49 protein-coding genes (1 of these 49 cut by a window edge) are annotated in these 57,671 nt (G+C 63.3%); 32 read left to right on the plus strand and 17 right to left on the minus strand.

Annotated features, from left to right (window positions below; translation table 11 throughout):
• Positions 1-165: 165 nt before the first annotated feature.
• The 3 genes from AC3WQS_RS16660 to clpX all read left to right on the plus strand — a co-directional run bounded on the left by AC3WQS_RS16660 (position 166) and on the right by clpX (position 3,114).
• The gene (locus AC3WQS_RS16660; protein WP_007730960.1) at positions 166-753 is read left to right on the plus strand and encodes an ATP-dependent Clp protease proteolytic subunit; all 588 of its coding nucleotides are present in this window, start codon (positions 166-168) and stop codon (positions 751-753) included.
• A gap of 48 nt (positions 754-801) precedes the next feature.
• Positions 802-1,464 (plus strand): ATP-dependent Clp protease proteolytic subunit, encoded by a 663-nt coding sequence (locus tag AC3WQS_RS16665; RefSeq protein WP_003944539.1) that lies wholly within the window; start codon positions 802-804, stop codon positions 1,462-1,464.
• A 369-nt stretch (positions 1,465-1,833) separates the two neighbouring features.
• Entirely contained in the window at positions 1,834-3,114 is a 1,281-nt protein-coding gene (gene clpX, locus AC3WQS_RS16670; protein ID WP_003944582.1) for an ATP-dependent Clp protease ATP-binding subunit ClpX, read from the plus strand.
• 84 nt (positions 3,115-3,198) lie between these two features.
• On the opposite strand, the gene AC3WQS_RS16675 is transcribed toward clpX, so the two are convergent.
• From AC3WQS_RS16675 to AC3WQS_RS16685, 3 genes are all read right to left on the minus strand, one after another.
• Complete coding sequence (locus tag AC3WQS_RS16675) at positions 3,199-4,536, minus strand: MFS transporter (RefSeq protein ID WP_020970000.1); 1,338 nt, start codon at positions 4,534-4,536, stop codon at positions 3,199-3,201.
• Positions 4,537-4,739: 203 nt separating this feature from the next.
• Positions 4,740-6,962 (minus strand): glycoside hydrolase family 3 C-terminal domain-containing protein, encoded by a 2,223-nt coding sequence (locus AC3WQS_RS16680; protein WP_492711522.1) that lies wholly within the window; start codon positions 6,960-6,962, stop codon positions 4,740-4,742.
• Positions 6,963-7,033: 71 nt separating this feature from the next.
• On the minus strand, positions 7,034-7,708 hold the full coding sequence (locus AC3WQS_RS16685) for a TetR/AcrR family transcriptional regulator (protein ID WP_019749082.1): 675 nt from the start codon (positions 7,706-7,708) through the stop codon (positions 7,034-7,036).
• A 127-nt stretch (positions 7,709-7,835) separates the two neighbouring features.
• On the opposite strand from AC3WQS_RS16685, the gene aroQ reads away from it, so the two are divergent.
• Genes aroQ through AC3WQS_RS16700 form a run of 3 tightly spaced genes read left to right on the plus strand, consistent with a single transcriptional unit; the run spans position 7,836 to position 11,073 of the window.
• Positions 7,836-8,285: a type II 3-dehydroquinate dehydratase gene (gene aroQ, locus AC3WQS_RS16690; RefSeq protein WP_492711520.1), complete on the plus strand. Its 450-nt coding sequence runs from the start codon at positions 7,836-7,838 to the stop codon at positions 8,283-8,285.
• A complete protein-coding gene (locus tag AC3WQS_RS16695) occupies positions 8,285-9,163 on the plus strand; it encodes a shikimate dehydrogenase (RefSeq protein WP_113683745.1) in 879 nt (292 codons plus the stop codon). The genes aroQ and AC3WQS_RS16695 overlap by 1 nt, the downstream gene beginning before the upstream one ends.
• Complete coding sequence (locus tag AC3WQS_RS16700) at positions 9,160-11,073, plus strand: sugar phosphate isomerase/epimerase and 4-hydroxyphenylpyruvate domain-containing protein (protein WP_492711517.1); 1,914 nt, start codon at positions 9,160-9,162, stop codon at positions 11,071-11,073. The genes AC3WQS_RS16695 and AC3WQS_RS16700 overlap by 4 nt, the downstream gene beginning before the upstream one ends.
• On the opposite strand, the gene fdhD is transcribed toward AC3WQS_RS16700, so the two are convergent.
• A complete protein-coding gene (gene fdhD / locus AC3WQS_RS16705; RefSeq protein ID WP_020908229.1) occupies positions 11,024-11,893 on the minus strand; it encodes a formate dehydrogenase accessory sulfurtransferase FdhD in 870 nt (289 codons plus the stop codon). The two genes, AC3WQS_RS16700 and fdhD, sit on opposite strands and share 50 nt — an antisense overlap.
• A gap of 1 nt (position 11,894) precedes the next feature.
• Entirely contained in the window at positions 11,895-14,204 is a 2,310-nt protein-coding gene (locus AC3WQS_RS16710; protein WP_021344728.1) for an FdhF/YdeP family oxidoreductase, read from the minus strand.
• Positions 14,205-14,324: 120 nt separating this feature from the next.
• On the opposite strand from AC3WQS_RS16710, the gene AC3WQS_RS16715 reads away from it, so the two are divergent.
• From AC3WQS_RS16715 to AC3WQS_RS16725, 3 genes are all read left to right on the plus strand, one after another.
• Positions 14,325-15,332 (plus strand): iron-siderophore ABC transporter substrate-binding protein, encoded by a 1,008-nt coding sequence (locus AC3WQS_RS16715; RefSeq protein WP_019749076.1) that lies wholly within the window; start codon positions 14,325-14,327, stop codon positions 15,330-15,332.
• Between the two features lie 63 nt (positions 15,333-15,395).
• Positions 15,396-16,010, plus strand: a complete 615-nt coding sequence (locus AC3WQS_RS16720; protein WP_003944518.1) for a GNAT family N-acetyltransferase — start codon at positions 15,396-15,398, stop codon at positions 16,008-16,010.
• Positions 16,011-16,022: 12 nt separating this feature from the next.
• Positions 16,023-18,056 (plus strand): S9 family peptidase, encoded by a 2,034-nt coding sequence (locus tag AC3WQS_RS16725; protein ID WP_175470273.1) that lies wholly within the window; start codon positions 16,023-16,025, stop codon positions 18,054-18,056.
• Positions 18,057-18,127: 71 nt separating this feature from the next.
• Here the strand turns inward: AC3WQS_RS16725 and AC3WQS_RS16730 are convergent, their stop codons facing one another.
• Positions 18,128-18,829 carry a hypothetical protein gene (locus tag AC3WQS_RS16730; RefSeq protein WP_492711514.1) on the minus strand — a complete coding sequence of 234 codons (702 nt, stop codon included), beginning with the start codon at positions 18,827-18,829 and terminating at the stop codon, positions 18,128-18,130.
• Between the two features lie 172 nt (positions 18,830-19,001).
• Between AC3WQS_RS16730 and AC3WQS_RS16735 the strand changes: the two genes are divergently transcribed.
• From AC3WQS_RS16735 to proB, 9 genes are all read left to right on the plus strand, one after another.
• On the plus strand, positions 19,002-21,683 hold the full coding sequence (locus AC3WQS_RS16735; RefSeq protein ID WP_070797111.1) for a valine--tRNA ligase: 2,682 nt from the start codon (positions 19,002-19,004) through the stop codon (positions 21,681-21,683).
• Positions 21,680-23,119, plus strand: a complete 1,440-nt coding sequence (gene folC / locus AC3WQS_RS16740; protein ID WP_019749072.1) for a bifunctional tetrahydrofolate synthase/dihydrofolate synthase — start codon at positions 21,680-21,682, stop codon at positions 23,117-23,119. The genes AC3WQS_RS16735 and folC overlap by 4 nt, the downstream gene beginning before the upstream one ends.
• Positions 23,116-23,571, plus strand: a complete 456-nt coding sequence (locus tag AC3WQS_RS16745) for a DUF4233 domain-containing protein (protein ID WP_019749071.1) — start codon at positions 23,116-23,118, stop codon at positions 23,569-23,571. The genes folC and AC3WQS_RS16745 overlap by 4 nt, the downstream gene beginning before the upstream one ends.
• 18 nt (positions 23,572-23,589) lie before the next feature.
• A complete protein-coding gene (gene ndk, locus AC3WQS_RS16750; RefSeq protein ID WP_019749070.1) occupies positions 23,590-24,009 on the plus strand; it encodes a nucleoside-diphosphate kinase in 420 nt (139 codons plus the stop codon).
• Positions 24,010-24,480: 471 nt separating this feature from the next.
• Complete coding sequence (locus tag AC3WQS_RS16755) at positions 24,481-27,729, plus strand: translation initiation factor IF-2 N-terminal domain-containing protein (protein ID WP_492711511.1); 3,249 nt, start codon at positions 24,481-24,483, stop codon at positions 27,727-27,729.
• A gap of 319 nt (positions 27,730-28,048) precedes the next feature.
• Entirely contained in the window at positions 28,049-28,360 is a 312-nt protein-coding gene (rplU, locus tag AC3WQS_RS16760; protein ID WP_003944533.1) for a 50S ribosomal protein L21, read from the plus strand.
• 42 nt (positions 28,361-28,402) lie between these two features.
• Entirely contained in the window at positions 28,403-28,672 is a 270-nt protein-coding gene (gene rpmA, locus AC3WQS_RS16765) for a 50S ribosomal protein L27 (protein ID WP_003944532.1), read from the plus strand.
• Between the two features lie 212 nt (positions 28,673-28,884).
• A complete protein-coding gene (obgE, locus tag AC3WQS_RS16770) occupies positions 28,885-30,336 on the plus strand; it encodes a GTPase ObgE (protein ID WP_019749068.1) in 1,452 nt (483 codons plus the stop codon).
• A gap of 44 nt (positions 30,337-30,380) precedes the next feature.
• On the plus strand, positions 30,381-31,484 hold the full coding sequence (gene proB / locus AC3WQS_RS16775; protein WP_492711510.1) for a glutamate 5-kinase: 1,104 nt from the start codon (positions 30,381-30,383) through the stop codon (positions 31,482-31,484).
• Here proB and AC3WQS_RS16780 read toward each other — a convergent pair.
• On the minus strand, positions 31,457-32,314 hold the full coding sequence (locus AC3WQS_RS16780) for an NAD-dependent protein deacetylase (protein ID WP_019749066.1): 858 nt from the start codon (positions 32,312-32,314) through the stop codon (positions 31,457-31,459). The genes proB and AC3WQS_RS16780 overlap by 28 nt on opposite strands.
• Positions 32,315-32,364: 50 nt before the next feature.
• Between AC3WQS_RS16780 and AC3WQS_RS16785 the strand changes: the two genes are divergently transcribed.
• Positions 32,365-32,886, plus strand: coding sequence for a VOC family protein (locus AC3WQS_RS16785; RefSeq protein WP_020969987.1), 522 nt, complete (start codon positions 32,365-32,367; stop codon positions 32,884-32,886).
• Between the two features lie 44 nt (positions 32,887-32,930).
• Here AC3WQS_RS16785 and AC3WQS_RS16790 read toward each other — a convergent pair whose 3' ends face one another.
• The 9 genes from AC3WQS_RS16790 to AC3WQS_RS16830 form a co-directional block, all read right to left on the minus strand.
• The gene (locus tag AC3WQS_RS16790; protein ID WP_007731007.1) at positions 32,931-33,863 is read right to left on the minus strand and encodes a D-isomer specific 2-hydroxyacid dehydrogenase family protein; all 933 of its coding nucleotides are present in this window, start codon (positions 33,861-33,863) and stop codon (positions 32,931-32,933) included.
• 9 nt (positions 33,864-33,872) lie between these two features.
• On the minus strand, positions 33,873-34,271 hold the full coding sequence (locus AC3WQS_RS16795; RefSeq protein WP_003944463.1) for an ectoine synthase: 399 nt from the start codon (positions 34,269-34,271) through the stop codon (positions 33,873-33,875).
• Between the two features lie 15 nt (positions 34,272-34,286).
• The gene (gene ectB, locus AC3WQS_RS16800) at positions 34,287-35,549 is read right to left on the minus strand and encodes a diaminobutyrate--2-oxoglutarate transaminase (RefSeq protein WP_020969986.1); all 1,263 of its coding nucleotides are present in this window, start codon (positions 35,547-35,549) and stop codon (positions 34,287-34,289) included.
• A gap of 48 nt (positions 35,550-35,597) precedes the next feature.
• A complete protein-coding gene (gene ectA / locus AC3WQS_RS16805; protein WP_019749063.1) occupies positions 35,598-36,113 on the minus strand; it encodes a diaminobutyrate acetyltransferase in 516 nt (171 codons plus the stop codon).
• 160 nt (positions 36,114-36,273) lie between these two features.
• Positions 36,274-38,373, minus strand: a complete 2,100-nt coding sequence (locus tag AC3WQS_RS16810) for a RecQ family ATP-dependent DNA helicase (RefSeq protein WP_046378764.1) — start codon at positions 38,371-38,373, stop codon at positions 36,274-36,276.
• 39 nt (positions 38,374-38,412) lie between these two features.
• Positions 38,413-39,234: a MerR family transcriptional regulator gene (locus AC3WQS_RS16815; RefSeq protein WP_021333411.1), complete on the minus strand. Its 822-nt coding sequence runs from the start codon at positions 39,232-39,234 to the stop codon at positions 38,413-38,415.
• A gap of 53 nt (positions 39,235-39,287) precedes the next feature.
• Positions 39,288-40,169 (minus strand): ribokinase, encoded by an 882-nt coding sequence (locus AC3WQS_RS16820; RefSeq protein ID WP_134999565.1) that lies wholly within the window; start codon positions 40,167-40,169, stop codon positions 39,288-39,290.
• Entirely contained in the window at positions 40,166-41,608 is a 1,443-nt protein-coding gene (locus AC3WQS_RS16825) for an MFS transporter (protein WP_047888433.1), read from the minus strand. The genes AC3WQS_RS16820 and AC3WQS_RS16825 overlap by 4 nt, the downstream gene beginning before the upstream one ends.
• 243 nt (positions 41,609-41,851) lie before the next feature.
• Positions 41,852-42,955 (minus strand): NADH:flavin oxidoreductase/NADH oxidase, encoded by a 1,104-nt coding sequence (locus tag AC3WQS_RS16830; protein ID WP_020908218.1) that lies wholly within the window; start codon positions 42,953-42,955, stop codon positions 41,852-41,854.
• A 172-nt stretch (positions 42,956-43,127) separates the two neighbouring features.
• On the opposite strand from AC3WQS_RS16830, the gene AC3WQS_RS16835 reads away from it, so the two are divergent.
• From AC3WQS_RS16835 to holA, 11 genes are all read left to right on the plus strand, one after another.
• Positions 43,128-44,414 carry a glutamate-5-semialdehyde dehydrogenase gene (locus AC3WQS_RS16835; RefSeq protein WP_019749057.1) on the plus strand — a complete coding sequence of 429 codons (1,287 nt, stop codon included), beginning with the start codon at positions 43,128-43,130 and terminating at the stop codon, positions 44,412-44,414.
• A gap of 41 nt (positions 44,415-44,455) precedes the next feature.
• Positions 44,456-45,367, plus strand: a complete 912-nt coding sequence (locus AC3WQS_RS16840; RefSeq protein WP_019749056.1) for an AAA family ATPase — start codon at positions 44,456-44,458, stop codon at positions 45,365-45,367.
• Between the two features lie 8 nt (positions 45,368-45,375).
• Complete coding sequence (locus AC3WQS_RS16845; RefSeq protein WP_492711507.1) at positions 45,376-46,839, plus strand: vWA domain-containing protein; 1,464 nt, start codon at positions 45,376-45,378, stop codon at positions 46,837-46,839.
• An 18-nt stretch (positions 46,840-46,857) separates the two neighbouring features.
• A complete protein-coding gene (gene nadD / locus AC3WQS_RS16850; protein ID WP_003944462.1) occupies positions 46,858-47,574 on the plus strand; it encodes a nicotinate-nucleotide adenylyltransferase in 717 nt (238 codons plus the stop codon).
• Positions 47,575-47,620: 46 nt separating this feature from the next.
• The gene (rsfS, locus tag AC3WQS_RS16855) at positions 47,621-48,067 is read left to right on the plus strand and encodes a ribosome silencing factor (protein WP_003944502.1); all 447 of its coding nucleotides are present in this window, start codon (positions 47,621-47,623) and stop codon (positions 48,065-48,067) included.
• Entirely contained in the window at positions 48,064-48,738 is a 675-nt protein-coding gene (locus AC3WQS_RS16860; protein WP_019749053.1) for a histidine phosphatase family protein, read from the plus strand. The genes rsfS and AC3WQS_RS16860 overlap by 4 nt, the downstream gene beginning before the upstream one ends.
• Complete coding sequence (gene octT / locus AC3WQS_RS16865; RefSeq protein WP_019749052.1) at positions 48,725-49,507, plus strand: diglucosylglycerate octanoyltransferase; 783 nt, start codon at positions 48,725-48,727, stop codon at positions 49,505-49,507. The genes AC3WQS_RS16860 and octT overlap by 14 nt, the downstream gene beginning before the upstream one ends.
• 4 nt (positions 49,508-49,511) lie before the next feature.
• The gene (locus AC3WQS_RS16870) at positions 49,512-50,354 is read left to right on the plus strand and encodes a DegV family protein (RefSeq protein WP_020908214.1); all 843 of its coding nucleotides are present in this window, start codon (positions 49,512-49,514) and stop codon (positions 50,352-50,354) included.
• 81 nt (positions 50,355-50,435) lie between these two features.
• On the plus strand, positions 50,436-51,356 hold the full coding sequence (locus AC3WQS_RS16875) for a ComEA family DNA-binding protein (RefSeq protein WP_042952244.1): 921 nt from the start codon (positions 50,436-50,438) through the stop codon (positions 51,354-51,356).
• Positions 51,353-53,713, plus strand: a complete 2,361-nt coding sequence (locus AC3WQS_RS16880; protein WP_069146805.1) for a ComEC/Rec2 family competence protein — start codon at positions 51,353-51,355, stop codon at positions 53,711-53,713. The genes AC3WQS_RS16875 and AC3WQS_RS16880 overlap by 4 nt, the downstream gene beginning before the upstream one ends.
• Positions 53,710-54,687, plus strand: a complete 978-nt coding sequence (gene holA, locus AC3WQS_RS16885) for a DNA polymerase III subunit delta (RefSeq protein WP_003944476.1) — start codon at positions 53,710-53,712, stop codon at positions 54,685-54,687. Before AC3WQS_RS16880 ends, holA begins: the two co-directional genes overlap by 4 nt.
• Before the next feature lie 666 nt (positions 54,688-55,353).
• Here the strand turns inward: holA and rpsT are convergent.
• Positions 55,354-55,614, minus strand: a complete 261-nt coding sequence (gene rpsT / locus AC3WQS_RS16890) for a 30S ribosomal protein S20 (protein ID WP_003944567.1) — start codon at positions 55,612-55,614, stop codon at positions 55,354-55,356.
• 197 nt (positions 55,615-55,811) lie between these two features.
• Between rpsT and AC3WQS_RS16895 the strand changes: the two genes are divergently transcribed.
• The gene (locus tag AC3WQS_RS16895) at positions 55,812-57,434 is read left to right on the plus strand and encodes a circularly permuted type 2 ATP-grasp protein (RefSeq protein WP_019749047.1); all 1,623 of its coding nucleotides are present in this window, start codon (positions 55,812-55,814) and stop codon (positions 57,432-57,434) included.
• Between the two features lie 56 nt (positions 57,435-57,490).
• Positions 57,491-57,671 carry the 5' end (the start) of an alpha-E domain-containing protein gene (locus AC3WQS_RS16900; protein ID WP_019749046.1) on the plus strand. 791 nt of this gene lie beyond the right edge of the window, so 181 of the gene's 972 nt are visible here — the first part of the coding sequence; it begins with the start codon at positions 57,491-57,493; its stop codon lies beyond the right edge, outside the window.

Consider the following 57,671-nt stretch of genomic DNA (forward strand, 5'->3'; position numbering starts at 1 on the left):
GTGGGGAGGGGGGGAGGGCTGCAAGGGCTTTTTTTTCCCCCCCTACTTCGTTACTGTCTGTGTCAGTAGAAGTGTTTCGCATAGACGATCCACCGCACAAGTAGATCCACATAGAAGGCAGGTACCGTGACTTCCAATCACCTGGAGACTTTGCAGAGTCCCGCCATGACTTCAGCGACCGCTGGGTTGAACCTCAGCGACTCGGTGTACGAGCGCTTGCTGCGAGAGCGCATCATTTTCCTCGGTACCCAGGTCGACGACGACATCGCCAACAAGCTGTGCGCGCAGATCCTGCTGCTCTCGGCCGAGGACCCGACGCGAGACATCTCGCTCTACATCAACTCGCCCGGTGGATCTGTCACCGCAGGTATGGCGATCTTCGACACGATGCAGTTCGCCGAGTGCGACATCGCCACCTTCGGTATGGGCCTTGCGGCGTCGATGGGTCAGTTCCTGCTCTCGGCAGGCACCAAGGGCAAGCGTTACGCACTGCCTCACGCCCGCATCATGATGCACCAGCCGTCCGCCGGTATCGGTGGTTCCGCCAGTGACATCGCGATCATGGCCGAGCAGTTCAAGCACACCAAGCGCGAAATGGCCGAGCTGATCGCTCAGCACACCGGCCAGACGGTCGAGCAGATCACCGCGGACTCCGACCGTGACCGTTGGTTCACGGCGAAGGAAGCTCTCGAGTACGGCTTCGTCGACCACGTCGTCTCCCGTGCGAATCAGGCCGGCGGCACCGGCAACTGAGCCGGTTCGTCCATCCTTTCGCTGCCCAATTCATACTTTGGAGAACTGATGACCAATCTTTTCGGAGCTAACTCGCTGGGCGGCCAGGCGCCGTCGGGCCCCCAATCGCGTTACATCCTGCCCCAGTTCACGGAGCAGACCAGCTACGGCGTCAAGACGTCCGACCCGTACAACAAGCTGTTCGAGGAGCGCATCATCTTCCTCGGCTCGCAGGTCGACGACGTCTCCGCCAACGACCTCATGGCACAGTTGCTGGTTCTCGAATCGCAGGATCCGGACCGCGACATCACCATGTACATCAACTCGCCCGGTGGTTCGTTCACCGCGCTGATGGCGATCTACGACACGATGCAGTACGTCCGTGCCGACATCTCCACCGTCTGCCTCGGTCAGGCTGCTTCGGCAGCTGCTGTGCTTCTCGCCGGTGGTACGCCGGGCAAGCGCTTCGCGCTCCCCAACTCGCGCATTCTGATTCACCAGCCGGCCACGGGCGGCATCCAGGGTCAGGTTTCCGATCTGGAGATCCAGGCTGCGGAAATCGAGCGTATGCGTCGACTCATGGAGAGCACGCTGTCGCTGCACACTGGCAAGGATCCGGAGACCATCCGCGTCGACACCGATCGCGACAAGATCCTCACGGCCGAGCAGGCCAAGGAGTACGGCATCATCGACGACGTGCTGGCTTACCGGAAGCTCAGCGCACAGAAGTAGTCGATTTCCGCCTCGTGTCGAGGATCTGTATTCCGATTCCCGACACGAGGCGGACACGTCGAGAAGTGCCTGGTGGAGCGCTCGCCAGGCTGAGATCTCGACTCTTTTCTTTTTTATCCGCAGGCGAAACGCCGAGAACAGGTCGACCCCGTTCGGGATCTGCGGGTACCGTCACTTCACGGGCTGGTTCTCGACCGGCGTTCTGCGATTGTTCGACCAGATTTGTTCGATCGGTTTGTTGATCAGTTTGTCTGATCCGACAACTTCTGATCTGACAACTTCTGATCTGATACCGAGTACTGCGGAGCGTCTCGACCGATCGAGTGGCGGCGAGTGCACGTACATGATGGAAAGTAGGGACCTCACGAGATGGCACGCATCGGCGACGGCGGGGATCTGCTCAAGTGCTCTTTCTGCGGCAAGAGTCAGAAGCAGGTCAAAAAGCTCATTGCAGGACCCGGGGTGTACATCTGCGACGAGTGCATCGACCTCTGCAACGAGATCATCGAAGAGGAATTGGCCGAGTCGAGCGAGGTCAAGCTCGACGAGCTTCCCAAGCCTGCGGAGATCCGAGAATTCCTCGAGAACTACGTCATCGGTCAGGATTCCGCCAAGCGGACGCTGGCCGTGGCCGTCTACAACCACTACAAGCGCATTCAGGCCGGAGACAAGGGCCGTGATGCGCGGGGTGAGACGGTTGAGCTCGCAAAATCCAACATCTTGATGCTCGGCCCCACCGGCTGTGGCAAGACGTACCTCGCTCAGACTCTCGCGAAGATGCTCAACGTCCCGTTCGCCATCGCCGATGCGACGGCGTTGACCGAGGCCGGCTACGTCGGTGAGGACGTCGAGAACATTCTGCTCAAGCTGATTCAGGCTGCCGACTACGACGTCAAGCGCGCCGAGACCGGAATCATCTACATCGACGAGGTCGACAAGATCGCTCGCAAGAGCGAGAACCCGTCGATCACGCGTGACGTCTCCGGCGAAGGTGTTCAGCAGGCGTTGCTGAAGATCCTCGAAGGTACGCAGGCGAGCGTCCCGCCGCAGGGTGGTCGCAAGCATCCGCACCAGGAATTCATTCAGATCGACACCACGAACGTGCTGTTCATCGTCGCGGGCGCTTTCGCTGGTCTCGAGCGGATCGTCTCCGATCGTGTCGGCAAGCGCGGTATCGGTTTCGGCGCCGAGGTTCGGTCGAAGGCCGAACTGGATACGGTCGATCGTTTCGCCGAGGTCATGCCGGAGGATTTGATCAAGTTCGGTCTGATTCCCGAGTTCATCGGCCGTTTGCCGATGATCGCGTCGGTGACCAACCTCGACAAGGAATCGCTCGTTCAGATCTTGTCGGAGCCCAAGAACGCTCTCGTCAAGCAGTACCGTCGTCTCTTCGACATGGACGGCGTCGAACTCGAGTTCACCGAAGAAGCGCTCGACGCTATCGCCGATCAGGCGATCTTGCGTGGAACCGGCGCTCGTGGCCTGCGCGCCATCATGGAAGAGGTTCTTCTTCCGGTGATGTACGACATCCCCAGCCGTGACGACGTCGAAAAGGTGGTCGTCACCGCGGAGACCGTCAACGACAACGTACTTCCGACCATCGTTCCGCGTAAGCCGGAGCGTGGCGAGCGTCGCGACAAGACGGCGTAGAAACTTCAAAACGACTGTGGCCCGGTATCTCTCGCGAGATGCCGGGCCACAGTCGTTCGTGCAGGGCGTCTGGGGGGTGTTCGGCTAGATCGGGTTGCCGAGTTCCTTGAGGGGAGTGCGGAACGTCTCCTTGGCGGTGAACGCGGAGATCGCGCAGATGACGCAGGCCACCGATGTCAGAATGGCAACGGGCATCCAGTGTGTCTTGTCCCCGCCCATGAGGGCGTTGCCGATGGCGGGCGCAAAGCCTGCGAGGGCGAAGCCGACCTGGGTGCCGATCGCGATGCCGGAGTAGCGGACCTTGGTGTTGAACATTTCGGAGTAGAACGACGGCCAGATGGCATTCGGGGCAGCGTAGAAGACGGACATCAATCCGATTGCGGCCAGGAAGATCAGCGGGACGTTGCCGCTGGCGATTGCGCCGAAGTACACGTAGATGAACACCGCGCTACCGAGGGCGCCACCGATGAACAGCGGCCTGCGACCGATTCGGTCGGAGAGAATCGCCCAGGCGGGCTGGCTGAGCAAGGCCACGGCGTTGGCTGCGATGGCCACCCAGAGCATGGTCGACTTCGGGATCCCCACTTCCTCGGTGGTCGCGAAGGCGAGTCCGAAGACGGAGAAGATGGTCGAGACGACGGCGATGAAAGCGCAGCAGATCACGCGAATCAGATTTGCGCTGTGGGTGCGAAGGAGATCGGCAACAGGCAATTTGGCGACGGCCTTCGACTCCTGCTGCTCGGTGAACTCTTCCGGCTCTTCGAGCTTGAGACGCATGATGTATGCAGCCACGAGAACGATCAGGCTGCCCCAGAACGGGATTCGCCAGCCCCACGTGTAGAGGATGTCGTCGGGGAGTGCGGCGATGGGCAGGAAGACGAGGCTGGCGAGGATGAAGCCGGCCTGGGTGCCGTTGAGAGTCCAGCTGCAGAAGAATGCGCGTCTACCTTCGGGAGCATGTTCGAGAGTCAGTGAGCTGGCGCCACTCTGTTCACCAGCGGCGGAGATGCCCTGAGCGATTCTCATCAGGACCAGCAGTATCGGTGCAAGAACTCCGATCGAATCCGCGCTGGGAATACATCCGATGAGGAATGTTGCTGCGCCCATCATGATGAGCGTGAGCAGCATGATCTTCTTGCGGCCGACGCGGTCACCGAAATGGCCGAGGACTACAGCGCCGAGGGGACGCGCGACGTACGCGACACCGAAGGTGGCCAGCGAAAGCAGTGCCGCATGCCCGCTGTCCGGGAAGAACACGGTGGGGAAGATGAGTGCAGCGGCGGAGGCGTAGATGTAGAAGTCGTAGTACTCGAGCATGCTGCCGAGAAACGACGACGTTGCGGCGCGCTTGACCTTGGTCGTGTCCGGCCTGGCCAAGGATCCCGCCTCGGGGCCGGACGGTGTAACCGTGCTAGCTGACATGCTCATCTCCTGGGTGGAAGCGTCGTGGAGGCTCTACATCCGCCGATGGTGTTCGTCGAGGGTGTTCGTATCGAGAACGTCTGTGCGGAGAGCGATACAAGGAATGTAACCGACGCCACAGCGACTACACAAGATTATTAACCAAATAGTTCATAAAAATCTACCGGGGGACTCTTCGCACGTCGAAACCGCAGTTCAGGCGGTCAGGAGCCTGGCTGCGCGGCGGCCGCCACCAACTGCGCCACCTGTTCCTCGGTGATGCCGAGGCCGAAGGTGGCGAGTTTTCCGAGCGGCATCGAGCCTGCGAGTGCCATCATCTCGGGGCTGACCGCCTGTTCACCGTCGCCCGCTGCGGCAGCCATGGCGGCGCCGAGAACTGCGCTGCCGACGGGATGGGCGAGCCATTCGCCGATGGTCGACATGGCGTCGAGCGTGCCGACGCCGACGTTCCCGGCCAGGGTGATCGTGTCGGTGGTTGCGATGTCCCGAGACGAGAAGCCGACGCGGATCTCGTAGTCGCCAGGTTCGATCGCCCAGTCCTGCGCCGCGACGGACCAATAGGCGAATGCCCTGGTGTCGAGCGTGATGGTCACAGTCGCGGATTCGTCGGGGGCGAGGTAAACCTTGGCAAAGCCCTTCAATTCCTGCGCGGGTCGATCGATGCTTGCCGAGGCGTCGTGGACGTAGACCTGAACGACGGTGCTGCCCGATCGGTCGCCGCTGTTGCGCACGGTGACGGTCACTTCGGCGGAGTTCTCACCGGACTCGACGGAGGTATCGGTGATGTCGAAGGTGGTGTAGCTCAGCCCGAACCCGAACGGGTACGCCACTTCGCGCAGCGCGGAGTCGTAGTAGCGGTATCCCACGTACAGGCCTTCGCCGTAGCGGACGTGCTGCTGTGATCCCGGGAAATGCAGATACGACGGATTGTCTTGGAGGCGAAGCGGAATGGTCTCCGTCAGGCGTCCCGACGGATTCGTGATGCCGAACAGAAGATCGGCAATCGCCGAGCCGCCCGCCTGGCCGAGTAGCCAGCCCTCGAGGATTGCGGCGGCATGATCCTTCCAAGGCTCGATCGAAACCACACCGCCATTGGCGAGCACGACGACCGTGTTCGGGTTCGCGCCGTGGACCGCTTCCAGCAGGGCGATCTGGTCAGCCGGCAGTTCGATGTCGGGTCGGTCGAATCCTTCGGATTCTGTGGCGGACGGTAGTCCGAGGAACAGCACCGCGACGTCAGCGCGGCGTGCGGCGTCGACAGCCTCGGTGACCATGTCGTCGTCCGGAGTGCCGTCGAAGGTGAAGCCCGGTGCGAAAGTGACGCGGTCGGCGCCTTCGAGGTCGAGGATCGCGTCCAAGGCATTGTCGAGCTTGGTTGGAACCACCTGTGAACTGCCGGCCCCCTGGTACCGCGGGCTGCACGCGAATTCGCCGATCACCGCGACAGTTTGCCCGCCGGGGGTCAGCGGCAGTAGTTCTCCGTCGTTGGCCAGCAATACAGCGGACTCCGCTGCAGCGGTCCGTGCCAGTTCGTGGTGACGCTCGACGTCGTACGTGTGGCCCTTGGTGCGCGCGGCGGCGGTGCGTTTCACCAGCGTAGACAGGCGCTCGGCCGCAGTGGTGAGCACGGATTCGTCAAGGTCGCCGCCGCGCACGGCGTCGACGATCTGGGTATCGGTTCCGGTGGGCGGCATTTCCAGGTCGAGGCCCGCGGCGAGTGCCGCCACGCGGTCGTTGACCGCTCCCCAGTCCGAAACGACGAGGCCGTCGAAGCCCCACTGTTCGCGGAGTACCTCGGTGAGCAGCCAATGGTTCTGGCTCGAGTACACACCGTTGATCTTGTTGTACGAGCACATGACCGTCGTCGGGGCCGCGGTCTTGACGGCGTATTCGAAGCCGGCCAGATAGATCTCGCGCAGCGTCCGTTCGTCGACGTCGGCACTGACTCTCATCCGGTCGTGTTCTTGGTTGTTGGCAGCGAAGTGCTTGAGCGAGGTTCCGACGCCGCGAGACTGGATGCCGGTGATCAGCGCTGCCGCGACGCGGCCGGAGAGGAATGGGTCCTCGGAGACGTATTCGAAATTCCTGCCACACAAGGGTGATCGTTTGATGTTGATGCCTGGGCCGAGGAGGACCGAGACCTGTTCGGCTTTGGCTTCGTCGCCCAGAGCCTCACCGACCTGGCGGATGAGGTCGAGGTTCCACGACGAGCCCAACCCGACCGCCGGTGGGAAACACGTAGCTGGAATGCTGTGGCCGAGTCCGAGTGCGTCGCCGCCCTCGGGTTGTTTCCGGACTCCGTGCGGACCGTCGGTCAGGAGTATCGATTCGATTCCGGCAACGGACTGGCTGTGCCAGAAATCCGAGCCGGACGTCAACGACGCCTTCTCCTCGAGTGAAAGCCCGTCTACGTAATTCTCGGTCACGTCATTCCTCCCGGTGGCAGCTGTGAGTTCCACTCACCACCGTAGGGGGATTTTTCGGACTTCGGGGTGGGTCAGGACGGCGCCTTCGAGGTCAGGAACGCAACAACCATGTCGCCGAGCATTGTTCGTAGATGCTCACGATGCGTCGAGTCGGTCAGATCGCGGTCGAAGAGCGCTTTGAAGGTGTACCGATTGGCGATACGAAAGACGCAGTAACTGCTGATCAACATGTGAATATCGAGCGCATCGACGTCGGAGCGGAATGCCCCAGACTGCTGCCCGTCGTGGAGGATCTGCGAGACCAGGTCGGCGGCAGGGGCGCCGAGGCCGCTGAGTAACTCGGATTTCTCGATGTGCTCGCCGCGGAGCATGTTCTCGTTGGCCACGAGTCGAATGAAATTCGGGTGCTGTTCGTGGTGGTCGAAGGTGAGTTCGGCCAAAGCGCGGACTGCTGCCGTGGGGTTCAATCCCTCGAGGTCGAGTTCACGTTCCTGCGCGCGAATGACGCTGTACGCATGCTCGAGTACCGACTTGTACAGCCCTTCCTTGTCGGTGAAGTAGTAGTAGATCATGCGCTTGGTGGTATGCGTCTTGGTTGCGATCTCGTCGACTCGGGCGCCGGCGAAGCCTTTGTCGGCAAACTCCTCGGTGGCGACGGCGATGATGTTCACCCTGGTCAGATCGCTGTTTCGGCGTCGCTTCTCCGGCTTCGACACCACGGAGTTCACTGACTGCTCGGAAACCATGTGCTCACTCTATCTGCCAGCAGTTTGTCGACTTTGCTTGTCGAGTTCGCGTCGGGGGAGTAACGTCCAGTGAACTAACTCACTAGTTCGTACATTAGTTTCGAGCGTCAACCCCGAGGTGCCCCTGATGACTCCATCTCTACCGGTTCTGGTTCTCAACGGACCCAACTTGAATTTGTTGGGCCAGCGCCAACCGGAGTTCTACGGGAGAGGCACCCTGGACGACGTCGTTTCCCGCTGTGAAGCGGCGGCCGAGAAGTTCGGAGTGGTGGTCGAGGCAAAGCAGTCGAACCACGAGGGCCAACTGATCGATTGGGTCCACGAGGCCAGGGGAAATGTCGCGGGCATCGTCATCAATCCCGGTGGGTACTCGCACACCTCCGTTGCGTTGCGCGACGCTCTGGTCACACTCGATGCCCCCGTCGTGGAGGTGCACATCAGCAACATCCACAGTCGCGAAGAATTCCGTCACCACTCGTATGTCTCCGGCATCGCCGACGCCGTCATCTGTGGATTGGGAATCGACGGATACAGCGCCGCAGTCGAATTCGTCTGCATCCGAGAAGGGAAGAACTGATGAGTGATTCGATCCTCTGCGGTCTGATCGGCACCGGAATCGGAGCCTCCTTGACTCCGATCATGCACGAGGAAGAAGGGCGCAGACAGGGCCTGCCTTACGTCTACCGCATCCTCGATCTCGACGTGATGGGAATGGCGCCGTCGGACATCGGTGAACTTCTCACCTATGCAAGACGTTTCGGCTTCCGCGGCCTCAACATCACTCACCCGTGCAAGCAGTTGGTGATCGAGCACCTCGACGAGCTCTCGCCGGATGCGAGCCGGCTCGGTGCGGTGAACACGGTCCTCTTCGACTCCGGCAAGGCGATCGGACACAACACTGATTGGTCGGGCTTCGGCCGAAATTTCGACGACGGACTTCCCGGAGCACAGCTCGATCGCGTCGTGCAGCTCGGTGCCGGCGGAGCCGGTGCGGCGGTTGCCTATGCAGCGCTCACCCGCGGTGTCGGGACACTGACGTTGGTCGATTCGAGCCTGCCTCGCGCGGAGGAACTTGCACAAACCTTCGCGCAGCAGTTTCCGGCGCAGGTTGTCGAGGCGCGGCACACGAACGACCTCGCCGAAGTGCTCGGCAACGCAAACGGATTGATCCACGCGACGCCGATGGGAATGGCGGCTCATCCCGGAATGGCATTCTCGCCAGATCTGCTCCGTCCAGATCTGTGGGTAGCGGAAATCGTCTACCGCCCGCTCGAGACCGAGCTGTTGCGTCAGGCGAGGTTGATCGGAGCCCCGACGCTCAGCGGAGGCGGAATGACTGTCTTTCAGGCCGTCGACGCGTTCCGGATCTTCACGGGCATCGAGCCCGACAGTAAGCGGATGCTCGCGCACATGACGGAACTCGTGCACGGCGAACAGACTGCGGCAGCGCTGTGAGTGCCCCGGTCCGGACGTCGATCGCGACGGTATCGCTCAGTGGGACTCTCGAGGAGAAGCTCGACGCCATCGCTGCTGCCGGCTTCGACGGCTTCGAGGTGTTCGAGCCGGATTTTGTTGCTTCGCCGTGGTCCCCGAAGGAATTGCGAACTCGGGCTGCGGATCTGGGCTTGACCCTCGATCTGTATCAGCCGTTCCGTGACTTCGACACGGTGGACGAGGCCCAATTTGCTCGGAATCTTGTTCGAGTGGAACGCAAATTCGAGCTCATGGATCAACTGGGGTGCGAGACGCTCCTGGTGTGCTCCTCGCCCCTGCCGACCGCAAGTCACGATGACGGTCAGTTGACAGAGCAATTCGGAGCTCTCGCCGAACTGGCGTCCGAGCACGGCAAGAAGGTTGCCTACGAGGCGCTCGCGTGGGGTGCCCACGTCAACACGTACGGCCATGCGTGGCAGATCGTCGAGGGCGTCGACCATCCTTCGCTCGGTACCTGTCTGGACAGCTTTCACATCCTCTCGCGCGGTGACGATCCCGCCGGAATTCGCGAGATTCCCGGCGAGAAGATCTTCTTCCTCCAGTTGGCGGACGCTCCGTTCTTGGCGATGGACATCCTCCAGTGGAGCCGGCATCACCGAAACTTCCCGGGGCAGGGCAGCTTCGATCTCAGTGCGTTCGCTCAGCATGTCTACGCCACCGGTTACGACGGACCGTGGTCGCTCGAGATCTTCAACGACGTATTCCGCCGCGCGGACACCCAGCGGACGGCAATCGACGCTCATCGGTCGCTCCTCCATCTGGAAGAACAGGTCGCCGCCGCGAACCCTGCCGCCGGTGGACCCACGCTGTTCACCGACCCGGAGCGCACCCCGCTCGAAGGGATCGTGTCTCTGCGAATCGCTGCGGGTCCGGCTAAACAGGACCAGGTGCACTCGATGCTCTCTCGCGTCGGTTTTCATCTGGTCGGACGGCACCACGATCACGACTTGCAGTTGTGGCGGCACGGACCGCTCACCGTTGCCGTCGACGCGACAGCGGGCACGGTGTGGACGGCGCCCGGGCTGCCCGCGGATCTGCCGGTTCTCACTCAGATCGGCATCAGGGCAACCGAACCCGAAGTTTGGGGAGAGCGCGCTCTGGCTCTCGAAGTACCGGCGACGCGCGTGCAGTTGCCCGGTTCGAGCGACGAGAACTCCGAGGTACCGGACGTCGTACGCTTGAAGGTCACCGATGCGACATCGATCGACCTTCGTGGCCCCGGCAGCGCTGCAGCGTGGGAATCGGCATTCGAGATCTACCCGCTGCCCGCCGAGCGCAATCGTGAACAGGGCGCAGTGTTCACCGGGATCGACCACGTGGCACTGGCAGTTCCGGCCGAGAGTTGGGACGGCATCATGCTGCTCCTGCGGTCCGTGTTCGAGATGCAACCGCACGAGGGGCAGGACGTCACCGATTCGGTCGGACTCATGCGGAGCCAGGCACTCACGCTCGTTCAGGACGGTGACGGACATACCCTGCGGATCTCACTGAACATGGTGGAGGGCAGTCGAAGCGGGCTGCCGACGGTCCGTCGCGGCGGCGTCAGCCACGTCGCTTTCGCGTGTGAGAACATCTTCGGTGCCGCTGCGTCCATGCAGGACTGGGGCTTTGCTCCGCTACCCATTTCCCCGAACTACTACGACGATCTGGACGCACGTTTCGGTCTGAATTCAGAACTGCTCGACCGGATGCGCAGCGCCGGAATCCTTTACGACGCTGACGCCCGCGGTGAGTTCTTCCACCTGTTCACCCCGACGGTCGGGGGAGACCTGTTCTTCGAGGTCGTGCAGCGAGTGGGTGGATACGAGGGCTACGGGGAGGTCAACTCCGCTGTGCGACTGTCGGCTCAGTTGCGCGCGAATCAGACGTGACCTCGACTCGGTGCGGGTGCGAGTAGATGTTCATCGAATCGCCGCGGATGAAACCGGCGAGGGTCAACCCCGATTCCTGTGCCAGCTCCACGGCCAATGACGACGGCGCGGAGACTGCGCCCAGAATCGGAATGCCCGCCATGACGGCCTTCTGGACGAGTTCGAACGACGCCCGCCCACTGACGATCAGGATCGTGTCGTAGAGCGGCACTCGGCCGTCGGTGATTGCCCAACCGATCACCTTGTCGACTGCGTTGTGCCGGCCGACGTCCTCGCGCAGCGCCAGGAGTTCGCCGGTGGCGGTGAACAATCCGGCTGCGTGCAGGCCTCCGGTGCGCTCGAAGATCCGTTGGCTCTCCCGGAGCGTGACCGGCATGGCCGACAGGACGGTGGAGGTGACGGAAGTCGTGTCACCGACCAGGGGATGCCGCGTGGTGGTTCGGACGGCATCGAGTGACGTCTTGCCGCACACGCCGCACGCGGAACTGACGACGGTGTTGCGATCGGTGGTGTGATCGGGCAACGGCACTCCGGGAGCGAGCGCGATGTCGAGGACGTTGTAGGTGTTCGCGCCGGTTTCGTCGACGCCGTCGCAGTACCGGACGACGCTCACGTCGTCGCGGGTACCGATGACGCCTTCGCTGAGAAGGAATCCGTGGACGAGGTCGACGTCGTTGCCTGGTGTTCGCATCGTCACGGCCAGCACCTGACCGCCAACCCTCATTTCGAGTGGTTCTTCGACGGCCAGCGTGTCGGGGCGCGTGACGACCCGATCACCCGAGATTCGAACGACCGGTGTTCGTGCGGTGACCCGTCCCATCTCAGGCGCCTGATGCTTCGAGTCGAACAGTGACGGCCTTCGAGACCGGTGTGTTCGACTTGGCTGCAACGTGTTCGAGGGGAACGAGCGGATTTGTCTCGGGGTAGTACGCCGCCGCATTGCCGCGGGGGGTGTCGTAGGAGACGATGCGGAATTCCGTGACCCGACGCTCTTCGAGTGTTCCGTCTGGTGTTGTCCACTCGGACACGATGTCGACGAGATCGCCGTCGCGGAATCCGAGTGCAGTGATGTCTTCGGCATTGACGAGGATGACCTTGCGTCCGCCCTTGATACCGCGGTATCTGTCGTCGAGGCCGTAGATCGTGGTGTTGTACTGGTCGTGGCTGCGCATGGTCTGCAGAATCAGGCGCCCGCTCGGAGTGGGTATCCAGTGCAGTTCGTTCACGCCGAAGTTGGCTTTGCCGGTGTGCGTGCGGAACTCACGCGAGTCACGCGGTGGGTGTGGGAGCTGGAATCCATCCGGCTGGCGAACCCGGGTGTTGTAGTTTTCGCATCCGGGCACCACTCGTGAGATGGAGTCGCGAATCAGGTCGTAGTTGCCCTCGAAGGCCGACCAGCGGACGGAGTGATCGCTGCCGAGTAGTTCGCGGGCGAGTTGGCAGATGATGGCGACTTCGCTACGTAGGTAGGGGCTGACCGGCGTGAGGCGTCCGCGCGACAGGTGCACCATGGACATCGAATCTTCCACGGAGACAAGCTGCTTTCCGCCGGCCTGGACGTCGAGGTCGGTGCGTCCGAGGGTGGGGAGGATGATTGCGGTCTGCCCGTGAACGACGTGGCTTCGGTTCAGTTTGGTGGAAACCTGAACGGTGAGTTCGCATTGGCGCAGCGCGGTTTCGGTGGCTGCGGTGTCCGGGCTGGCCTGGATGAAGTTGCCGCCCATCGCCATGAAGAAGCTTGCCTTGCCGGCATTCATCGCGCGGATCGCGTCGACGGTGTCCCACCCGTGCTTGCGGGGGCTCGAGATCGAGAACTCGGTGTCGAGCGCGGCCAGGAACTCTTCCGGCATCTTCTCCCAGATGCCCATCGTGCGGTCACCCTGGACATTGGAGTGTCCTCGCACCGGACAGACCCCGGCACCGGGTTTGCCCATCATTCCACGCATGAGCAGCAGGTTGACCGCTTCTTCGATGGTGGCGACTCCGTGTGTGTGCTGAGTGATGCCCATGGCCCAGCAGGTGACGGTTCGCTCGGATCGGGCAAGCGCGGCAGCCGTTTCCTCGAGCTGCGCCATCGACAGGCCCGTCGCCTCGAGTACCGTGTCGAGATCGACCGCGCGGATGTGCTTCTCGTATTCGTCCCAACCGGCGCAGTAGCGGTCGACGAATGCGCGATCGACCACCGTGCCGGGAGCGCGATCTTCCTGCTCGAGCAGCAGCTTCCCCAAGCCTTGGAACAGCGCCATGTCGCCGCCCAGCCGGATCTGCAGGAACTCGTCCGCGATGTCGACTCCGTGCCCGATCACGCCGGAGACTTTCTGCGGATCCTTGAACCGCCGCAATCCCGCCTCGGGGAGGGGATTGATGGCAATGATCTTGGCGCCGTTGCCCTTTGCCTTCTCGAGTGTCGAGAGCATTCGAGGGTGGTTGGTGCCGGGATTCTGTCCGGCGATGAGGATGAGATCGGCGTTCTCGAGGTCGGGAACCGTCACCGAGCCTTTGCCGATGCCGATGGATTCGGTCAGTGCGCTTCCGGACGACTCGTGACACATGTTGGAACAGTCGGGCATGTTGTTGGTGCCGTAGCTACGAATCATCAACTGGTAGAGAAACGCTGCTTCGTTGGACGTGCGACCGGAGGTGTAGAACACTGCTTCGTCCGGCGACGCGAGGCCGTTCAGATGTTCGGCGATCAGTGCGTACGCGCCGTCCCAGTCGATCGGCTGGTAATGGGTTGCTCCCGGGGTCAGGACCATCGGGTGCGTCAGTCGGCCCTGTTGGCCGAGCCAGTAATCGGTCTTGCCTTCGAGGTCGGCGATCGAGTGCTCCGCGAAGAATTCAGGCGTGACCGTGCGAAGCGTTGCTTCCTCGGCAACGGCCTTCGCTCCGTTCTCGCAGAACTCGGCGGGCTTGCGATGTCCGGGAGTCTCCGGCCACGCACACCCCGGGCAGTCGAAGCCGTGACGCTGGTTGAGCCTGGTGAGCGTTCGGGCGGTCCGCAAGGCTCCCATCTGCTCGATTCCTCGTTGCAGCGACACCAGAACGGCTGGCACTCCGGCCGCGTAGTCCTTGGGGTGCGTGACTTCGAGATCCGATTCGTCGATGTCTTTCGAGGGGCCCTGGCGCGTCATGTCTCCATACTGGCCCGAACGGCGCGGTACTGCCATCGAATGGGCCGGTCGAACTCACCGGAATGCGACATTCATCGGCTAGCCTTACCTACCGAACGAGCGGACTTAAGGGGTAAGAGCATGGATCGAACGGACGCAGGTCGGCTGACCCGGCGCGGATTTCTGATCGGCACGTCGGGAGCGTTGCTGGCATTCGCCGCAGCCTGCTCCAGTTCGAACGACGAGGACACGCCCCCCAGCGGCGACTCTGCGGGATCGATCACCCACAAATTTGGGGCTACCGAGCTGCCCGAGGATCCGCAGCGGATCGTCAGTGTCGGATACAACGATCAAGATGCGATCCTCGCCCTCGGTGGGACTTTGGTCGGAACCTTCGACTGGTACGGCGATTACCCCTACGGTGTGTGGCCATGGGCGCAGCCGTTGTTGAACGGGGCGACTCCCGAGATCATCGGAACCGCGGGCACCACCATTCAGATGGAGAAGGTCGCTGCCACGACACCCGACCTGATTGTCGGCACCTACTCCGGGCTCACTCAGGCGCAGTACGACAAACTCAGTGCCATAGCGCCGACGGTGGCGCAGCCGAAGGAGTTCGCGGATTACGGAATCCCCTGGCAGAACCAGACGACCATCATCGGCGAAGCGCTGGGGCAGCAAGGAAAGGCCACCGAACTGATCGCCGGCGTCGACAAGAAGTTCGCCGACGTGAAGACGGCCAATCCGGCGTTTGCCGGCAAGACCGTTCTGGTCGGCGCGTTGAAGGGGCCGGGGCAATTCGGGGTCTACGGACCGGAAGACCCCAAGGTGAGGTTCTTCACTGAACTCGGATTCGTGAATCCGCCTGTCACCGATCAGATCACGGGTAACTTCGCCGAGATCAGCACCGAGCAACTCTCGCTTGCGGACGTCGACGTACTCGTCTGGTACGCCGGTGGTGGCTACGGCGACAAGCTTCGGGCGGAATTGGACAAGACCCCGATCTACCAGGAACTCGACGTCGTGAAGGACGGCCGCGCGATCATTCTGGAAGACGCTGCTGCCGAAGCCATGACGTGGAGCACCGTACTGAGCTTGCCGTATGCGCTCGAACAGATTCCGCCGCGGATTGCGGGCTTGCTCGTCTGATCGGTTCAAGGACAGCGCTGTTCAAAGTCCAGGGATTCGGACAGTCGGCGGTACTCTCGCCTCATGGGTGTACACGTGCGGCCGGCTGTCCGATCCGATATTCCGGCGCTGTCGGCGGTGTTGGCCGAGGCGTTCGAAGATGATCCTTTGATGGCCTGGATGTTGCCGGACGAGGACTCCAGGGCTGAGCGCCTGACGAAACTGTTTGCCGCAGAAGCTCGTTACCACCACTTCGCCGGTGGCGGTGTCGAGGTGGCCACCGATGACAACGGCGTGATCGGCGGGGCAACTCTGTGGGATCCGCCGGGGCGGTGGAAGCAGTCGTGGATTTCCGGGCTCGTGAGCCTGCCCGCAATGGTGCGTGTCTTCGGCAGGGGGCTACGACACGCGGCCGAGGTCAGCTCCGTTCTCGAAGGAGCACATCCGAATTCGCCGCACTGGTATCTCGCGACGGTCGGGACCGGCAGCGCGGCGCGCGGTGGGGGATACGGCAAAGCCCTACTGAACTCCCGGTTGGAGCGTTGCGATCGTGAACACGTCGACGCTTACCTCGAGAGCAGCAAGGAATCGAACATCCCGTACTACAACCGCTTCGGTTTCGAAGTGACCCGTGACATCGTCATGCCAGGCGGCGGGCCGACGATCTACGCAATGATGCGTCAACCGCGGGGCGCGTGATACCAACTAGTGGTGACCCAGATTCCCGAGCTCCACGCAGGCACACCGTTCGACGAACTCGACGACTACATCGCCTTGGCCAGGTTGTCCGGCCTGGTGTTGTCACCCGACGGCTCGCTGCTGATCTGCGCGCGCGCCGTTCTCGACGACAAGAGCGCCGAATACGTGTCCTCGTTGTGGGAGATCGACCCGGAAGGTCGGCGTCCGGCGCGTCGGTTGACCTGGGGCTCGACCAGCGAGTCGGGTGCTGCCTTCGCGTTCGACGGCGACGTGCTCTTCACCGCCACGCGAGCCGTGCCGGGCGAGAGCGATCCGCAACCCGCACTCTGGCGCTTGCCCGCGGCGGGCGGAGAAGCTCAGCTGTTGATCTCACGTCCCGGTGGTGTCTCGTCGGTATCAGCGGCCAAGGCGGCGCCGACGTTCGTGGCCCAGACTTCGGTCATGGCTTCGGCGATCAGCCTCGACCAGGACGATCAGGTGCGATCGGCGCGCAAGGACAAGAAGGTCACGGCGATGCTGCACACTGGTTATCCGGTGCGGCACTGGGACCACGACCTGGGCCCCGATCATCCGCATCTGGTTGTCGCCGAAACGGATTCGAAGGAATCCGTCGAGTTGCGGGACATCACACCGACTGCAGGCGCGGCGCTGCGGGAGACGTCGACCACGATTTCCGACGACGGTCTCTTCGTCGTGACCACGTGGGCTGTCGGCGCGGCTAGTGCCGCCCGCCGATCGACGTTGGTTCGGATCGACACGGTGACCGGCGACCGAACCACCCTTGTCGACGAGGCCGACGCGGACGTCTACAACCCGGTGCTCTCGCCGGACGGAACCAAGCTCGCGTTCATCCGGGAGACTCTCACCACGCCGGAGTCCGCACCGCGAATGACTCTGCAGCTCTACGACTTCGGATCCGGTGCCGTGACCGGCGTGGCCGACGGCTGGGATCGCTGGCCTACCTCACTTGCCTGGCTACCCGACGGATCCGGGCTGGTGGTCACCGCTGACGACGGCGGCCGAGGGCCGATCTTCACCATCGACCTGTGGGGTCAGCCGGTGCGCCTGACAGCCGACGACGCGGCGTACACCGATGTTCGAGTGGCGCCGGACGGCGAGTCGATCTACGCGTTGCGCGCCTCGTACGAAGCGCCCCCGCACGTGGTGCGGGTGGATCTGGGATCCGGTGAGATCACCGCACTTCGTGGACCCGACGCATTGCCGGAGCTGCCGGGAACACTGACCGAGATCACCGCTCGCGCCGAGGACGGTTCGACAATCCGGAGTTGGTTGGCACTGCCGACCGGCGCCGCACCGCACGCGCCGGTGCCGTTGCTCCTCTGGGTCCACGGCGGCCCACTCGGTTCGTGGAACACCTGGTCCTGGCGGTGGAACCCGTGGCTGCTCGTCGCCAAGGGCTATGCCGTACTGCTGCCCGATCCCGCACTCTCGACCGGATACGGGCAGGATTTCGTCCAGCGCGGGTGGGGTCAGTGGGGCAAGGCGCCCTTCACCGATCTGATGGCGATCACCGATGCTGCCGTCGCGCAGCCCGAGATCGACCCCAAGCGAACCGGCGCGATGGGCGGTTCGTTCGGCGGTTACATGGCCAACTGGATCGCCGGCCATACCAACCGTTTCGACGCGATCGTCACCCACGCAAGCCTCTGGGCACTCGATCAATTCGGCCCGACGACGGACGCGGCCTGGTACTGGCAACGCGAGATGTCGCCGGAGATGGCCGTCGAGAACTCGCCACACCTGTACGTCGCGGACATCACGACTCCGATGCTGGTCATCCATGGCGACAAGGACTACCGGGTTCCGATCGGTGAGGGCTTGCGACTCTGGTACGAACTGCTCGCAGAGTCAGGTCTGCCCGCCGACGACGACGGGAAAACGGACCATCGCTTCCTGTACTTCCCCGACGAGAATCACTGGGTGCTCAAGCCGCAGCACACCAAGATCTGGTACGAGGTGGTCACCGCGTTCCTCTCCGAGCACGTTCTCGGCGAAGATGTCGCGCTGCCGGAGATTCTGGGCTGACGCGCGCGTGCCTCGTTCGGCTGAAACAGCCGAACGAGCCACGATCGTCTTCGCGTGGATCCGGACCGGACTCAGGCGCCGGGGCAGCGAACCGTGTACGCCCACTCGGTGTGGTCAGGGCCCGTGACGCGAACCAGCACGGACGATGCACCGCCGGCGGGCACGTTGACGACCGCCGAACCGGTTCCCTCGTTGATGTCGTCGCCGATGTATCCGGTGCTGTGGATCAACCGTCCTTCGTAGTACACCTCGATCAGGTCCGGGATGTCCTCGGTTTCGTAGCCGAGTACGAACGACGTCGGTCCGCCGCGGCCGAGCTCGTGCTTGGTGCTGGTGATTCCTGCGCCGCCGGAGACCGTCGAGGCGTCACACCGTTGCGTGGGTGCAAACGATCCGCCGCCGCCGCTGCCGCTGGCCAGCCCACTGAGAATGTCCCCGACATTGCCACTGGCCAGGCCGTTGACGATGTCCGTCGCGCTGGTCGAGCCGGCGTTCAGGCCGCCGAGGACGTCGTTGAGGTTCCCAGTGGCGATCCCGCCGACGATGTCGCCCACGCTGCCGCTGGCGATGCCGTTTGCGATGTCGTTCCCGATATCGCCGACGCTTCCGTTGATCGTGGCGCTGCCACTGTCGATGCTTCCTTGCACACTTTCTTCGATGCCGGGGGCAGCGGACGCAGTCGCCGGAAGCACGAGGGCAACCGCCGCTCCGATCGTCGCGGCCGCCGCCAAGGTTCGAACGCCGGGACGGCGAGAACTCCAGTTGTTCAACATATTTGCTCCACAGGTAGTTGGTCGGTCGTCCTTCAGAGCGATCCTGTCAGCGGAGCGGATCGGTGAACATCGTTTGTTCGGCTGACCCCGGACTGCGGGGCAGTCGTTCGTGTGCGCCGCGGCGGCCGACGGGCGAATTCGTTCACGACGGGGGAGTCATTAGGATCAAGTGGTGACCAGTGCAGCTCCAGAGAACCCCCAGACCCCCGCCGACGCCCTACCCAAGAGCTGGGACCCCAGCGCTGTAGAGGCCGATCTGTATCAAGGCTGGGTAGACGCCGGGTACTTCCAGGCCGACGCGACCAGCGACAAGCCCGGCTACTCCATCGTGCTGCCGCCCCCGAACGTCACGGGCAGCTTGCACATGGGCCATGCCCTGGATCACACCCTCATGGACGTGCTCAGCCGTCGCAAGCGGATGCAGGGCTACGAGGTGCTGTGGCTACCTGGCATGGATCACGCCGGTATCGCCACGCAGTCCGTCGTCGAGAAGCAGCTCGCTGCCGACGGCAAGACAAAGGAAGATTTCGGCCGCGAGCTCTTCATCGACAAAGTCTGGGACTGGAAGCGCGAATCCGGTGGAACTATCGGGGGCCAGATGCGGCGCATCGGTGACGGCGTCGACTGGAGTCGCGATCGTTTCACCATGGACGAGGGCCTCTCGCGCGCCGTCCAGACCGTCTTCAAGCGCATGTTCGACGAGGGTCTGATCTACCGCGCCGAGCGTCTCGTGAACTGGTCGCCGGTGCTGCAGACCGCGATCTCCGACATCGAGGTGAAGTTCGAGGACGTCGAGGGTGAGCTGGTTTCCCTGCGCTACGGCTCGCTCGACGACAACGAGCCGCACGTCATCGTCGCGACCACTCGCGTCGAGACGATGCTCGGTGATACCGCAGTGGCGGTCCATCCCGAAGACGAGCGCTACAAGCACCTCATCGGAACCACTCTCGATCATCCGTTCACCGGGCGTCAGATTCCGATCATCGCGGACGACTACGTCGACCCCGAGTTCGGAACCGGCGCAGTGAAGATCACGCCGGCTCACGACCCCAACGACTTCGAGATGGGCCTGCGGCACAACCTGCCGATGCCCACCATCATGGACAAGACCGGCAAGATCGCCGACACGGGAACCGAATTCGACGGTATGGACCGCTTCGAGGCTCGCGTCAAGGTTCGCGAAGCTCTCGCCGAGCAGGGCCGCGTCGTCGCCGAGAAGCGCCCGTACCTGCACAGCGTCGGGCACTCCGAGCGCAGTGGCGAGGCCATCGAGCCTCGTCTCTCGTTGCAGTGGTGGGTCAAGGTCGAGACGCTCGCCAAGGCTGCGGGTGACGCGGTTCGCAACGGGGACACCGTCATTCACCCGGCGAGCCAGGAACCGCGATGGTTCGACTGGGTCGACAACATGCACGACTGGTGCATTTCCCGTCAACTCTGGTGGGGCCACCGCATTCCGGTCTGGTACGGCCCCGAGGGCGAAGTTGCGTGCTTCGGTCCCGACGAAACAGCGCCGGAAGGCTGGGTCCAGGATCCCGACGTCCTCGACACCTGGTTCTCCTCGGGACTGTGGCCCTTCTCGACCATGGGCTGGCCGGAAAACACGCCCGAGCTCGAAAAGTTCTATCCCACCAGCGTTCTCGTCACCGGCTACGACATCCTGTTCTTCTGGGTCGCCCGCATGATGATGTTCGGCACCTACGTGTCCGAGGACGAGTCGATCACCGCCGGTCCGGGTAAGTCCGGCGCGCAGATGCCGTTCAAGGACGTGTTCCTGCATGGACTGGTCCGCGATCAGTACGGCAAGAAGATGTCGAAGTCTCGCGGCAACGGTATCGACCCACTCGACTGGGTCGATCGTTTCGGCGCCGACGCCCTGCGGTTCACACTCGCGCGCGGCGCCAACCCGGGCAGTGACCTGTCCGTCGGTGAGGATTCGGCGCAGTCCTCGCGCAACTTCGCGACCAAGTTGTTCAACGCGACCAAGTTCGCACTGATGAACGGCGCTGCTCCCGCGCCGCTGCCCGCTCGAAGCGAACTGACCGACGCCGATCGTTGGATCCTCGACCGTCTCGACACGGTCCAGGCCGAGGCGGACGCCGCCTTCGATCGCTACGAGTTCAGCAAGGCGTGCGAAGGCTTGTTCCACTTCGCGTGGGACGAGGTCTGTGACTGGTACCTCGAACTCGCCAAGGTGCAGTTCGCCGCCGACGAGGCTGTCGCCGCGAACACCCGCGCTGTGCTCGGCAACGTTCTCGATGCACTGCTCCGCCTGCTGCACCCGGTCATTCCGTTCGTGACCGAAACCCTGTGGAAGGTGCTCACTGGTGGTGAATCCGTCGTCGTCGCCGACTGGCCGACGTTGTCCGGTGTGGCAGTCGACACCCAGGCCGCCACCAGGATCGAAGACACGCAGAAGCTGATCACCGAGGTGCGACGTTTCCGAAACGATCAGGGGCTCAAGCCTTCCCAGAAGGTTCCGGCTCGTGCGTCCGGGCTCTCGGAGGCAGGCATGGACGGACAGTTCGCCTACGTGGCGGCGCTTGCCAAGCTGACCGAACCCGAAGAGGGATTCACCGCGTCGATCTCCGTCGAGGTGCGTCTGAGCCAGGGCACCGTCACGGTCGACATCGACACCTCGGGCACCATCGACCTCGGCGCGGAGAAGAAGCGGCTCGAAAAGGACCTCGCGGCAGCGCAGAAGGAGCTCGTCACCGCTGACAACAAGCTGGCGAACGAGGCCTTCCTGGCGAAGGCGCCCGACGCCGTCGTCGACAAGATCAAGACACGTCGCCAGATCGCCGTCGAAGAGATCGAGCGCATCACAGGACGTCTGAAGGAGTTGGCCGACAAGTGAGTTCGTACGAGCCGTCCCAATTCGACGCTCAGAGTTCGGTTCCGACTCCGGTCGACATCGCCGAACTGGCGCTGGTGGAAGCAGAACTCGACAAGCGTTGGCCTGAGACCAAGATCGAGCCGTCACTGACTCGTATCGAGGCGCTCATGGATGTCCTGGGCTCACCGCAGCACAACTATCCGTCGGTGCACGTCACGGGAACCAACGGCAAGACGTCGGTGACGCGCATGATCGACTCCTTGATGAGCGCTCTGCATCGTCGTACCGGCCGAACCACCAGCCCTCATCTGCAGATCGCGACCGAGCGGATCAGCATCGACGGTCATCCGATCTCCCCGCGGCTCTACGTGGACACGTTCCGCGAGATCGAGCCGTACGTGCAGATGATCGACGCACAGTCGCAGGAAGCCGGGGGACCGGCGATGAGCAAGTTCGAAGTGCTCACTGCGATGGCCTATGCGGCATTCGCGGAGGCTCCGGTGGACGTCGCCGTGGTCGAGGTCGGCCTCGGCGGACGCTGGGACGCCACGAACGTGATCGACGGACAGGTCGCGGTGATCACGCCGATCAGCCTCGATCACGCCGAGTACCTGGGCACCGACCTGGCCGGAATCGCGGAGGAGAAGGCCGGGATCATCAAGAAGGGCCGCGAGGACCTGGTTCCGGTGGACACCGTCGCGATCATCGCCGAGCAGACTCCCGAAGTCATGGAGGTATTGCTGCGCCGTGCTGTCGAGGTCGAGGCCGCGGTCGCGCGTGAAGGCTCGGAGTTCAAGGTGCTTGCTCGCCAGATCGCGGTAGGCGGACAGCAGCTCGAACTTCAAGGCTTGAGTGGTGTGTACACCGACATCTTCCTCCCCCTTCACGGTGAGCATCAGGCGCGCAACGCCGCGCTCGCGCTCGCTGCCGTCGAAGCGTTCTTCGGCGCCGGTCCGGATCGACAACTGGATCAGGACGCTATCCGCAACGGGTTCGCCTCGATCGTCAATCCCGGTCGCCTCGAACGTGTTCGGAGTGCGCCGACGGTCTTTCTCGACGCCGCCCACAATCCCGACGGCGCCCGCGCTCTCGCGGCCGCACTGGCCGCGGAGTTCGACTTCCGCAAGCTCGTGGGAGTTGTCAGCGTCATGGCGGACAAGGACGTCGACGCCATCTTGACCGCATTCGAATCCGTCTTCGACGAGATCGTCGTCACCCACAACGGGTCACCCCGGGCGATGGATGTCGAGGAGCTGGCGAACATTGCCGTCGCGAAGTTCGGCGACGAGCGCGTCGTCGTGGCGCCGGTGCTTGCCGACGCGTTGGAAGTCGCGATCGAAATCGCCGAGCAGGTCGCCGAACCCGGCGAAGCCGTATCAGGGGCAGGTGTGGTGGTAACGGGATCCGTCGTGACCGCAGGCGCCGCCCGCACGCTGTTCGGAAAGGACCCCGCGTGAGTACCCCGTCAGATGCCAATCCCGAGTCCGGAGGCCACGAGCCCGGAGACCCCGAGTCCGGAGACACTGCCGGCGAGTTCGGGCCTCCGACCAAGGACCCCTGGAAAAGTTTCCGCGGAGTGATGGCCGGAACCCTGATCCTCGAGGCGATCGTCGTGCTGCTGGCTTTGCCGGTTGTCGCGGTCGTCGGCGGTGGCCTCACCGCGGCCTCCGCGGGATTCATCATCGGGTTGGCGGTACTGATGATTCTGGGAGCCGGCGTCCAGGGCAAGCCGTGGGCGATGGGGTTCAACGTCGCACTGCAGGTGATTCTTCTATTCGGTTTCTTCGTCCACCCGTCGATTGCCGGTGTGGCGATCACCTTCGGGATCGTCTGGGGATACCTCGTCTACCTGCAGAGAGACATCAAGCGCCGGATGGACAAGGGCCTGCTTCCCGGCCAGCGGGACTGACCATTTAGGCTGTCCGCTGTGACTGAGCGCACCCTCGTACTGATCAAGCCCGACGCCGTTGCCCGTGGATACGTAGGAGAAATCCTCAGCCGTATCGAGCGCAAAGGCCTGACAATTGCAGCACTCGAACTCCGTGTAGCTTCCGAAGAGGTGGCTGGTAGCCACTACGCAGAACACGCCGAGCGCCCGTTCTACCCGAGCTTGTTGGAGTTCATCACCTCCGGTCCGCTGGTGGCCGCAGTGCTCGAAGGCCCCCGCGCCATCGCTGCTTTCCGTCAGTTGGCCGGCGGAACCGACCCGGTCGACAAAGCTCTTCCGGGCACCATCCGTGGCGACTTCGGACTCGAAGCGCAGCAGAACCTCGTTCACGGCAGTGACTCCGTGGAGTCGGCAGAGCGCGAAATCGCTCTGTGGTTCCCCGCGCTGTCGTCCATCTGAATCTTCGATCGGGGCCTCTGGCCCACATGTAACGGGCCTCCGGCCCACATGAACGGGCCTTCGGCCCACATCTCCACAGCGAATTCTCGGCACGTATCCCACATCGGTGCGCCCTTTGCAGTTGCAGGCGCGTTGGTGTGGGATACTGCTTTCAGTTGAACCGCAATTTGTTTTACGCACGTTCAACCGGATGACACCTAGGTTCGATGCCCTTTCATCGCTGCTCCAGGTCAACAGGAAATCCCTGGACCTCTGCATGCTGGATGATCAGGCGCTCGCGCACAGGACAACGGCCATCCAGCCAGGCACTTCATGTGCTCGCAGTGAATAACGGGCATTGCGGACCATGCGGAGCGAGACCTTACAATCTCGCACTCACTTCTGAGTGCGAGTACACACAGCACGCTCCCGCGTGGCCGCGTGACAACTCGACTTCTGGGTTGGACGCGCCCGGGGGCTGAGGAGACTTACGTGGCCGATCAATCCCCAACCGAATCAGATTCCAGCACCACCCCGGAATTTCCCGACAAGATGCGCGTACACGCGCTGGCGAAGCTGCTCGGTGTCACCAGCAAGCAGGTCCTTGCCGAAGCCGCAGCGCTCGGTACCGAATTGCGCAGTGCGCAGTCGAGTCTCCAACGGGACGTTGCCCAGCGGATTCACGCCTCGCTGACTTCCGCGGCCGAGGCCATCGAGCCGGTCGTGGCCGAGCTCGATACCCTCATAGACCCGGTTGTCGAGGCCCCGGTTGCCGAGGCCCCTGTTGCGGAAGAGCCTGCTGCAGAGGCTCCGGCCGAGAAGCCTGTCAGGGCTCGTCGCACCCGCAAAAAGGTCGTTGTCGAAGAACCGGCCGCCGAAGAACCTTCAGCAGAAGAAGCAGTGGATCCGGCTGTCGCCGAGATCAGCGCTGGACTCGACGCCGCTGCTGCGCTGCAGAGCAAGGAAGCCGAGCAGTCCGATCTGTTCACTTCCTTCGAGGCACCGCAGACACATCAGCCCGAGGTGGCTCCCGCCGCGCCGCAGGTCCCGCTGTTCCTGCAGCCGGATCTCGAAGCCGCCGAGGTAGCTCCGCGTCGCCGTCGCGCACGCCGCGAGCCCGCTGCACCGGCGGTCGTCGAAGAGAAGCAGACAACTACGGAAGCCGAAACCGTCGTTCCCGAGGCAGCACCGGTTGCAGTTCCTGCCGTCGAAGAGCCGGCTGTGACCGCACCGCAAACCGAGGGCGAGAGCGCCGAGTCCGAGGACGAGGACGACGATCAGCCGCGTCGCCGTCGTCGTGGACGCCGTGGACGTGGACGTGGTCGCGGTGAACAGGGTGGCGAGCAGGGCTCGGACGAAGAGTCGGATACCGCTACCGAATCGGAGCAGGAATCTGCCCCTGCGGCAGTCGAGAAGCAAACCGACGACGCTGCCGGCGAAGAATCCGGTGATAAGTCCGAGTCCACCGCTGATGCGGATTCCGAGAATGCCGACGATTCCGATCTCGATGCCGACGGATCGAGCCGCCGTCGCCGCCGTCGTCGTCGTCGCAAGACCGGCACCGACGGCGCCACCGACGCGACTGCGACGTCCGAGGACGATCCGCCGAACACCGTCGTTCATGAGCGCGAACCTCGCAACAAGACCCGCGTCAAGGACGAGGTCCAGGGCATCAGTGGTTCGACACGTCTGGAAGCGAAGCGTCAGCGTCGCCGCGACGGTCGTGACGCCGGCCGTCGTCGTCCGCCGATTCTGACCGAGTCGGAGTTCCTCGCGCGTCGTGAGGCCGTCGATCGCGTCATGGTTGTGCGCGATCGAGCAGACAGCGGTCAGCCGCATGCGACTACACAGGTAGCAGTCCTCGAAGACGGAGTGTTGGTCGAGCACTTCGTCACCAACTCGGCGTCCGCGTCGATGGTCGGCAACGTGTACCTCGGACGTGTCCAGAACGTGCTCCCCAGCATGGAAGCGGCGTTCATCGACATCGGACGTGGCCGCAACGGCGTTCTCTACGCCGGTGAGGTCAACTGGGAGGCTGCCGGTCTCGGTGGCAACTCGCGCAAGATCGAGCAGGCCCTCAAGCCGGGCGATCAGGTGCTCGTTCAGGTCAGCAAGGATCCGGTCGGCCACAAAGGTGCTCGACTGACCACACAGATTTCGCTTGCCGGTCGTTTCCTCGTCTACGTGCCCGGTGGTACGTCCACGGGTATCAGCCGCAAGCTTCCGGACACCGAGCGCAAGCGTCTCAAGGAAATCTTGCGCGACATCGTTCCCGCGGACGCCGGCGTGATCATTCGCACGGCGTCCGAGGGCGTCAGCGAAGAAGAGTTGGCGCGCGACGTGACTCGTCTGCAGGCTCAGTGGGCCGGCATCGAGGAGCAGGCCGCGGCTGCGGACACCGGTAAGTCCGGCAACCCGCAGGCGCTGTACGAAGAGCCTGACATGCTGGTCAAGGTCATTCGTGATCTGTTCAACGAGGACTTCTCCAAGCTGGTCATCGAGGGCGAGAAGGCGCATACGACGGTCGAGAACTACATCAACTCCGTTGCGCCCGATCTGCTTCCGCGACTCGAGAAGTACACGCCGAACAACGGTATCGACGTCTTCGCCGCTCGCCGTATCGACGAGCAGTTGGCCAAGGCACTCGATCGCAAGGTGTGGCTGCCGTCCGGCGGCACCTTGGTGATCGATCGCACCGAGGCCATGACCGTCGTCGACGTCAACACCGGAAAGTTCACCGGAGCCGGCGGAAACCTCGAAGAGACCGTTACCCGCAACAACCTCGAAGCAGCCGAGGAGATCGTTCGCCAGATGCGCCTGCGGGACATCGGCGGAATGATCGTCGTCGACTTCATCGACATGGTCCTCGAATCGAACCGGGACCTGGTCCTGCGTCGGCTCACCGAATGCCTGGGTCGCGATCGCACGCGCCATCAGGTGTCGGAGGTCACGTCACTCGGACTCGTGCAGATGACGCGCAAGAAGTTGGGCACCGGATTGGTCGAGGCCTTCTCGACCACCTGTGAGCACTGCCACGGCCGCGGCATCATCGTCCACTCCGAGCCGGTCGAGGTGAAGTCCTCGGACGACGGCGGATCGCGTTCGGGCTCGCAGCGAAGCGAATCCGGCACCTCGCGCAAGAACAAGCGTGGCCGCGGAGACAAGTCGCCTTCTACCGAGTCCAACGGACAGGAAGCTCCGGCGCCGGAGGTTCCGGCTGTCGACGCGACCGTCAAGCGGGCTCATCCGGTGGCATTGGCGATGGCCTCGCACCACCACGACGACGACGAGACCGTCGCGGCCGACTCGATCGAGTCTGATTCCACCGGTACGTCTTCGGGGGATGATGCATCCAAAAGTGCCGATCGGCAACAGGATCGGCCGATCGATACTCCTGCTGCTACTGAGCGCCATGACGTTCCTGTTGTGGACTCTGCTGCGGAAGAAGTATCCGCAGTGGACAACGAGTCGGCGGCAGCTTCGACCGAAGCAGCTCCGCGCGGTCGTCGGCGTAGTCGCCGGGCGTCGCGGGCAGCGTCGGCACCGGTTGCCGAGGCAGCTCCCGAGGTGGGTACGGTCTTCGTGATTCCGACTCCGGAACCCGTGGCAGAAGCGGTCGTGGAAAACGTTCCGGCTCCGGCCACCGAAGTTCCGGCTGAGGAAGAAGTTGTCGTCGTCAAGCGACCCCGTCGCAGGCGTGCAGCAGCACGCCCCGCAGGTCCTCCGGTAGACGGAGAGTAAGAACTACTGGCTTTCGGTCGGTTGGATGCCTTCGCGATGAGCGAGGGCATCCAACCGTTATCCGAAGTTTCAGCTGGTAGAAGCAGTACAGAGTAGTAAGCACCACCCCTCGGCGGGGCGGTTTGACCCTGACGGTTGCTTTCCCGTAACCTTGGAGGGTCGCCACCCGGCGGTAGAGATTCCGTGTGCCTAGAGTGCGCGTGAATGTCCCGGTACGTCAGTGCCGAGCCGAGGTGACATAAACCAGACCAGTCGCGATGCATTTGAAGCCTCAGGCAGCAGCGCGAGCAAGTTCGAAGAAGCAAGGGGTAGCCCTCCGATGGCAACGTACGCGATCGTCAAGACCGGCGGAAAGCAGTACAAGGTCGCTGTTGGTGACCTCGTCAAGGTCGAGAAGATCGAGGGTGAGCCCGGCACTGCTGTCTCGCTTGCTCCCGTTCTCGTGGTCGACGGATCTGACCTGACCACCGACGCAGCCAAGCTGGCCAAGGTCGCAGTCACCAGTGAGATCGTCGAGCACACCAAGGGCCCGAAGATCCGCATCCACAAGTTCAAGAACAAGACCGGTTACCACAAGCGTCAGGGCCACAGGCAGCCGATCACGGTGCTCAAGGTCACGGGCATCAAGTAACCAGTTCTTTCTAGCTAATTTCACCCGAGGAGGGTCAATAGCATGGCACATAAGAAGGGTGCATCCAGCTCCCGTAACGGTCGCGATTCAAACGCCCAGCGCCTCGGCGTGAAGCGCTTCGGCGGCCAGTCGGTCAGCGCAGGCGAAATCCTGGTTCGCCAGCGCGGCACGCACTTCCACCCCGGCGTCAACGTCGGCCGTGGCGGCGACGACACCCTGTTCGCTCTCGCTGCCGGTGCAGTCGAGTTCGGCCAGAAGCGTGGACGCAAGACCGTGAACATCGTTCCGGCCGTCGTTGCGGCTGAGGTCTAGTCTTTCTCGCTAGTTGTGCGTCACCGGTTCTACTTTCGGTAAGAGAGTGACGCGTTCCAAGCTCCCGATAGGGGCGGACCAGGGTTGAAATAACCCGGTCCGCCCCTATCGTTTGTTTAAGCAGTGCCAGTTTTACCCCGAGCAACCCTGCTCACCAGAAGTTCAGCTCATCGCGTGAGACCCGCAATTGACTGAGGAAGGATCCGGCAGTCATGTCCCGATTCATTGACCGTGTTGTGCTGCACGTCAGCGCTGGAAAAGGCGGCAATGGTTGCGCCTCCGTACACCGCGAGAAGTTCAAACCGCTCGGCGGTCCGGACGGTGCCAACGGAGGTCGCGGTGGCGACGTCATCCTCGTGGTCGACGAGAACATCCACACCCTCCTCGACTTTCACTTCCATCCCAACGCGAAGGCGACCAACGGCAAGCAGGGCGCCGGCAGTAACCGCGAGGGTGCAAACGGTGAAGACCTCATCCTCAAGGTCCCGGATGGAACTGTGGTTCTCGATACCGACGGCAACGTCCTTGCCGACCTCGTCGGTGTCGGCTCGCGTTACGACGCCGCTCAGGGCGGCCGCGGCGGACTCGGCAACGCAGCACTCGCCTCGAAGGCTCGCAAGGCCCCAGGTTTCGCACTCCTCGGTGAAGACGGTGTCGAGCGTGACCTGGTTCTCGAACTCAAGTCGGTAGCCGACGTCGGTCTGCTCGGATTTCCCTCTGCCGGTAAGTCGTCGCTGGTGTCCGTTCTCTCTGCGGCCAAGCCGAAGATCGCCGACTACCCCTTCACCACTCTGGTCCCCAACCTCGGTGTCGTCTCGAGCGGTGACACCACCTTCACCGTCGCCGACGTGCCCGGGCTGATCCCCGGTGCCAGCGAAGGCCGCGGTTTGGGCCTGGACTTCCTGCGCCACATCGAACGCTGCGCCGTATTGGCGCACGTGATCGACTGCGCCACCCTCGATCCGGGACGCGACCCGATATCCGACATCGACGCACTGGAAGCAGAGCTGGCTGCGTACACCCCCGCGCTCTCCGGCGACTCGGGACTCGGTGACCTCGACAAGCGCCCGCGCGTCGTCATCCTGAACAAGACCGACGTTCCGGAGGCAGCCGAGCTGGCCGAGATGGTCACACCCGAGATCGAAGCTCGCGGATGGCCGGTCTTCACCATCTCGGCGGTGAGCCGAGAAGGTCTGCGACCGTTGACATTCGCGCTGGCGAAGATGGTCCGCGACTACCGCGAAGCCCATCCGAAGCCCGAGCCGAAGCGCCAGGTCATTCGCCCGGTCAAGGTCAAGGATTCCAGCTTCACCATCGAGAAGGATCCCGATATCCCCGGTGGGTTCGTCGTCCGAGGCACCCGCCCGGAGCGGTGGATTCGTCAGACAGCCTTCGACAACGACGAGGCCGTTGGTTACCTCGCCGACCGTCTTGCACGCTTGGGTGTCGAGGACGCATTGGTCAAGAAGGGCGCTCAGCCAGGGGCTTCCGTCACCATCGGTGACGTCAGCTTCGAGTGGGAGCCTATGACGCCGGCCGGTATCGATCTGACCCGTACGGGCCGTGGAACCGACCCGCGTCTCGATCAGGTGGAGCGTATCGGCGCCGACGAGCGCAAGCATGCTCGTCGCGTCCGCCGCGGGCTGCTCGACGAAGACGCCTGACTCACGCGATTTCAGGACGAAAACCGAAGAGAGGGAACGGGACTGTGCTCGGGTCCACCAGGGAGTCGATAGCGTCGGCTCACAGTATCGTCGTGAAGATCGGGTCGTCTGCGCTCACCAGTCTGGTGGCGGGACTCGACACTCACCGACTTGACCTGTTGGCCGATGCCATCGAGGCCCGCATGCGCGCGGGCTCCGATGTTGTCGTCGTCTCGTCCGGTGCCGTCGGCGCCGGACTGGCGCCGCTGGGACTGACCAAGCGACCGCGGGATCTCGCGACCAAGCAGGCCGCGGCCAGCGTCGGTCAGTTGGCGCTGGCTCACGCCTGGGGTACGTCGTTCGCCCGTTACGGGCGTACCGTCGGGCAGGTTCTACTCACGGCGGACGACATCGCTCGACGGACGCAGCACCGCAACGCTCAACGGACGCTCGATCGTCTGCGGGCGTTGCACGCGGTGGCGATCGTGAACGAGAACGACACTGTTGCCACCACCGAACTTCGATTCGGTGACAACGATCGGCTGGCTGCTCTGGTTGCTCATCTCGTCGGCGCCGACGCGTTGATCCTGTTGTCGGATGTGGACGGCCTGTACGACGGGGATCCCCGAAAGGGCGATGCCACACTGATTCCCGAGGTCAACAGTCCCGAGGATCTCGACGGTGTGGTTGCCGGATCGGGTGGCGCTCTCGGTACCGGAGGCATGGCGTCAAAGCTCTCAGCAGCACGCCTGGCCGCTGATTCCGGAGTGCCGGTGCTGCTCGCGGCAGCATCGCACGCTGCGCAGGCACTCAGTGGTGCCGATGTCGGAACGGCATTTGCGCCCCGGCCGACGCGATTGTCGGCTCGCCGATTCTGGGTACGTCACGCCGCTGACACATCGGGTGACCTTCACCTCGACGAAGGCGCCGTTCGCGCGGTGGTGTCCAAGCGTCGAAGCCTGCTGTCCGCGGGCATCGTCGGTGTGTCCGGCGATTTTCACGCCGGCGATGTCGTGTCGCTGATGGGACCGGGGGAGAAGCCCGTCGCTCGGGGTGTCGTTGCGTTCGACGCTACGGAGATCGAGGAGATCCTGGGGCGCTCCACCGCCGATCTACCGGCCGACATGCAGCGTCCCGTGGTTCACGCGGACGACTTGGTGGCGCTGTAGCTGTCGTACTCGACCAGGGCGGAAAGTGCTTCAGCACAACCGACTTCGAGCTTGAGGTCGGCGTATTCGTCACCTCGGGTCGTTCCGCGATTGACGATGGCGATCGGCTTCCCGGTCTTGGCGGCATGCCGCACGAAACGCAGACCGGACATCACCGTCAACGACGACCCGGCTACCAACAGTGCATCGGCTTGGTCGACGAGGCTGTACGCCCGGGCCACACGTTCCTTGGGGACGGATTCACCGAAGTAGACGATGTCCGGCTTGAGTAGCCCACCGCACACGGCGCAATCCACGACGCGAAAGTGTGCGGTGGATTCGATCACGGCATCTGCATCGGGCGCGATCTCGACTCCCGTTGCAGCAGCCACAGTTTCGGCAAATCCGGGGTTGGCTTCCTCCAGTCTCTCGGCGAGAGTGGTGCGGGAGATCAGCCGCTGGCAGCTCAGGCATCGAACCTGCGCGTAGGTGCCGTGGAGGTCGATGACGTTTCGCGCGCCGGCCTTGGTGTGCAGGAGGTCGACGTTCTGGGTGATCACACCGACGGCTCGCCCTGTTCGCTCGAGTGCCGCGACGGCCCGGTGGCCCTGGTTGGGCCGCGAGCTGTCCATGTATCGCCAGCCGATGTGGTTACGCGCCCAGTAGTGACGTCGAAACGCCGGATCGCCGATGAACTGCTGGAACGTCATCGGATTGCGCGGGGGTGAATCGGGGCCACGGTAGTCCGGGATTCCGGAGTCGGTGGAGATGCCTGCACCCGTCAGAACTGCCAGGCGACGGCCGGCCAGGAGCTCGGGAAGGGCGTCGAGGCGGCTGTTGTCGGTAGGCACCGTTCCAGGATAGGCGCGTGTGCGAGACGGCGGCGCGGAGGAAGTCCGAAATGTTCAATAGAACACGTGTACGACTGTCGATACTCGTAGACATGAACACAGTGAACCCAATTCCCGCTGGTTACCGCACGATCACTCCCTACCTTGCGGTGCCGGACGGGCATGCCGCACTCGACTACTACAAACGAGCACTCGGAGCTGAGATCGTCGATGCGATGAATGCACCTGACGGCACTCTCATGCATGCCGAGATTCGGATCGGTGATTCGATGCTGCAGCTTTCGCAGGAGATGCCGGACTTCGGTCTCAGGTCGCCGCAGGACGGCTGGGTGCATTCGTCCATCGTCGTTTACACCGAGGACACGGACGAGTTCGTCGCTCGGGCCGTCGCCGAGGGAGCCACGCTGGTCACGGCGGTCGCCGATACGTTCTCGGGTGACCGGCATGGAGTGTTTCTCGACCCATTCGGCCATCGGTGGGCCGTATGCACGAAGGTCGAGGACGTACCTGCGGAGGAGGTGGCTCGCCGGGCGCGGGCGCTCTTCTTCCCGGATACGGATTCGCCACAGTAACTTTCGGCAGCTTTCGCCGGATCATTCAGGCTTCGGCGGCGTGCTCAGTATCCGGCGACCGGGTCGACGAGGGCAGCCAGTGCCTCGCCCTTCGCGAAGCGGGTCACGTTCTTGGAGACGTGATCCGCAAACGCGGCGGGGCGAACTCCCGGCGGATTGGAATCGTGGGGTGTGATGATCGCATTCGTCAGATCCCACAGCGGGTGACCGTCCGGGAGGGGCTCGGGGTCGGTGACGTCGAGACCGGCGCCGCCGATCTGCTCCGACTCGATTGCCTCGACCAGCGCGTCGGTATCGACCAGTGATCCGCGCGCGACATTGATCACCCAGGAATGGGGTTGCATCGCCGCCAACTGCGCGCGGCCAACGAGGTGACGGGTGGCCGGGGTGGCGGGCGCAGCGATCACGAAGTGATCTGCGCGAGAATAGATTTCATCCATCCTGGATGCGGGGTACGTCGAGATGGCCCCGGGAACCGGGCTACCGGAACGATTGACTGCGATGCTGTCCGCCCCCTGCGCGGCCAGCATCGGAATCAGCGCGCGGCCGATACCGCCTGCGCCGATGATCGCAACCGTCGAGCCACGAAGGGTGCCGATCTTGGGAAAGAACTCGAACTGACGCCACGTTCGAGCTTCGATGTGCGCGGGCAGGTGACGAACTCCGGCCAACAGCAGCATGAGCGCGTGCTCGGCCACCGAGGCCGAAAACGCGCCGGCCGCCGAGGTCCACGTGATTTCGGTGTCCTTCGGAATCACACCGGAGTCGAACCAATCCTCGATTCCCGCCGACGGCAGCTGCACCCACCTGACCGACGCCGGTAACTCCGACGGAAAAGTTTCGGGTGAGCCCGCCCAGATCAGGGCGTCGGCAGTGTCGATCGGACTGATCAGACCTCCGCCCCGAAGCACCGCGCTGTCGAGCAGTGCATCGGGGACGGGGCCGATCGCTACGCGTGGAGAGGTGTCAGTCGCCATGACTAGACGCTACGCGGGGACCTCCACCAGTGGGTAGACACCGTTCTCGTCGTGTACCTCACGCCCGGTGACCGGCGGATTGAAAACGCAGAGCATGCGCATCTGCGTATCGGGCTCGACGCGGTGACGCTCGTGACCGTTGAGCAGGTACATCGACCCCGGTGCGAGATCGTATTCCTTGTTGTTGTCCAGGTCGATCAGCTTGCCGGTGCCCTCGACGAGCCAGACCGCTTCGACGTGGTTGGCGTAGTGGAACTCGTTGACCGAACCTGCCTTGATGGTGGTTTCGTGGAACGAGAACCCGACGCGGTCGCCGCCGAGGACGATGCGCTTGCTGCGCCAGTTGCCGTCCTCGCTCGTGATGTCGCGGTCGGTGTCGGTGATCTCGGTGGTGGTGCGAACGATCATGGGAGAGTCCTTCCTCTAGCTGCAGACCTTGAGTGTCGCCTCGGCCAGAATGGAGAGGCCGTGCTCGAGCTCGTCATCGGTAATCGTCAGTGCCGGAAGCAGTTTCACAACCTGGTCGGAGGGTCCGGAGGTCTCCGCGAGCAATCCCTCGTCGAATGCCAGCTGGCAGACCTTGCCGGCGCGCTCGGGCTGATCGAAAACGAGGCCCTGAACCAGGCCGCGTCCACGGTGCGAGACCTCGCCGGGGAACTGATCGGAGAGATTGGCGAAGCATTCGCTGATGCGTGCGCCCTTCTTCAAGGTTGTCTTCGTCAGTGCGTCGTCGGACCAGTAGTGGTCGAGTGCAACCTTGGAGGTGACGAACGCCGGGTTGTTGCCACGGAAGGTGCCGTTGTGTTCGCCCGGTCCCCAGACGTCGAGTTCACGCTTGAACAGCGTGAGCGCCATCGGCATTCCGTAACCGCTGATCGACTTGGACAGCGTGACGATGTCGGGAACGATTCCGGCCTCTTCGAAGGAGAAGAACGGCCCGGTGCGGCCGCAGCCCATCTGGACGTCGTCGACGATCAGCAGGATGCCACGATCCGAGCACAGTGTTGCCAGCGCCCGAAGCCATTCGGGGCGAGCGACATTGACGCCGCCTTCACCCTGAACGGTCTCGACGATCACTGCCGCGGGACGGTTGATGCCGCTACCGGAATCATCGAGAACGCGGGAGAACCACTGGAAGTCCTCGGTGACGCCGTCGAAGTAGTTGTCGAAGGGCATCGGTGTCGTGTGCACGAGCGGAACACCGGCGCCCGCGCGCTTCATCGAGTTGCCGGTCACGGAGAGTGCACCAAGTGTCATTCCGTGAAATGCGTTGGTGAAGTTGATGACTGCCGAACGTCCGGTCACCTTGCGGGCCAGCTTCAGTGCAGCCTCGACGGTGTTCGATCCGGTCGGGCCGGGGAACTGGACCTTGTAGTCCAGGCCGCGCGGCTCGAGGATGTTGCGCTGAAAGGTCTCGAGGAACTCGCGCTTGGCGACTGTCGACATGTCGAGGCCGTGCGTGATGCCGTCGCTCATGATGTAGTCGACCAGCGCCGATTTGAGCACCGGGTTGTTGTGGCCGTAGTTGAGGGCGCCGGCACCGGCGAAGAAATCGAGATATTCGCGTCCGTTTTCGTCACGAATCCAGGATCCGGATGCGCTGGTGAACACTGCAGGCCAGTCACGGCAGTAGCTGCGGACCTCGGACTCGAGGGTTTCGAAAATGCTTGCTTCGTTGATATTCATATCTTCTTTGTTCCTCCGGGGCATGCTGTATGCCGAGCGCGAAGTGCGCTAGGCGCCGATCGTGTAAAGATCTTCGGCTTCGTGTCCATCGGGAAAATCTTTGGGCGAGAACAAGTTCTGCCTGGTTATCGGTACTTCGCGTCGACGTGCGAGCGCAGTGAAGAGTGCGATCGAAGCCTCGTTGTCGGGGCTGATCGTCGTCTCCAGATGTGTAACACCCAGTGGGGCAGTGCGATCCATCAAGTCGGACAGCATGCGGGCAGCAATTGCCTTGCCGCGCTGGTCCTCGTCGACCGCGACTTGCCACACGAACAGGGTTTCCTGCGCGCTGGGACGGGTATAACCGGAAACGAATCCGACTACGCGGCCGTCTACCTCTGCGACGATGGACGTCGCGCTGAAATCCCTGCACCACAACAGGTATGCATAACTCGAATTGAGGTCGAGCACCTTCGAATCACGTGCGATCTCCCAGAGCCGGACTCCGTCATCGATCTGTGGGCTTCTGAACAACACCGCGTCCGGCGCGGTGGTCGGGATAGCTCTCGTATCAACAGGCTTCATCGGTCATCTGAACGTAACAATCATTGCTGTCGAAGTCATGCAGATGTCCGTTTCGGGCCGTGCGGAACCCGTTGCGCCCCAGGTGAGGGCATGAATGTGATCGTGCTCACATTATGTAACTTTTGGTGTTGTCCGAGCGACTATTTCGGGCCAAAACTCGCTATTTGGGGCTCGCGAGCGCCAATGGGAGGACCGAATGCGCACCTGCCTGCCGAAGTGCGCGTGCGGCCATCGTGAAAGTCCAACCGGTGTCGGCGATTGCGTCGACAAGAAGTATCGGTCCCTGATGGATACTCATGTCCGGAACTTCCCAAACATCGACCAGTCCGGACACGCGATAGGCGGAGTTCGCTGCCGACACCGGAGGGTGGTCGGGTCGCAAGCGAAGGGTGCCCAGGTCGGTCAATCGCCCGACCTCGGCCAGCTTGGCAGCCAGGCTCGACACCAGCAACGGATGCGTCGTGGATTCGAGGGCCATCACACCGGTGGGGCGCTCGGCCCAATTCCAGGCGGCCAGAACGCTGATACACGCGCTGACCACCGCATCGGGTACCTCGGCGTCGGGACCGTCGAAAAGCGCGCGGAGACGTTGGCCCCAGCCCAGGTCCGACATCCGTCCGAGAATGCGCCCGGTTTCCGGTCCCTCGGTGATCTTCCCGGACAGCTTGACGCCCAGCTTGCTCAGGCCGGTCGGCCACATCTTGCGCGGCTCCAGGTCGAATCCGGGGCGCTGCAAGCGCGCCCGAGTCTCGTCGAGGGCGGTGGTGTCGACAGTGGTGTCGTAGCGATTGCCGGTGCAGTTGTCACAGCGTCCACACTGTGAGTTCTCCGATGTCAGACCAGGATCGTCGAGTTGTTCACGCAGGAAGGTCATTCGGCACGTGGTGATGCTCTGGTACTCGACCATTGCAGCCTGCTCGGCCTGGCGAGCGTCGTCGAGTCGACCGTAACGCTCGGCGTCGTACACCCAAGGTTCTCCGGTGCTGATCCAACCGCCCTTGACTCGTTTGACCGCGCCGTCGACGTCGAGAACTTTGAGGACCATTTCGAGACGGGTGCGATTGAGCTCCACCAGCGGTTCGAGTGCCGGTGTCGACGTGGCCTTTTCGGTGTCGAGGTGCTCGATGACGCTGCGGACCAGATGCTCGCGGGGGAAGGCGACCGAGGCGAAGTAGCTCCAGATCTGCTTGTCCTCGGCGCCCGGCAGCAGGATCACGTCTGCCCTGTCGGTGGAACGCCCGGCGCGGCCCACCTGCTGGTAGTACGAGATAGGTGACGACGGTGCGCCGAGGTGGACGACGAACCCGAGATCAGGCTTGTCGAAGCCCATCCCGAGGGCCGAGGTGGCCACCAGAGCCTTGACGCGATTGCCCAACAGGTCCTGCTCGAGGGATTCACGTTCGGTGGGATCGGTCTGGCCCGTGTAGGCGGCGACGGTATGACCGCGCTCGGAGAGCAGGCTTGCGAGGTCGCGAGCGGCCGAAACCGTCAGCGTGTAGATGATGCCCGATCCCGGCAGCGTCTCGAGCATGTCGGCGAGCCAGGCAGCGCGCGCCGTCGCCTCGGGAATGTGAACCACGGAAAGGTGAAGTGACTCGCGCTCGAGCCCGCCACGAAGTACGAGCGTTTCCTCGCCGCCGACGCCGAGTTGGGCGGACACGTCCTCGACGACGCGGTTGTTGGCCGTAGCCGTGGTCGCGAGGACGGGAATGCCCTCGCCGAGTTCGGCGATCAACGTCCTGATGCGCCGGTAGTCGGGACGGAAGTCGTGTCCCCAGTCGGAAACGCAATGAGCCTCGTCGACCACGACCAGGCCGGCGTCAGCTGCCAGGGACGGGAGCACCTGATCGCGGAAGTCGGGGTTGTTCAGGCGCTCTGGGCTGACCAGAAGTACGTCGAGATCATTGGCTGCAACGCGGGCGTGGATGTCGTCCCACTCCGTGACATTGCCCGAGTTGATGGTCGCGGCTCGCACCCCGGCACGCTCGGCAGAACTGACCTGGTTTCTCATCAGGGCCAACAACGGAGAGACGATGACCGTGGGGCCATGACCTGTTGCCCGGAGCAGCTTCGCCGAGATGAAGTAGACCGCAGACTTGCCCCAGCCGGTCCGCTGGACGACGAGGGCACGCTTGCGTTGCACCACCAGCGCCTCGATGGCCGTCCACTGGTCCTCGCGTAGGCGGGCATCCGGCCCCGCGAGTTCACGGAGCAGTCGCTCGGCTTCGTCGCGCATGGCTGGGGCAGTGGCGGTGGTCATGGACCCCATGGTGCACGACCCTGCCGACACGTGCGGGCTTCAGGCCTTGGCAACAGGTTCCTGCAGCTCGGTGACCCAGCCGTCGACGTCCTCCGGGCACGCCAGCGTGACCTCCCGGCTGGGGCCGGCATTGCGGTATCCCGCTGCGTCGATCCACTGAGCCAAGGCTTGATAGGCGGGCAGGCAGTTGTCCATCGACCCCTTGTGCAGCAGCGAGGCCACCTGAGCTTCGGCCTGCAGTTCGACGACCGCGAACTCGTAGTCGCCCTCGGGATCCGCATCGACCGGTAGTGCGGCATGCACGACGACGTTTTCGTCGTCACCGGCATCCTCGTAGTACGCGAGCGCAGGTCCGATCGCGGCGATACCGGCGCGATCCAAACCGGTGCACAGGCGCTCGTACAGCCCGCGAACCACCGGACCGATCGACGACGGATCCATCGTCTTGGCGGTACCGGTCAACTCCGCGACCCGCAGCGCCGGAACGGACTTGATCACAACCTCGTATGCGGACATCTGTCCCTCACTTTCGATGATGCGTAGGCGCGCCTGTACATGCGCCAGTCGCGCGGTGTCTTCCTGGATTCGGGTCTCGAGTTCTGCTCGGCGAAGCGTGAGCATCCCGCGGATTTCGTCGACGGTGACCGCCGACTCCACCACCTGCTGGACCTGGGCCAGGGTCAGGCCCAACTCCTTGAGTGCGACGATGCGGTTGAGCAGCGCCAACTGGCCCGCGGTGTACGAGCGGTACCCGGTGGATGCGTCGACCCTCGCGGGCGCGAGCAGGCCGATGGCGTCGTAGTGGCGGAGCATGCGCACGGACACACGACCTGCTCTCGCGAAGTCTCCGATGCTCAACATTGTTGCTCGCCCCGTTTCTCTCTCACAAACCCGATACCTACAGGTTTAGAACCTCACACGGTGTCAGAGTCAAGCTGTCGGTTCAGGACTTTTTCGATCGCAGCGCGAGTGGGTGACGACACCGAAGCGCCGCGGGCCGTCGTCGCCAGACTTCCCGCCGTGGCAGCGAACTGCAGGGCGCGGTCCTGGTCCTGCACCCACTCCACGGCGAAGGCGCCGGTGAAAGCATCGCCTGCGCCAGTTGTATCCACGGGTGTCACGGCCGGGGAGTCGGCGTGGATTGTCTCCTCGCCCGACCGGAGATCCGCGCCGCCGGCCCCGAGCGTCGTGACGAGGTATCGGACGCGACCGGTGACCGCGGCCAACTGCTCCGACTCGGTCTGGTTGACGATCAAGATGTCGACTGCATCGATCAGTGAATCCGGAAGTTCTTGCACAGGAGACGGATTGAGGATGACCGTCGTCCCGTTAGCATGTGCGTGCTCGGCTGCTGCTGTAACTGTCTCGACCGGGATCTCGAGTTGGCACAGGAGGATGTCGGCGCGGGAGATCGCGTCGAGGTCTGCTTCGGTCAACGAAGTGATCGAGGAATTGGCGCCCGGGACGACGATGATGTTGTTCTCCGCGTCTTCGCTCACGGTGATGGCCGCGACGCCACTCGGGCCGTCGACACTACGTAGCAGTGCGGTGTCGACCCCGGCGTCTTGTAGGGTCTCGCGCAACTGGGTGCCGAAACCGTCGTCGCCGACCGCGCCGACGAAGGACACGTCCCCACCGGCCTTCGCGGCGGCGATGGCCTGGTTACTGCCCTTACCTCCGGCCGCGGTGGCAAAGGCAGTGCCGAGCAGCGTTTCTCCCGGAGCGGGGAATCTGGACACTGACGTGGTCAGATCCATGTTGATACTGCCGACGACGACGATTCGAGGCGTGCTCATACCTCGAGGTTATCGGCCTTCATTCTCTTGCGGCGAACCTTGCGGATGATCCGGCGTGCTTCCTCGTCGGTGGCCACGGCGGGCGGAGAACCGTCCAGTGGCTTCCGTGCGGTCTCGGGGATCATCAGGACTGCGATACCACCGATCACCGCGGCGATCATCATGTACATCGGTGCGACCAGATTGCTGCCCGTTGCACTTTCGAGAGCTGTCAGCACCAGGGGAGTGGTTCCACCGAAGATCGACACCGCGAGGTTGTATCCGATTGCCAAGCCGCCGTACCTGATTCCGGTCGGAAAGAGTGCGGGAAGCACAGACGGGAACACCCCGACGAACAGCAGGAGCAAGCCGCCGAGAATGGCGAGTCCCAGGAAGACCGTCACGTAGTTGCCGATGCCGATCAACAGGTAGGCAGGCAGGGACAGGACGAAGAATCCGATGAAACCGCTGAGCAGCAAGGGTTTACGCCCGACGCGGTCCGAGAACTTTCCGACGTAGCTGATTCCCATCATCATCACGATCATGACGATGATCATCAGAACGAGTCCGTGGGATTCGTCGTAACCCAACGTGTTGGTCAGATACGTCGGCATGTAGCTGAGCAGGCCGTAGTGAGCGATGTTGTACGTGGCCACCAGGACGATGCACAGAACAAGCGGACGCCAGTTGTCGACGAGAGTTTCGCGTAGTTTCTTGCCGGTGGATTCGTCTGCGAGGGAACGCTCTTCGGCCTGCTCCATCATCTGGAATGCGGGAGTTTCCTCCAAACGTAGACGGAGGTACAGGCCGATGAGACCCAGCGGTCCGGCAATGAGGAAGGGGATGCGCCAGCCCCATTGGAGGAGGTCCTCGGCGCTGACGACGGTCTGGATGATCGTCACGATGCCCGCTGCCGCCACATATCCTGCCAGAGTCCCGAATTCGAGGAAGCTGGCGAAGAAACCGCGCCGCTTGTCCGGCGCGTATTCGGCAACGAACGTACTGGCCCCGCCGTATTCGCCGCCCGTGGAAAAGCCCTGCAACAGGCGTAGGAGTACCAGCAGGATCGGGGCGGCGATACCGATGGACTCGTAGCTCGGGATGAGGCCGATGGCGAAGGTGCTGCCCGCCATCAGAATGATGGTGGTGGCCAGGACCTTCTTGCGTCCGATGCGGTCACCGAGTGGGCCGAAGAACAATCCGCCGAGAGGGCGGACGATGAAGGCTGCTGCGAAAATTGCAAACGTCGAGAGGAGTTGAGCGCTGCCGCTCGCCTCCGGGAAGAACACTTTTCCGATAGTGGTAGCTAGATATGCGTAAACGCCGAAATCGAACCACTCCATGGCATTTCCGAGCATCGTCGCCTTGACAGCGCGCTTGACGGACGCATTGTCGGTGACGCAGACATCGGGTGATTCGGCCACTTCGAGAGCGCTGATCGAGTTCTCTGGTGTAGTCATGACATGCGCTCCCCAGCGCAATCATCGAACCGAGCGGGGCACGTACCTGATGCACGCATCTTTTCGTTGCCCACTCGCCGATGAGCCGGTCGGGAAATCGAGCGTCCGCGTGCCCTGTGGCTCGTTGCGACCCCCGTCGCACGGCTCTGGCCCGCGGCAGTGTCCGGAGCCCACAGGGCTCCGGACTACCGGCAAGTAAGACGCTTACGCTATCAAAGTTGGGCGCGGGAGCCGATTTTCGGGCTAGAAGGCGCGGGCGTACTGCGACGGGATATGTGGTCCAACCTCGGCGTTCAGTTCCCGCGCCGCCCGGCGCGCCCAGTACGGATCACGCAACAGTTCGCGGCCGAGGAGCACCGCCACTGCGCTTCCGTCTTCGACGATCTTCTCGGCCTGTTCGGGTTCGGTGATGAGGCCGACGGCGGCGGCCGGTAGCAGGCTCTCGTTCTGCAGGCGACGGGCGAACGGAACCTGGTATCCCGGTTCCACCGGAATCTGTGCCGCCGGTGAATTGCCGCCGGTGGAGACGTCGACGAGATCGACCCCGTAATCGGAGAGGATGTTGGCCAGGGCAACGGTCTGATCCGCGGTCCAGCTGTCGACCTCGAGCCCACGCTCTTCCGTCAGCCAATCGGTCGCCGAGACCCGGACGAAGAGCGGTAACTCGGCCGGCCACACCTCGCGGACTGCTGTCAGGATTTCGAGGAGCAATCGAATGCGGTTCTCGAAGCTGCCTCCGTAGCGGTCCGTTCGCTTGTTGCTCTCGGGGGAGAGGAACTGATGGATCAGGTATCCGTGGGCCGCGTGAATTTCCACGACCTTGAATTCGGCCTTCAATGCGCGGGTAGCCGCCGCTGCGAAGTCCGCGACGACCTTCTCGATGCCCTCCGTGGTGAGCTCTACCGGATCGGCAAGGTGCCCGAACGGAACCGCGCTCGGGGCAACCGTCTGCCACGAGAGTCGGTCGTCGGCGGGCAGACTCTTGCCGCCGCGCCACGGAACCTGCGTCGACGCTTTGCGTCCGGCGTGCGCCAACTGGATTCCGGGCACCGCGCCGAAGTACGCGAGTTGCGCATTGATCTCGGCGAAGGCTTGCGCCTGCGTGTCGTTCCAGATCCCCAGATCAGCTGCCGATATCCGGCCTTCGGGACTGACGGCCGTCGCCTCGGTGAGAATCAGGCCGGTGCCGCCGATTGCACGGCTCACCAGATGCGTGCGATGCCACTCGTTGGGCACTCCGACCTGGTCGCCGATGACGTCAGCGGAGTACTGGCACATCGGTGCCATCCAGACGCGGTTCGGGATGGTGACGCCACGCAGGGTCAAAGGCTCGAACAACACACTCACGGATGGCTCCTGACTCGAAGAAGAAGGTCGGTGGGTGCAACAGCGCCGCGCGTCGGAATTGTTCCCCGGCGGTCCGCCGAAATGTTCGCAGGCGGTCCGCCGAAATGTTCCCGGGTGGTCACAGCCTCGTTCCGCCGAGCAAGCCGCGGAGGTGGGTGGTTAATGTGTATTCATGACCGCTGTGACTTCCAACGCAGAAACCGTCGACTCGAACGCGTCCGACACCAAGTCCGTCGTGCACGACGCCGCACGCCGAGCCCGTAAGGCTTCGCGTGTCCTGGCTCTGCTGACCACGGCGCAGAAGGATGCTGCTCTCCACGCCGCAGCCGACGCGGTACTCGCGGCAAGCGATCGGATTCTCGCGGCCAACGCTCTCGATATCGACACCGCGAAGGCGGGCGGCACCGAGGAATCGCTGCTCGACCGTCTTCGTCTGACGGCTGACCGGATCGAGGGCATCGCGTCGGGTTTGCGTCAGGTTGCCGGACTACCCGATCCGATCGGTGAAGTTCTTCGCGGCTCCACTCTGCCGAACGGTTTGGAGCTACGCCAGCAGCGCGTTCCGCTCGGTGTCGTCGGCATGGTCTACGAGGCTCGCCCCAATGTTACCGTCGACGCTTTCGGGCTGACTCTCAAGTCGGGAAATGCTGCGCTGCTTCGTGGTTCGTCCTCGGCAGTCAAGTCCAACGAAGCGTTGGTGGCGGCGCTACGCGCGTCGTTGGTTGCTCAGGGGCTCCCCGAGGACTCCGTTCAACTTCTGCCGAGTGCGGATCGGTCGACGGTCACGCACCTCATCCAGGCCCGCGGCCTCGTCGACGTCGTCATCCCGCGCGGTGGCGCCGGCCTGATCAGCGCCGTCGTGCGTGATGCCACCGTGCCCACCATCGAGACCGGTGTCGGTAACTGCCACGTCTATGTTCACTCGGCCGCCGATCTACTGATGGCCGAGAAGATTCTTCTCAACTCCAAAACCCGTCGGCCCAGTGTCTGCAATACAGCCGAAACCGTCCTGGTCGACGCCGCCATCGCCGAGACGGCCGTGCCGAAGTTGCTTCAAGCGCTTCAGATGCACGACGTCGTCGTGCACGGCGATCTGCCGGGACTCGTCCCGGCCACCGAGGACGACTGGTCGAAGGAGTACCTCACGCTCGACGTCGCGCTCAAGGTCGTCGAGAACCTGGACGCTGCGGTCGAGCACATCGACCAATACGGGACCGGCCACACCGAAGCCATCGTGACTTCCGATCTCTCGGCTGCCCGTGAGTTCACCGCTCGCGTCGACGCCGCGGCAGTGATGGTCAATGCGTCGACTGCCTTCACCGACGGTGAGCAGTTCGGATTCGGCGCCGAGATCGGCATCTCCACCCAGAAACTGCATGCGCGTGGCCCCATGGGGCTACCGGAACTGACGTCCACCAAGTGGATCGTCTGGGGCGACGGGCACACCCGACCCGCCTGAAAAGTTCACCAGACTTGCCCCACCCTTTTTAGGAGTTAACCGTGGACCGAGCTCTTCCCGATACAACACCGTTCTTCTCGAGCGTCGACGACGTGATCGAGCGTTTGGCCGAGACGGGTTACCTGTCCGACAAGGGCACCGCGACGGCAGTCTTCCTTGCCGACCGACTGGGCAAGCCCCTGCTCATCGAGGGACCGGCCGGTGTCGGTAAGACGGAACTCGCCCGCGCAGTCGCCCAGACCACGGGCGCAGAACTGGTGCGTCTGCAGTGCTACGAGGGCGTCGACGAGGCTCGTGCGCTGTACGAGTGGAATCACGCGAAGCAGATTCTTCGGATTCAGTCGGGCGGGGCGAGCGGAGCGAGGGGTGATGTCGCGGTCGACCACAGCTGGGACTCGACGAAGGCGGATGTCTTCTCGGAGGAGTTCCTGCTCGCACGTCCACTGCTCAAGGCCATTCGCCGCGAGGACCCGACGGTGCTGTTGATCGACGAGACGGACAAGGCAGACGTCGAGATCGAAGGTCTGCTCCTCGAAGTGCTCAGCGACTTCGCGGTCACGATCCCCGAGCTCGGAACGATCACCGCCACCCGCAAGCCGTTCACGGTGCTGACGTCCAACGCCACGCGCGAACTCTCGGAGGCTCTTAAGCGTCGTTGCCTCTTCCTGCATCTCGATTTCCCGGACGCCGACCTCGAGCGTCGCATCCTCGCAAGCCGGGTGCCGGAGCTTCCTGAAGCGATTGCCGAGCAGCTGGTCAACACCATTCGTGTTCTTCGCGGAATGCAGCTCAAGAAGGTTCCGTCGGTGTCCGAAACCATCGACTGGGGACGCACCCTTCTCGCTCTGGGCATGGACACGCTCGACGACGACGCCGTACGCGCCACGCTCGGTGTCATCCTCAAGCACCAGTCCGATCAGGTGCGCGCCGCCGCTGAACTTCGGCTGAACTGAGGTCTGTCATGGCTCCCGCAGGATCGACGTCGCCGCTCTCACCCGGCGGCCTGGCAGCGCCGCACGGGATTCCCGGTCACCTCGTCGATTTCGTCGAGGCTCTGCGACGACGCGGAATCATGGTCGGCCCGTCCGAGACCGTCGACGCCGGTCAGGTCATGTCGGTTCTCGACCTGCTCGATCGTGAAGCGCTTCGTGAAGGGCTGGCATGCTCGCTCCTGCGTCGACCTACCCACCGGGCGACGTTCGACGCCGTCTTCGACCTGTGGTTCCCCAAGGCGATCGGTGACCGTGCGGTCGGCGACGTCGACGTCACACTGCCGCGCAAGCCAGACGGCTCGATCGACCTACAGGCATTGCGTGAGCTGATCGCCGAACTGCTGACAGACGGCAGTGACGAGGCGATGGAGATGACCGAACTCCTGACCGCCGCGATGGTCGAGGAACTCGGGCAGTACCAGTCGAGTAACGGCCCGTCGTTCTCCGCCTATCAGGCGCTGCGTGACGTCGCCCCGGAGACGTTGCTCAACAAGATCCTGCAAGGTCTACTCGGCAACCAGGAAGGCGCCGGGTCCGAGGGCAAGGACAATTCCGACTATCAGTCCGAGTCCGCCAAGCGCACGGCAGCGCAGCGCATCGCGGACTTCCGCAAGATGGTCGAGAAGGAAACGCGTCGACGCACCGCCGAGAATCTGGGTAAGGAACGCGTCGCCACGTACGGCGTTCCGAAACTCGCCGAGGAAGTCGACTTCCTGCGGGCCTCCGACGCCGAACTCACCACACTGAAGAAGAACGTCGCACCACTCGCGCGTCTGTTGGCCAGCCGTCTCGCGGTGCGTCGTAGCCGCTCTCGCTCGGGTTCGATCGACCTGCGTCGCACGTTGCGCAAGTCCATGTCGACGGGCGGAGTGCCGATCGATCTGGTGCAGCGCAAGCCGAAGCGAGCGCGGCCGGAACTTGTGGTGATGTGTGACGTGTCGGGTTCGGTAGCGGGGTTCAGCCATTTCACCCTGCTCCTCGTCAACGCGTTGCGCGAGCAGTTCTCACGAGTGAGGGTGTTCGCGTTCATCGACACGACCGACGAGGTCACGCGGTTCTTCGACTCGAACGCAGACCTCGGGTCCGCGATGTCACGGATGGTGCGTGAAGCCGAACTGATCACCTACGACGGCCACTCCGACTACGGGCACGCCTTCGGGGTCTTCCAGGAGAAGTTCGCGCAGTCGATCACCAGTCGCACGTCGCTGCTGGTACTCGGCGACGGTCGCAACAACTACCGCGATCCCAACCTCCAGTCGCTGTCGCAGATGGTTGCGGTTGCCAAGCACGCACACTGGCTCAACCCTGAGCCGAAGGGGCAATGGGGAACGGGTGACTCCGCGGCGAAGGTGTACAACGAGGTCATCAGCATGCACGAGTGCCGCTCGGCCCAGCAGCTTGCCGACGTCGTGTCCCGTCTGCTGCCGGTCTGACCCGTAAGCTCGACACTCGTGCAGAAGGGACTATCGGTGGAACGTGCTCGACGCCTCGGAGTGATGGGTGGCACCTTCGACCCCATTCACCATGGCCACCTCGTTGCGGCCAGTGAGGTCGCCGACCGGTTCGGACTCGACGAAGTGATCTTCGTCCCCACCGGGCGGCCCTGGCAGAAGCAGGGGAAGGGCGTCAGTCCTGCCGAGGACCGGTACCTCATGACGGTCATCGCCACCGCCTCCAACCCGCGGTTTTCCGTCTCTCGGGTCGACGTCGACCGTGAGAAAGTGACGTACACCGTGGACACACTGCGAGACCTCCGGGCCTACCATCCCGACGCCGAACTCTTCTTCATCACCGGTGCCGATGCGCTGGCCAGCATCCTTTCCTGGCAAGATTGGGAAGAGTTGTTCGCATTGGCGAAGTTCGTCGGGGTATCGCGACCGGGTTTCGATCTCAATGCAGAGCACCTGGCCGGTCACCTCGACACCATGCCCGCCGACGCGGTCACGTTGATAGAGATTCCGGCACTTGCCATTTCGTCGACCGAATGTCGTCGTCGGGCAAGTGAAGACCGCCCTGTCTGGTACCTGGTGCCGGATGGAGTGGTGCAGTACATCTCGAAGCGGAACCTGTATCGACCTGTCGACGCGGAGCGCCGCGACGGAGCTACAACGATGTCGGAGCCCGCACCGGGGAAGTCGGAAGCCGTCCCGGGCGCCGAATCGAGCTAGCCGAGAACAACAAGTACTTTCTGAAGACGAAACTGGAGAACATCGAGTGAGTGCAAACACCGAAGCCATCGACATGGCACGCATCGCGGCCTTGGCAGCCGACGAGAAGCTGGCCACCGAAGTGGTGGTGCTCGATGTGTCCGAACAGTTGGTCATCACGGACTGCTTCGTGATCGCATCTGCGACAAACGAGCGTCAGGTCAACTCGATTGTCGAGAACATCGAAGACCGCCTCCGCGAAGCGGGACACAAGCCGGTCCGCCGTGAAGGCACCCGCGAGGGCCGCTGGGCACTGCTCGACTACGCCGACATCGTCGTCCACGTCCAGCATGACGAGGAGCGCAACTTCTACGCTCTCGATCGTCTGTGGAAGGACTGCCCGACGGTCGAGGTCGAAGGCCTCGGACAGAACCGTCCCGGCCCCGCCGATGCCAACACGGTGTTCGAGACCGACACGGTTTCCGAGCCGGACGCGCAGGATCCCTCGCTGTGACTTCGTCGGCGCCCAGTGCGGCGTCGAACCCTGTCCGCCGGCTCATCCTGCTGCGTCACGGACAGACCGAATACAACGCCGACTCTCGGATGCAGGGGCAACTCGACACCGACCTGTCGGAGTTGGGACGCACGCAGGCCAAGAGTGCAGGTCCGGTGATCGCCGATCGCAGACCGTTGACGATCGTGTCCTCGGATCTGCGGCGCGCGTATTTCACGGCAGTCGCTGTCGGTGACGCCGCCGGACTTCCGGTCCTCACCGACACGCGTCTGCGTGAGACACACCTGGGTGAATGGCAAGGCCTGACTCATCATGACGTCGACGAGCGCACTCCCGGTGTGCGATCTGCCTGGCGAGCGGATGCCACGTTGGCGCCGCCCGGCGGCGAAAGCCGAATCGACGTCGCGAATCGTAGCCTCCCCGTAGTTCACGAATTGCTCGACACGCACCCGGACTGGGCCGAGCGGCCCGTAGTTCTGGTGGCGCACGGAGGCTTGATCGCGGCACTGACAGCGGCATTGCTCGACCTACCCGTCGATCGCTGGGCCGTCCTCGGCGGATTGGGAAACACCAGTTGGGTGCAACTCAGCGGACACGGCGACGTCAAGTCGATCGAGTGGCGACTCGACGTATGGAATGCTTCTGCGAGTGTCGCAAATGACGTCCTCTGAAAGTGCCGACGGGCAGCGCCCCGTCCTCCTCGTGCTCGCGGATTCGCTGTCGTATTTCGGCCCCAAGGGCGGCCTCGCGGCAGATCATCCACGCATCTGGCCCAACATCGTGGCCGACGAACTCGGCTGGGACGTCGAGTTGGTCGCCCGTATCGGCTGGACGTGCCGCGACGCGTGGTGGGCACTGACTCAGGATCCTCGTGTGTGGGCGGCGGTGCCGCGGGCCGGCGCCGTCGTGTTCGCGGTCGGCGGTATGGACTCGCTACCGTCCCCATTGCCTACCGCGCTCCGCGAGACCATCCGCTACGTTCGTCCTCCGGCGCTTCGACGCGTGGTGCGCGAGGGTTATCAGTGGCTGCAGCCGCGGCTTGCACCTCTGGGCCGCCCGGTCGCACTTCCGCCCAAGCTGAGCGTCGAGTATTTGGAAAGCTCGCGAAATGCGTTGGAGTACATGCGGCCGGAACTGCCGATGATCGCGACCCTGCCGTCGGTGCACCGCAGCGATGCCTACGCGAGCGTGCACGCCGGACGACCTGCCGCGGTGTCCGCGATCACCGAGTGGGCTACGGAGAAAGACGTTCCCGTAGTCGATCTCGCGGATGCAGTGCGTGACAACGTCTTTTCCGAGAACGGCAACCCCGACGGTATTCACTGGGGTTGGGACGGTCATGTCGGTGTAGCCCGCGCGATGATCGCTGCGATTCGCGGGGTGGAGTCGAAGAAAGTGGTTTCGCCGCAACTGGTATCACCGCCGAGCGAAGTCGGGTAGCAGAATGCCGGTCGTCGTCGTCACGGATTCCTCCGCCTGCATCCCGCAGGAGTCGGCCGACGCATGTGGGATTCAGGTGGTTCCGCTCCATGTGCTCCGTGACGGCTGCGACTTGCGTGAGGGTGTCGACGCAATGCCGAGCGACCTGTCAGGAGTGACAACGGCCGGAGCGTCGCCCGCCGAGTTGTCCGAAGCGTATGCACGCGCCCTGGACATGAGCGACGGTGACGGCGTTCTCGCCGTGCACATTTCACGGCAACTCTCGGGAACGTGGGAAGCCGGACGAGTCGCAGCCCAGGAGTTCGGTGGCGCCGTCCGGATCGTCGATTCGCAGTCGGCCGGAATGGGTTTGGGCTATCCCGCTCTCGAAGCTGCGCGCTTGGCCGAGAAGGGCGCGTCACTCGAAGAGGCGTACGGCCGGGCGGTCGACGTCGCGAGCCGTGGGCGCTGCTACATCGTCGTCGACAAACTTGATCAATTGCGTCGGGGCGGACGAATCGGAACCGCAGCCGCGTTGTTGGGTACTGCATTGGCGATGAAGCCGATCCTGCATCTGGTGGACGGCAAGCTCGTGCTCGGTGAAAAAACACGTACGACTACCAAAGCGCTTGCACGCTTGGTGGATTCGGCAGTCGAGCGCGCCGGTCTCGGCCGCGTGGCGATAGCCGTGCATCACATGCGAGCGCGAGAGCGTGCCGACGCGATAGCGGAACAGTTGGCCGAGCGCATTCCCGATGTGGCGGAATCCGTGGTCACCGACTTCAGCGCGGTTATCGGAGCGCACGTCGGTGTCGGCGCGATCGGTGTTGTCGTGTGTCCGCTGCCGGAGATCGACACGAGCGCCTGATCGTTTCTCCACAATCCGCGAGTTCTCCACAGGCTGAAATTGTTCGTCTTCGGCGGCGTGGTCTCTCGTTAGCGTCCTGTCATGAGGATCAGCGAGGAGCGCGAGCGGGCGCGTGATCGCCTCGCGGCGATGGACGGGAACTACCGGCAGCGACAGGCCGTCGACGACTTCGAGGATTCAGCGTCTTTCGAGAGGTCCCCGCAGCCATTCGAGAGGTCCCCCGAGTGGCTTCAGGACTTCGACGAAGACGAATACGAGGCTCAACCCGACGCGTCACGGTTCGATCGGCTGCCCGAGCGCTGGCGCGGTACACGTTGGCGCCCGAGCCGATCGGCGACCTGGGTGTTGGCGATCGTTGCAGCCCTGGCCACGGCAATCGGCTTGTTCACCGTGTGGTGGGATTCTCCGAGTTTGCAGGCGGTCCCACCGTTGCCCTCGCCCCAGAATGTCACGGAGCAGAATGTCACGGCGCAGAATGTCACGGCCGACGATGGTGAATCAGCCAGTCCCGTACCGACCGGCGTCGTAGCGGAGCAGCCGCCTGAGGCTTTGGTGGTCAGTGTCGTCGGACTCGTGCGCACGCCTGGGCTTGTCAACCTTCATTCGGGCTCGCGCATCGCCGACGCGCTCGCTGCGGCAGGTGGAGTGCTCGAGGGCGCAGAGACGGTGGGCCTGAATCTGGCACAGAAGCTTGCCGATGGTGATCAGATCGTGGTGGGGGCCGCCGATCAGTCCGGTGGTGTTTCAGCGAGTTCGAGTACCACTGCGGGAGGGACCGGCCCCGCCGCTGCGGGGGAATCCGGCGGGGCTGGTCTGGTGAACCTCAACACCGCTACCGAGGCCGAACTGGACGACCTTCCCGGGGTAGGGCCGGTAACGGCTGCGGCGATCATCTCCTGGCGAACTTCCAACGGAAAATTCACGGACATAGAACAATTGGGGGAAGTCGACGGGATCGGCCCGGCAAGGTTGGCCAAACTGCGAGTGCTGGTATCGGTGTGAACGAACCGGAAGTCTCGCCGGTCCTCGACGCTCGACTGCTACCGTCGGCCGTCGCAGTGTGGGGGAGCAGTGCGGTGGGGATCCTGTTCGGCGCGGTCGCCGCGTGGGTACTGGCGGTGGCATGCGCTATTCCAGCGGCAATCCTCACTTACGCGGTTGTGCGCCGGACATCTGCGGGGTGGGCACGAATCATGTTGGTTGCATTGCTGTTCGGTGCCGGATGCAGTGTCGTCATCGGGTGGCGGGCGACCGAGGTCGAGGGGCACCCACTGACCCGGGCTGCCCTCGAGGGAGCGTGGGTGAGTGTCGAAGTGGAACCCTCGGAGGATCCGCACGCAGTCTCTGGCGCGGCGGGTCAAGGTCAGATTTTCTTCAGGGCAACCGTCAATTCGGTGACTTCCCAGAATCGCAGGTACTCCGGAGGCGGCCTGGTCACGATCCGGGCGCCCAGTTCGTCGTGGCTCGAAGTTGTTCCAGGGCAGAGCCTGACGGTTCGCGGCCGGGCGAGTCAGCCATGGCGTAGCGATTCCACGCTCGCCGTGATCACGTCCGAGGGGCCTCCCGTCGCAGTTGGAGAAGTGCCCTGGTATCAGCGATGGGCGAGTGTGGTGCGTACTCGTTTCGCCGCTGCGTGCTCGGCTGCGCTCCCGCCGGATCAGGCAGGTCTGCTGCCTGGCCTCGTCGTCGGAGACACATCGGCGTTGTCGCCGGTGGTGAAGGACAACTTCACCGTTGCCGGGCTTTCCCATCTCACCGCGGTGTCCGGCGCCAATATCAGCATTCTGCTCGGGGCGGTTCTGCTGCTGGTCAGAGTCGCGGCGCTCAGTCCGCGCGTCGGCGCTGCTTTGGCGCTGGTGGCCCTCGTTGCGTTTGTTGTCGTCGCGAGGCCGTCGCCGAGTGTTCTGCGCGCCTCGGTGATGGGCCTGATCGGCCTGCTCAGTCTGGTGACCGGTCGACGCAAACAGGCACTGCCCGCTCTTGCCGCAGCCGTCATCGTTCTGGTTGTCGTGATGCCCGAACTTGCCGTCGACTGGGGGTTTGCGCTGTCGACTACTGCCACGGGCGCGTTGGTAATCATTGCTCCGGTGTGGGTGGATGTGCTTCGCCGACGAGGTTGGCCCCGTTGGTTTTCGGAGATGACAGCGGTCTCGAGTGCTGCGTTTGTCGTGTCTGCGCCACTGGTGGGCGCCATGGCGGGAACCTTCAGTGTGGTCACGATTGCCGCAAACATGGCCGTGGCGCCTGTGATCGGAATCATCACGGTGCTCGGTGCGGTGATTGCCTTGTGTGCGCTGATCTGTCCACCGATCGCGGTGTTCATCACGCCACTGGTCCGGCCGCCGATGGGGTGGCTGCTGTACGTGTCCGAGCGGGCGGCGGCGCTTCCCGGAGCGTCGGTGGCGGTGCCGCCAGGGCTCATCGGTGCTCTGATCGTCGTAGGCGTCTTACTGGCCGCGGCCCTGACGCTGTGGAATCGGATCTCGAGATGGGTGGTCGGCGTCCTCGTTCTGGGAGTTGTTCTAGCCCTCATCTTTCAGCACGTGTTCGGCGGTGGTCGTATTGCTCCGGGGTGGGTACTGGTGATGTGCGACGTCGGTCAAGGGGACGGTCTTGTGCTCTCGACTGGAGACGGCAGGGTGATCGTCATCGATGTCGGTCCTGATCCCACGTCGATGGATCGTTGCCTGAACATGTTGGACGTCAACGACATCGCGTTGCTGATGATCAGTCATTTTCATGCCGATCACATCGGTGGATTGGAAGCAGTTCTGGGTGGGCGTTCGGTCGCTGCGATCGGAGTCGGGTCGATGTTGTTGCCGGAGTCAGGTTTTCGGGCGGTAAAGGATGCCGCCGAGTCGCACGGCGTTCCGGTTGTCTCGTTGCGGGCAGGTATGGAGTTGACGTTGGGATCGGTGAACATGGAGGTTCTCGGACCGTTGCTTCCGACTCCCCGCGATGCGAGGGACGGCGCGGACGCCGCCAACGATCAGTCGCTGGTGGTGATGGCACACACGGACGCGGGTCGCATTCTGTTGACGGGCGACGCCGAAGTTGCGGGGGAGGAGGCCATCCTCCGATCGGGAACGGACGTGAAGGCCGATGTGTTGAAGCTGCCCCATCACGGTTCTCGGACCACGTCGTCGGCATTTCTGGAAGCGGTGCGTCCGAGGTTGACGATGATCAGCGTCGGCGACGGCAACAGTTTCGGGCACCCGAATGAGGAGGTTCTCGACGAACTGGTTTCGTTGGGCGGGGCGGTGGTTCGGACCGACGCCGACGGCACCGTCGCTGTGTACGGCGGGGGCGGCGGGTCTGTGTCGATCGTGTCGGTTCCTCGTGGGACCATCTTCGGGTGAGTAATCCGTCTGGAGTCGATCCGCTGCATCTTGTTCTCGGGGACGACGAGTTCCTGATCGACCGCACGGTATCGCAGCTCATCAGAGCCGTCCGCGGTGACCGCGGCCAGGGTATTTCGGATCTCCCGGTAACCAAGATGCGTGCCGGAGACACCAATGCTCCCGAGTTGGCCGAGTTGCTCAGCCCTTCTCTTTTTGCCGAAGACCGTGTGATCGTCCTGGAATCGGCCGCAGAAGCAGGCAAAGATGCCGTAGCTCTTGTTCTCGAGGCGGCGCGTGAGCCGGCAGAAGGCGTCGTTCTGATCGTCGTGCACTCGGGCGGCGGTCGCGCGAAAGCGTTGGCGCCGGCTCTCGAGAAGCTCGGCGCGACGGTTCACAACTGCGGAAAACTGAACAAGAGTCAGCTTGTCGACTTCGTCCGGGGTGAGTTTCGGACCGCCGACGTCAGGGTTGCGCCCGATGCGATCGCCGCGATGATCGAAAGCGTCGGCTCCAACCTTCGCGAACTTGCGTCGGCCTGCTCGCAATTGGCGGCCGATACCGGCGGCAAGATCGACGTGGATGCGGTCCACAAGTACTACTCGGGCAAGGCCGAGGTTTCCGGATTCGATGTGGCCGACAAAGTTATCGTCGGCGATACCCGGGGTGCGCTCGAGGCTCTGCGATGGGCTGACCAGATCGGAACGGCGCACGTTCTGCTCGCTGACGCCCTCGCCGATGCAGTCCACACCATCGCGAAGGTCGGCCCGTTTGCACGGGGCGGTGACCCGTTCCGGTTGGCGTCGGATCTCGGGATGCCGCCGTGGAAGGTCAAGAAGGCGATCAAGGAAGTCGGCGGTTGGGATCCCACGTCGATCGGCGCTGCGATGCAGATCGTCGCCGCTCTCAATGCCGACGTGAAGGGCGCCGCAGTCGACTCGTCCTTCGCTCTGGAGATGGCAGTGCGGAAAGTGTGCGCGTTGCGGAAGAACTGAGGACAACATGGCCGATCGCGCGGCCGGCCAGAAGTAGTCCGACGACAGTGGCGGCCGTGGCCTCGGCCACCCGGTAGTCGAGGCGTTTCACGCAGGCTTGCTCCAACTGGGTGTGCGGAATGGCCTGAGGCCGTGTCGTTGGTTCACCAGTCCTGATGTCGGTCACTCGTAGGGAGTCGTTCGGCGCCGGATTCATCACACTGCCGCAGACAATTGTTTCTTGGCCGATGCTGTCTACCGGCACCTTCACGGTGGTGAGAAGCGCTCGTCCAGTGGCGAGAAACGCCAGAATCGCAACGAGTGAACACATCACGCCGAAGAAGATCCAGAATTCGCCCCGTTGCCTGCGCCTCCACGATCCGTAGCTTGCTGCGACTCCGACGACTGCAACCGTCAATGATTCCCACCAACGAGGGATCCCCAGGGCTGCCAATACGCCGAAAGCGACGACCGCCCAGAAGACAGTCGTGAACAACCAGCTACGAGGGCGTTTCCCGTTGACCGCCATCATCAGATGGTCGCAGCCCGATCCACATATTCCGTGCAAGACATGGATGGCGGGTTTTTGCTCTGATCCGATTGAGTACGCAAAATAGCCGCCTGGTCTTTCGACCTGGCGGCTATCGAGACGAACCAGTATGACGGCGAACCGTCACAGTGGAAACGTCAGAGCTTGTTGGCAGCCTGCGAGAGTGCAGACTTCTTGTTGGCAGCCTGGTTGGCGTGAATGACGCCCTTGCTGGCTGCCTTGTCGAGCTTGCGGCTGGTGGAGACGAGGAGCTCGTTGGCCTTGTCCTTGTCACCGGCTGCCGCAGCCTCGCGGAATGAACGGATCGCGGTACGCAGCGAGGACTTCACCGACTGGTTACGGAGTCGGGCCGCCTCGTTGGTACGGATTCGCTTCACCTGGGACTTGATGTTGGCCACGCGTAAAATCCTTGTCGTCTTTAGCTGGTTACGGTCGAGAAAGCTGTGGGCGCACTGATGCACCGACTGGCAAGATTACCAGCCGAGGGCCCAAGAACCCAAACCGTCGCACGTTGCGTCTGTCGAGAAGAGTACACCGAGCGCCCGATTTCTCGCCGCGCTGCCGAATAGCCCCACTTGTAGCAGCATGTTGCCCTATGACGCCGCCGCCTTCGAAAAGTTCGAGTAAAACAGGTTCGACCACCACCCGAGCGCGTCCAGCCGCAGTGTTCGACGGATATTCAGACATCGGTCGCTACGAGTTGGCTTTCGACGAGATGTTCGAGCCCGACGGCTCGGTGCGTGCCCCGTACAAGGGTGTGTACAAAGCCCTGGCGCCGACGAGCAGCGCCGACCTTGCCGCGCGTGCCGACGCACTCGGACGTGCATTCATCGACCAGGGCGTGACGTTCTCGCTGTCCGGGCAGGAGCGACCGTTTCCGTTGGATCTGGTGCCGCGCGTCATCGCCGCGCAGGAGTGGTCGCGGCTGGAAAAGGGCATCAAGCAGCGAGTTAAGGCGCTCGAGTTGTTCCTCGCGGACATTTACGGCGAGCAGCGAATCCTGCGCGATCACGTGTTGCCGCGCCGCCTGGTGACCTCGTGCGAGCACTTCCACCGTGAAGCAGCCGGCATCGTGCCGCCCAACGGTGTGCGAATCCATGTCGCGGGTATCGACCTGGTCCGAGACGAGGCGGGAGAGTTCCGAGTCCTCGAGGACAATCTGCGATCTCCGTCCGGTGTCTCCTATGTGATGGAAAACCGTCGCACCATGACTCGGGTGTTCCCGGATCTGTTCATGTCCCACAAGGTGCGGGCGGTCGGTGATTACGCAACGCACCTGCTGAGAGCGCTGCGTGCGGGTGCTGCACTCAACGAAGCGGACCCGACAGTGGTTGTTCTCACACCGGGCATCGCCAATTCTGCCTATTTCGAGCATTCATTGCTCGCTCGTCAGATGGGTGTGGAACTCGTCGAAGGTCGCGACCTGTTCTGCCGCGACAACATGGTGTACATGCGCACGACGGAAGGCGAGCGTCAGGTCGACGTCATCTATCGCCGCATCGACGACGAGTATCTCGACCCGATGCACTTCCGTCCGGATTCGATTCTCGGCGTCGCAGGCCTACTGAATGCGGCGCGAGCGGGCAACGTGGTGATCTCGAGTGCCGTCGGCAACGGAGTCGGTGACGACAAACTCGTCTATACCTATGTTCCGCAGATCATCGACTACTACCTCGGTGAGAAGCCGCTCTTGCAGAACGTCGACACGTTCCGCTGTTGGTTGGACGAGGAGTGCGAGCAAGTCCTCGACCGCGTCGCCGAACTCGTCATCAAGCCGGTGGAAGGGTCCGGCGGCTACGGAATCGTCTTCGGACCGGACGCGAGCCCCAAGGAACTGGCCGCGATCACCCGCAAGATCAAGGCAGACCCGCGCGGGTGGATCGCGCAGCCTCTCGTGCAGTTGTCCACGGTGCCGACCAAGATCGACGACGTTCTCTCGCCGCGCCACGTGGACTTGCGACCCTTTGCCGTCAACGACGGTGAGGACGTGTGGGTGTTGCCCGGCGGCCTGACCCGGGTGGCACTTCCGGAAGGTTCGCTGGTGGTCAACTCGAGCCAGGGCGGCGGAAGCAAGGACACATGGGTGCTCGCCAGCCGCAGCTCGGACGAGGACCCAGAGCTGTCCGGTGAGGAACTGGTGTCCGAGCCCCCGGAATCCGCGGAGCCGGTGCAGGGACCTGAACTGAGCACCTCTCAACAGCAGCAGCAACAACAGTGAACACCTCAGAAGTGCCCAGCTACCAAGAACTATCAGCGAACGGAGCGTGGTGACCGATGCTTGCTCGCAACGCAGAGTCCCTCTACTGGATCGGCCGCTACGTCGAGCGCGCCGACGACACCGCTCGGATCCTCGACGTCGCCGTCCACCAACTGCTCGACGACGCAACCGTCGACCCGGACCGCACGTCGCGTCTGCTCCTGCGTGTCCTCGGCATCGAAGCGCCGGAGGAGAAGC

Source organism: Rhodococcus sp. FW305-130 (assembly GCF_058788335.1).

Coding starts and splice junctions, on each gene's coding strand:
- AC3WQS_RS16820 (WP_134999565.1), bottom strand. CDS start 40,169: ATGAGCACGCCTCGAATCGTCGTCGTCGGCAGTATCAACATGGATCTG.
- AC3WQS_RS16665 (WP_003944539.1), top strand. CDS start 802: ATGACCAATCTTTTCGGAGCTAACTCGCTGGGCGGCCAGGCGCCGTCG.
- AC3WQS_RS16875 (WP_042952244.1), top strand. CDS start 50,436: ATGAGGATCAGCGAGGAGCGCGAGCGGGCGCGTGATCGCCTCGCGGCG.
- AC3WQS_RS16845 (WP_492711507.1), top strand. CDS start 45,376: ATGGCTCCCGCAGGATCGACGTCGCCGCTCTCACCCGGCGGCCTGGCA.
- AC3WQS_RS16710 (WP_021344728.1), bottom strand. CDS start 14,204: ATGACGCGCCAGGGCCCCTCGAAAGACATCGACGAATCGGATCTCGAA.
- aroQ (WP_492711520.1), top strand. CDS start 7,836: ATGACTCCATCTCTACCGGTTCTGGTTCTCAACGGACCCAACTTGAAT.
- AC3WQS_RS16795 (WP_003944463.1), bottom strand. CDS start 34,271: ATGATCGTTCGCACCACCACCGAGATCACCGACACCGACCGCGACATC.
- AC3WQS_RS16730 (WP_492711514.1), bottom strand. CDS start 18,829: ATGTTGAACAACTGGAGTTCTCGCCGTCCCGGCGTTCGAACCTTGGCG.
- fdhD (WP_020908229.1), bottom strand. CDS start 11,893: ATGGGACGGGTCACCGCACGAACACCGGTCGTTCGAATCTCGGGTGAT.
- clpX (WP_003944582.1), top strand. CDS start 1,834: ATGGCACGCATCGGCGACGGCGGGGATCTGCTCAAGTGCTCTTTCTGC.
- AC3WQS_RS16810 (WP_046378764.1), bottom strand. CDS start 38,373: ATGACCACCGCCACTGCCCCAGCCATGCGCGACGAAGCCGAGCGACTG.
- AC3WQS_RS16870 (WP_020908214.1), top strand. CDS start 49,512: ATGCCGGTCGTCGTCGTCACGGATTCCTCCGCCTGCATCCCGCAGGAG.
- octT (WP_019749052.1), top strand. CDS start 48,725: ATGACGTCCTCTGAAAGTGCCGACGGGCAGCGCCCCGTCCTCCTCGTG.
- AC3WQS_RS16720 (WP_003944518.1), top strand. CDS start 15,396: ATGGGTGTACACGTGCGGCCGGCTGTCCGATCCGATATTCCGGCGCTG.
- AC3WQS_RS16685 (WP_019749082.1), bottom strand. CDS start 7,708: ATGGTTTCCGAGCAGTCAGTGAACTCCGTGGTGTCGAAGCCGGAGAAG.
- AC3WQS_RS16695 (WP_113683745.1), top strand. CDS start 8,285: ATGAGTGATTCGATCCTCTGCGGTCTGATCGGCACCGGAATCGGAGCC.
- AC3WQS_RS16660 (WP_007730960.1), top strand. CDS start 166: ATGACTTCAGCGACCGCTGGGTTGAACCTCAGCGACTCGGTGTACGAG.
- AC3WQS_RS16825 (WP_047888433.1), bottom strand. CDS start 41,608: ATGACTACACCAGAGAACTCGATCAGCGCTCTCGAAGTGGCCGAATCA.
- AC3WQS_RS16895 (WP_019749047.1), top strand. CDS start 55,812: ATGACGCCGCCGCCTTCGAAAAGTTCGAGTAAAACAGGTTCGACCACC.
- ectB (WP_020969986.1), bottom strand. CDS start 35,549: ATGAATATCAACGAAGCAAGCATTTTCGAAACCCTCGAGTCCGAGGTC.
- AC3WQS_RS16815 (WP_021333411.1), bottom strand. CDS start 39,234: ATGTTGAGCATCGGAGACTTCGCGAGAGCAGGTCGTGTGTCCGTGCGC.
- AC3WQS_RS16785 (WP_020969987.1), top strand. CDS start 32,365: ATGTTCAATAGAACACGTGTACGACTGTCGATACTCGTAGACATGAAC.
- AC3WQS_RS16835 (WP_019749057.1), top strand. CDS start 43,128: ATGACCGCTGTGACTTCCAACGCAGAAACCGTCGACTCGAACGCGTCC.
- rplU (WP_003944533.1), top strand. CDS start 28,049: ATGGCAACGTACGCGATCGTCAAGACCGGCGGAAAGCAGTACAAGGTC.
- AC3WQS_RS16675 (WP_020970000.1), bottom strand. CDS start 4,536: ATGTCAGCTAGCACGGTTACACCGTCCGGCCCCGAGGCGGGATCCTTG.
- AC3WQS_RS16790 (WP_007731007.1), bottom strand. CDS start 33,863: ATGGCGACTGACACCTCTCCACGCGTAGCGATCGGCCCCGTCCCCGAT.
- rpmA (WP_003944532.1), top strand. CDS start 28,403: ATGGCACATAAGAAGGGTGCATCCAGCTCCCGTAACGGTCGCGATTCA.
- obgE (WP_019749068.1), top strand. CDS start 28,885: ATGTCCCGATTCATTGACCGTGTTGTGCTGCACGTCAGCGCTGGAAAA.
- ectA (WP_019749063.1), bottom strand. CDS start 36,113: ATGAAGCCTGTTGATACGAGAGCTATCCCGACCACCGCGCCGGACGCG.
- AC3WQS_RS16715 (WP_019749076.1), top strand. CDS start 14,325: ATGGATCGAACGGACGCAGGTCGGCTGACCCGGCGCGGATTTCTGATC.